The following is a 56,616-nucleotide window of genomic DNA, read 5'->3' on the forward strand; positions in this document are numbered from 1 at the left end:
CCCGGTGAGACCGGCCGACGGCGCGGGCGCCGCCTTGGGGAGGGCGGCGGCGGGGGCCGGCCCGGACCCTTCGGAGAGCCGCGCCCCCGCCATGCCCCCCGCCATGCCCGCCGCCATGCCCGCCGCCATGCCCGCCGCCGCCCCGGTGAGCGCCGCGACGAGCGCGGCGGCCACCAGCAGGCGTCCCTTGGGCGGCGCCCCCTTCCGCGGTACGTCCTGCGGCACGGGGGCCACGACAGCCGGCGTGACGAACTCCGGCCCGCGCGGGCTGCCCAGGCCCCTCATGGCAGCCTCGAGAACCACAACATCGACGTCACCGCCGCGATCAGCGCGAAGGCCATCCCCGCCGCCACGAACCACATCCATACCTCCTGCCGCTCGGTGCGGTAGCCGACCGACGTGCCGATGTCCTCGTAGACCGCCTGCAGCTCGTCACCGCTGGCCGCCTCGTAGAAGCCGCCGCCCGCCGCCTCGGCCAGCCCGCGCAGCGCCGGGGCGTCCACCGGCACCGGGATCTCGCGTCCCGAGATGTCGATCGTGCCGTCCGCCGTGCCGTACGCGATGGTCGTGACCGGCACTCCTCTGCCGGAGGCCGCCGCGGCCGCGTCGCCGACCGTGCGGCCCGTGGTGTTGGAGCCGTCGGACAGCAGCACGATGTGCGCGGGCGGCCTCTCCTCCTGCGAGTCGAGCGCGGCGATGGCGTCCAGCGAGGAGTAGACCGCCTCGCCGATGGCGGTGCCCGAGGCGGTGCTGAGCCGGTCGAGCGCGTCCAGCACCGCCTGCCGGTCCGTGGTCGGCGGCACGGCGACGGACGCCGACGAGGAGAACGACACCAGGCCCAGGTTGAATCGCTCGGGCAGCCCCTCCACGAACTGCCTGGCCGCCTGCTTGGCCGCCTCGAACCGGTTGGGCTGGACGTCGGTGGCGCTCATGGACGCCGACACGTCGAACGCCACCATGATCGTCGCCCGCTCCCTCGGCACCCGCACCTCGGCCGTCGGCCGGGCGAAACCGATCACGAGCAGGGCGAACATCAGCAGCAGCGCCGCCGCCGGCACGTGCCTGCGCCAGCCCGGCCGCCTCGGGGCGACCTTGTCGAGCAGGTCGAGGTTGGTGAACCTGACGGCGTACGCGGTCCTGCTCCGCAACGCCATGACCACGTACGCCAGGGCCAGCAGGGCCACGGGGACGAGCAGCAGCAACCACAGGGGCGCGATCAGCGTCACGCCGCATCACCTCCTCCTCCGGAGGGGCGGGCCAGCGCGGCCAGGCGGCGCTGCCGCATGACGTGCCGGACCAGGTCGCGTACCCAGTCGCGGTCCGTGCGCAGCCGTAGGTGAGTCGCCGCGGCCCGACGCAGAGCCCGCGCGACGTTGTCGCGCTGCTCCGCCGCCGCCTCCGCGTACCTGCGGCGCAGCCGCGCGCTCCCCGTGGCGACCTCGCGCCGCCGCCCCGTCTCCGGGTCGACCAGCGTCAGGATCCCGACGTCGGGCAGTGTCAGCTCGCGCGGGTCGAGCACCTCCACGGCCAGCACCTGGTGCCGGGCGGTGAGCCTGCGCAGCGGCAGCTCCCAGGTCTCGGGCGCGTCGAGGAAGTCCGACACGACCACGACCAGGCCGCGGCGCCGTACCACCCGGCCGAGCTGGTCGGCGGCCACGCCCAGCAGCGGCTCGGCCACCCCGGGCGGCGTGCGGGGCAGCGCGAAGGCCGCCTGCAGCAGCGCCATCAGGTGCGGCCGGCCCGTCCGGGCGGGCAGCGTCCTGACGCCGCCGCCATGCAGCAGGTGGGTGCCGATCCGGTTGCCGGTCCGCTGGGTGAGGAAGCCGACCGCCGCCAGCGCCGAGACGGCCAGCTCCCGCTTCTCCATGGCCGCGGTGCCGAAGTCCATGCTGGCGGTGGCGTCGAGCAGCGCCCAGATCTCCAGCTCGCGGTCGGCGACCAGGTCGCGGACGTGGGGCTCGTTGGTGCGGGCGGTGACGTTCCAGTCCATCCGCCGCACGTCGTCGCCCGCCTGGTACGGCCGGGTCTCCGCCGGCTCGCTCCCCGGCCCCGGCACCAGCCCCAGATGCTCCCCCTGCAGCAGTCCATCCAGTCTCCTGGTGATCGTCAGCTCGAGCCGGCGCAGCGCGGGCTCGGCCATCAGGTACGGCCTCATGCCACGGCTTCGTTCTGCTGTGCTCGCTGCTGGGCTTGCTGCTGCGTCTCCTGTATTTGCTGCTGTATTTGCTGCTGGGGGGCGATGACGGGCAGCGGGACGGCCGCCAGCACCCGGTCCACGATCTGCCTGGGCGCCACCCCGTCGGCCAGCGCGTCGAAGGAGAGCACGAGCCGGTGCGCCATGACGTCGTGCGCCAGGTCCCGCACGTCCTCCGGCAGCACGTAGTCGCGCCCCCGCATCAGGGCCAGCGCCCGCCCGGCCGCCAGCAGACCGAGCGTGGCCCGGGGGCTCGCCCCGAACGCCAGCAGCCGCCGCACGTCCTCCACCCCGAACCGGTCGGGGTCGCGGGTGGCGTAGACGAGGCGGACGGCGTACTCGGCCACCGCGTGGTGCACGAAGACCTCCTCGGCCCGCCGCTGGAGCGCGACGACCTGAGCGGGGTCCAGCACGGCGTGCGGGACGGGCGGGTCCACGCTCATGCGGTAGACGATCGCCAGCTCCTCCGACTCGCTGGGATAGTCCACGTCGATCTTCATGAGGAAGCGGTCCCGCTGCGCCTCGGGCAGGTGGTAGACGCCCTCGGACTCGATCGGGTTCTGGGTGGCCAGCACCAGGAACGGCCTCGGCACGTCGTGCGAGACCCCGCCGATGCTGACCTGCCGCTCGGCCATGATCTCCAGCAGCGCCGACTGCACCTTCGCCGGCGCCCGGTTGATCTCGTCGGCGAGCAGCAGGTTGACCATGACCGGGCCGAGCTCGACGTCGAAGGTCTCGGTCGACGGCCGGTAGATCCTGGTGCCGACGATGTCGGCGGGCACCAGGTCGGGCGTGAACTGGATGCGGGCGAACGTGCCGCCGACCACGGTGGCCATGGTCTCGGCGGCCAGCGTCTTGGCGATGCCGGGCACGCCTTCCAGCAGGCAGTGGCCCTTGGCGAGCACCGCCACGAGCAGCCGCTCGACCATCCGGTCCTGCCCCACGATCACCCGCTTGACCTCGAACAACGCCCGTTCGAGCAGCAAGGTCTCGGTCATACGCCCTCCTTCGTCGGTCGCATGACCGAGAATCGACTGTGTTTGATTGGTCGCTCGCTTCGCTCGCTCATGGCTGCACCACCGCCCGGTCGCAGTCGTCCACGACCACCCGCAGCTCCAGCGCGGTCGGGTCGGGATCGGCGAACGCGGCGCTGCCCGTCATGAGCGCGGCGCCCGCGGCCAGCAGCACTAGAGCGAAACGTGATGTACGCATAGGACGCATGTCATCAAGCGACCGCGAAAACCCGCGTAACCCGTGTCTTTACATGATTTTTCGGTCCCCATACCGAAAAGGACGGCCACCCGCAAACGGGGTGGCCGTCCGTCAGCCGGAGATCAGCCGATCAGGTACTTCATCACCTTCTTGATCGTCGCGTTCCTCTCGTTGTCGTTGGCGAGCTGCTCCAGCCCGAATCCCAGCAGCACCGTGTCTTTGGTGGAGACGGCCGCCGTGGTGTCCGCCTGCGCGCGGGCGAAGTCGCCGGCGCCGGTGGGGCTGCCGGCCGGCGGACCGGGGATGGCCCAGGGGCCGAGGCCGGTCTCGAAGCCCTCGGAGTCGAGGGTGCCGCCGGAGGTGGTGACCCGCGTGTCGTCCACGAACACGCCCACGCCGCCCGTGCTCGGGTCGGTCACGTAGCTGATCGACACCTCGACCTGCTGGCCCGCGTACGCGGACAGGTCGAAGGCGACCTGCTTCCAGCCGCCGGAGTCACCGGTGAACCGGTTCCAGGAGCCGCTGGTGCCGGTGGCCGTGCAGGGGTTGCCGCCGGTCAGGTAGTGCCCCAGCCACGGGTGCTCGGCCAGGAGGAAGCCGGCCTCGCACTCCGACGGCACGGCGCTGTCCGTTCCGCCGTTGAGGTCGGGCAGCGTGGTCCAGTTGTCCTGGCCGACCGTGTGGGCCTCGACGATGACGTTGTCATAGCCGGTCTCGGTGTCGAAGGACAGCTGGAAGCCCAGTCTCGGCTGCTGCGCCGCCGTCACGGATCCCAGGTTCACCGTCCTGGTCAGCCGCATGTACGAGTCGTCCACGTGCGGCCCCCTGACGTACCACTGACCCTCGATCGGGTCGAACGGCCCGCCGGCGCCTAGCGTGTAGTCGGCCGAAGGGGTACCCGTGAACCTCGGCAGGTCCGTGCCCATGGCCTGCAGCACCCCCGCCTCGTCCAGCGGGTTGTCCACCGTGGCCGGACCGCCGAACGTGCCGCCCGTCCCGGCCAGCGGGCCCTTGCCGGCGAAGCCGGTCGGGGAGCTGCGGGCGATGCGCCCGCCGACGCCCATGTAGTACTGGGTGAAGTCGTCGGCCAGCAGCAGGCACTCGTCGAACAGGCCCTGGATCGTGGTGACCACGCAGTCGCCGTCCGGGTTGCCGTCGATGCCGTAGTAGATGCCTCCGATGATCGTGTCGAGAATGCCGTAGTACGCGGCCGTCTCACCGGTGTAGAGGAGCTTGCCCCCTTCGTTGAGGTAGTCGCGGATGGAGACGGTCAGGTCCTGCTGCGACCGCTTGACGTCCGCGTCGGGCAGGTTGCCGAGCGGGGTCACGGTGACCACGTCCTGCTGGTCCATGGACAGCCGGTTGTCCCCCAGCTCCCACACGACGCCCTTGAAGTGCGACAGCACGCCCAGGTGGTGCGGCACGCCCTGCGCGTCCACGTCCCAGGTCTCGGAGGCGTACCCGGCGGCCTGGAGGGCCTTCTTGTACGTCGTGGTGTGCTTGGGCGCCGTCACCGAGGGCGGGTAGTCCGGGTTGAAGCCGGTGTAGTCCTCGTTGGCGACGATCAGGACCTTGGCCGCGGAGTCCTTGGCCAGCGTGTAGGTGAAGTGCGAGCTGGAGACGAGCCCGGTCCCCGGCTTGATGCCCTGGAACCAGACCTCGACCTTGTCGCCCGGTTTCGCGCCGCTCACGGTGCCGCGGTACTCGGCGAAGTACAGGTCGTTCTCGTCGCCGTACCGCTCGCCGCCCTGCCACTCCGACAGCGGCCTGATCTGCGCCGGGCCGCCGTTGATGCGGAAGCGCAGCACCTTGGCCAGCAGCGACCTGCGGGCGGTGACCGCCACCGGCTGCGGGTCACCGTACGACACGCTGAAGGAGTCCGGCGCGAAGTCGGGCACCGTGCGCCCGACCACGGAGACCGGGGTGTCCGGCGTCTGCACGGTCTTGGCCGCGGCCAGCGCCAGCGGGACGTTCTTGAGGAACTCGTCCTGGATCAGCGCCTCGCTGTCGGGGAAGGTGAAGCCCAGCCCGCCGACGCAGTCGTCGAGCGTCCACTCGTCGTTCGGGTTCCGCTCGACCGCGTCCTCACAGGTGGACATCTCCGGCGTGATGGACATGGCCTTCCGCAGGTTGGTCATGTGCCCGTCGGTCTCACCGTTGGTGGTGTAGAGCTCGGCGCCGATGTCGGGGTCGTAGCCGGGTACGGCCGGGTGGGCGTCGTCGCCGAGCATGGCCTCGAAGATCAGGTCGTCGGGCGACGGCGTGGCCTGCTGCCAGCCGACGCCGTACAGCAGCAGCATGGCGGCGGAGTGGTAGTTCAGCAGGTACGTGAAGTGCACCCGCTTGGTCAGGTTGTCCAGCGCCACGGTCTCCGGCTCCGACTGCGGCGACTTGCCGCGGTAGGTCTGGCTGGACAGGATGTTGGACGAGCCCTCGTTGTCGTAGCCCCACTTGTAGGCGAAGTTGCGGTTGGGGTCGACGCCGTCGGCGCTGGTGATCTGCCCGTCGCCGTCGTTGTCGCGCAGGTTCTTGCGCCACAGCCGGTTGTCGGGGGTGAAGGTGTAGTCGTAGCCGTCGGGGTTGGCCACCGGCATGAACCACAGCTCGGTGGTGTTCACGAGCTTGGTGAGCTCGGCGTTGCCGCCGTAGCCGTCGAGGAAGTGGTGCAGCAGCCGGCGCACCATCTCGGGTGTGATCCACTCGCGGGCGTGCTGGGCGGCCATGTACAGCATGGCCGGGCGCTTGCCGTCGGCGAGCTTGCGGGCGTCCTTGGTCACCTTGATGGCGGTGATCGGCGTGCCGTTGAGGCTGTTGCCGATGTTGACGACCTTGGCGATGCCGGGCTTGGCCTCCGCCGCGGCAATGATCTCCTCGCGGATGCCGCCGGCACCCGCGTATTTCTTGAACACCCCGTCGCCCTTCTGCGCCAGCCGCGCCTTGTCCGCGCTCTGGGCCTTCAGGGTGACGCCCTGCTTGGCGAGCGTGCCGGCCAGCGCGGCGGCGAGGATCACCTCGATGGTGACCTTGCCGTTCGCACGCTTGACGATCCGCATCTCCTCGCGGTCCACGCCGGCCGCGACGAGCTTGGCCACCTGGTCCGCGGTGAGCTCGCCGGTGTAGACGAACACGCCGTCGGGGCCCGGAGCGGGCTTGGGCACCGCCGACGCGGGCGGGATGGTGAACGAACCGAGTAACAGGAGCGTGCTGGCGAACATGATTAACGCGCGCTTCATCGCGCCTCCGAGAAATCAGCCCCCGATTGGCCGCTAGGGATGCCCGCAATGTCCGTGTACGCCGGGGGGCTTGTCAATCACGACGGCCACATGTGGTCAAATTTCGAACTACGTAATCCGACCTGGGTCCGGATTCGTAGGCAGGCGCCACCCGCCGGTCGAGCTTGCGTCGTCACGGTGGCGCGGCGGTGAGGCGGAGGAGCGTCACCCTGGAGGGGCCTCAGCCCGGTGCGGCGGGTGGGGCCCACCGTGCGCAGCCGTAAAGGATGGGGTTGAACACGCGACGGGCCGCCCGCCGTAAGAACGGCGAGCGGCCCGTGGGATGAGCGCTAGACGAAGTCAGTCATTCAGGTGCTGGCGCAGGTAGGACTCGACGCCCTCGATGGAGATGCGCTCCTGGGCCATCGAGTCGCGCTCGCGGATGGTCACCGCCTGGTCCTCGAGCGTGTCGAAGTCGACCGTGATGCAGAACGGCGTGCCGATCTCGTCCTGGCGACGGTAGCGGCGGCCGATGGCGCCCGCGTCGTCGAACTCGACGTTCCACCGGCGGCGCAGCTGCGCGGCCAGGTCACGGGCCTTCGGCGACAGGTCGGCGTTGCGCGAGAGCGGCAGCACCGCGGCCTTGACCGGCGCGAGCCGGTGGTCGAGCCGCATGACCGTACGCTTCTCCATGACGCCCTTGGCGTTGGGGGCCTCGTCCTCGCTGTAGGCGTCGAGCAGGAACGTCAGCGTGGCGCGGTCGACACCGGCCGCGGGCTCGATGACGTAGGGGACGTAGCGCTCCCCCGTGTCCTGCTCGAAGAAGCTCAGGTCGGTGCCCGACGCCTTGGAGTGGGCGGTCAGGTCGAAGTCGGTGCGGTTGGCGACGCCCTCGAGCTCACCCCACTCGGAGCCGGTGAAGTTGAAGCGGTACTCGATGTCGACGGTGCGCTTGGAGTAGTGGGACAGCTTCTCCTTCGGGTGCTCGTAAAGGCGCAGGTTGTCCTTGTTGATGCCCAGATCGGAGTACCAGCGGTAGCGCTCGTCGATCCAGTATTGGTGCCACTCCTCGTCCGTGCCGGGCTTGACGAAGAACTCCATCTCCATCTGCTCGAACTCGCGGGTGCGGAAGATGAAGTTGCCCGGCGTGATCTCGTTGCGGAACGACTTGCCGATCTGGCCGATGCCGAACGGGATCTTCTTGCGCGCCGACTGCTGCACGTTGAGGTAGTTGATGAAGATGCCCTGCGCGGTCTCGGGGCGCAGGTAGGCCAGGCCCGACTCGTCCTCGACGGGGCCGAGGTAGGTCTTGAGCAGGCCGCTGAACTGCCTGGGCTCGGTGAAGGTGCCCTTGTTGCCGCAGTTGGGGCAGGTGATGTCGGCCAGGCCGCCCTCGGGCTCCTTGCCGTTCTTCTCCTCGTACGCCTCGATCAGGTGATCGGCGCGGAAGCGCTTGTGGCAGGAGAGGCACTCGGTCAGCGGGTCGGTGAAGGTCTCGACGTGACCGCTGGCCCGCCACACCTCGGGGGCCAGCACCACGCTGGAGTCGAGGCCCACCACGTCGTCGCGCGACTGGACCGTCGACAGCCACCACTGCCGCTTGACGTTGTTCTTGAGCTCGACACCCAGTGGACCGTAGTCCCACGACGCGCGCAGTCCGCCGTAGATCTCGCTCGACGGGTATACGAGCCCGCGGCGTTTGGCGAGGCTGACGATGGTGTCCATGACGTCGGTGCGTCGTGCCATTTTGGTTGATTCTCTTTCCGGCTGGAGGTCGGCGAGTGAAATTGGTGAGATCCCAGCTTAGGGGACGCGCGGGCCCTCTCGCGCGCCAGTAATCGTTAAGTGCCTTCCTGCGTGTAAACGTCCTCGAACGCACTGGGTTCGTTGACCATGAGAATCATCAGCGGATACATCGCCATCCGGCCAGCGGAGAGCGCTCTGCGGTAGAAACCGGCGCCCTCCCACTCCGTGACCAGGGCCCACAGGTTGGGCTCATCGACCGAACGGGCCAGCCTGCCACGCTGGAAGCCCGGCTGGGCGGCGAGCGTGTCAAGGATGGTGTGGCCCTGCTTGACGAAGTCTTGGGACTGGGACTCTGGAACGGTGTATCGGATCACGGCGAGCACCCGACCAGATTAGACGCGTCGCGCCGCCTCCGGGCGGCCCGCCCGGCGGTCCTTCTCCCGTAGGCTCCGGGTGTGGCCCCAGACAGCAAGCGCCCGCTTCCCAAGGGCGAGCAGTTCTTCACGCCGGGCGCGACCGGCCTGCGCAAGACCGTCGAGCAGCGCAGCGCCGTGCCGATGACCTACCTGTTCACCCAGGTGCCCCGATGGACGGCGCCGGCGGTGCTGGTGGTCCTGCTGCTGGCCGGGTTCGCCGTGGCCAACCCGCTGGGCGGCGTGGCCGTGCTGCCGGTGATCGTCTTCATCGGCTGGCTGGCATACCTGTCGTGGCCGTCGCTGGGGATCGGCGGAAAGGTGATGCGGGTCGCCATGCTGACCTTCCTGGTGCTGCTGGCGGCGACCCGCTTCGGCCTCATCGCCCCCTAGGGCAGGAGCGTGTAGTGGGGGAAGTTGCCCGGCAGGCGCTCGCCGTCCGGGCCCGTGGTGGAGGCCCGCACCAGCAGCTCGCCGCCGACGAACGCGCCGCGCCAGGACGCCCCGAGCCCGCCGAACAGCTCCTCGCGGTCGCCGCGCGAGCGCGGCCGGTTGTGCCCCACCTTGAACGCCCGCACCTCCGGCGCCAGCCGGCCGAACGTCTCCTCCTCGTCGCACGACAGCGTGGCCACCAGGGCGCCGTTGCTGGCGTTCATGGCGGCCAGCAGCTCGGCCTCCGTGTCCACCAGCACGATGGTGTCCACGGGCCCGAACGGCTCGGCGTGGAAGAGGGGTGAGGAGCGGGGCGGGTTGAGGAGCGCCGTCGGCGCAAGATAAGCCGAAATATCCTGCCCCGGCAGGAAATGTCCGGCGTCGAGCGACGCCCGGTGCACCGGCACCCCACCCCTGGCCACCGCCTCGTCCACCTGGTCGGCCAGTTCCTTGGCCTTGGAGGCGTTGATCAGCGGCCCGAAGTCCAGCTCCGGCAGCGGATCGTCGGCGTCGGCCACCGCGAGCGGATGGCCGAACCGCAGGGACCCCACCGCCGCCAGGTACGCCCCCAGGAACTCGTGGAACAGCGACCGCTGCACCACGAACCGCGGATAGGCCGTGCACCGCTGCTTGCCGTAGTCGAACGACGCCCGGATCTGCCTCGTGAGCAGCTCCCAGTCGCCGTACTCCCAGACACCCCAGCAGTTCAGCCCCTCCTGCTCCAGCACGTGCCGGCGTCCGAGGTCGGCCAGCGAGGTCGCCACCTTGGCCCCCGCGTCCCGGCCGCCCACGAACGACACGCTGCCCAGGGCCCGCCCGCCGGCCAGCACCGGCGACAGCTCCGCCCCTCCCCCGCTCACCAGCGTGAACGGCAGCCCCTCGCGCACCGCCAGCGCGCAAGCGAGCGTCAGGCAGCACAGGCCGCCGTCCGTGGGGGTCTTGGCGATCACCGCGTTGCCGGCCAGCGCCTGCACGAGCATGGCGTGCATGAGCACGCTCATCGGGTAGTTCCAGCTCGCGATGTTGCTGACGGGCCCGGGCAGCGGCATCCGCCCGGCGACCATGCGGTCGATCTCGGCCACGTACCACCGCACGCCGTCCAGGCAGCGGTCCACGTCCGCGCAGGCCGTCTTCCACGGCTTGCCGATCTCCCAGACCAGCAGCAGGGCCAGCAGGTCGCGATGGGCGGCCATCGACTCGACGGCGGCCGACACCATCGCCTTGCGCTCGGCGAGCGGCAGGTGCCGCCACCGCCGGTGCTCCTCCACCGCGCCCGCCACCGCCCGTCCCGCGCCCGCCCGGTCGATCCGGGGCAGGCCCGCGATGGCGGTGCCGTCCAGCGGCGAGAAGCCGGGCACGGGGCGCCCGTCGCGGTGCCAGATGCCACCCCAGTGATTGAGCACCCGGTCGTCGTGGAATGCCTCGGGGGCCGCCGAACAGCACCGTTCGTAGGCGTCCCGCCAGGCCGTACCCGGCTTGATCCGCATGCGCTCCTCCTCAGTCGGACCAGTCGGCGGTGATGAGCTCGGGCAGCGGCTCGAACTCCTTGATCGCCTCCAGCGAGGGCCCCATGGCGGCGTTGGCCTCGCGCTCCACCATCACCTCCACGAGCACCGGCAGCCGCTCCCGCGCCGACTCCGCCGTCGCCCAGGCGAGCGCGTCCCGGATGTCGCCAGGCAGCTCCACCCGGCGCGCGGGGCAGCCGAACGCCTCCATGGCCTTGACATGGTCGATGCCGCCTTCTCCGTAGTGCAGGTCCACGGCGTAGTTCATGCCGTACGGGATCTCGGCCTGCCTGATGAGGCCCAGATACTCGTTGTTGATCATGACGATGACGAACGGGATCCGGTACTGGGCGGCCACCGCCACCTCCTCCATGAGGAACTGGAAGGAGTAGTCGCCCACCACCGCCACGACCTGCCGCTCCGGATGCGCGCACTTGACGCCCATCGCCGCGGGCACCTCCCAGCCCAGCGGCCCGGCCTGGCCGCACACCAGGTAGCGGCGCGGCAGGTAGGTCGTCTGGAACTGACCCGACCAGATCTGGTAGAGCCCGATGGCGGTGACGAACGTGGTGTCCCTGCCGAAATACTCGTTGATCTCCCTGAACACCCGGGGCGGCTTGATCGGGACGTCGTCGAAGTCGTCGCGGCGGGCCATCGTCCTGCGCAGGTCGGCGACCTTCCGTACCCACTTGCCCGGCTGGCGCGGCCCGCCGCGGCGGCGCGCCTCGTGCAGCAGCTCCGCCAGCACCGGACGGGCGTGCCCGACGATCCCCAGGTCGGGCTCGAAGACCCGGCCGATCTGCGTGGGCTCGATGTCCACGTGCACGAACGTGCGGCCCCGGCGATAGACGTCGAGGTCGCCGGTGTGCCGGTCGCCGAAGCGGGCCCCGACGGCCAGCACCAGGTCGCTCTCCAAGAAGGCGGCGTTGCCCCACCGCGTCTGGGTCTGGATGCCCGCCATGCCCGCGAACAGCGGGTGGTCCTCGGGGAAGGCGCCCTTGCCCATGAGCGTCACCTGCACGGGCACCTGGAGGTGCTCGGCCAGCGCGCGCAGCTCGTCGGTGGCGTCCGCGATGATCACGCCGCCGCCGGCCAGGATGATCGGCCGCCTGGCCCCGGACAGCAGGTCCACGGCCTTGCGCACGGCTCTGGGCAGCGGCGCGGGCTCATCGACTGGCAGCGGCGCGTCCAGCTCCCGGTCGTACAGGCAGGTCCCGCGCTGCACGTCCACCGGCAGGTCGATGAGCACCGGGCCGGGCCGTCCCGACCGGGCGATCCTGAACGCCTCCCTGAACACCCACGGCGCCTGCGCCGGCTCCTTGAGCTGCACCGCCCACTTGGTCACCGGCCGGGCGATCTCCACGATGTCCACCGCCTGGAACGCCTCCTGGTGCAGCTTGGAGGAGACCGCCTGGCCGGTGACGCAGATCATGGGGATCGAGTCGGCCAGGGCGGTGTAGAGGCCGGTGATCATGTTCGTGCCGGCGGGGCCGGAGGTGCCGATGCAGACGCCGACGTTCCCGGTCACCCTGGACCAGCCGTCGGCCGCGTGGGTGCCGCCCTCCTCGTGGCGTACGGTGACGTGCCTGATCGAGCTGTGCTGGAGCGCGGCGTAGAGCGGCAGGATGGCCGCGCCCGGGATGCCGAAGACGGTGTCCACCCCCTCCGACTCCAGCACCGCCACCACGGCCTCCATGCACGGAATCCTCTTCTGACGGGCTCCTTCGTCACCCGCCAGAAGAGGCTTCCTCGCTGTGCTTCTGGTTCTCTCGCTTCGCTCGTTCACGCGTTGAGCCTTTCCACGACCTTGAGGAGGGCGGAGTGGTCGAGCGAGCCGTGGCCCTGCGCCCTGGCCGCGGCCACGAGCTGGGCGACCTGCCCGGTGAGCGGCAGGCTGACCCCGGCCTCGCGGGCGGCGGCGACGGCGATGCCCATGTCCTTGTGGTGCAGGTCGATCCGGAAGCCCGGGTTGAACTCCCGCCTGACCATGGTGTGCCGCTTGAGCTCCAGGATCCTGGAGCCCGCCAGGCCGCCCGCGAGCACGTCCAGCCCCGCCAGGGGGTCCACGCCCGAGGCTTCGAGCAACACGATCGCCTCCGACACGAGCCCGTAGATGCCGCCGACGACGAGCTGGTTGGCCGCCTTGACGGTCTGTCCCGCGCCGGCCGGGCCGACGTGCACGACGGTCGTGCCCAGGGTGCCGAGGACGGGCCGGGCCGCCTCGACGTCCTCGGCCGCCCCGCCCACCATGATCGACAGGGTGCCGTCGATCGCGCCGCGCTCGCCGCCGCTGACCGGGGCGTCCACCGCCCGTACGCCGGCGGCCGCCGCCTGCCTGGCGACCCAGCGGGAGGTCTCGGGCCTGATGGTGCTCATGTCGATGTAGAGCAGGTTGGGGCGGCCGTACTCGACGATCAGCGGCGCGACCTCCTCCACCTGCGGCGAGTCGGGCAGCATGGTGATCACCACGTCGGCCCCGCCGACCGCGTCGACCACGCCGGAGGCGCCCTTGCCGCCCAGGCCGGCGAGCTGTTCGACCCGCTCGGCGCTCACGTCATAACCGGTCACGACATGTCCGGCCTTGAGGAGGTTGGCCGCCATCGGGCTGCCCATGATCCCCAAGCCGACGAATCCGATGTTCACGCCTGCCTCCAGTCGAACGCGCCCGGCCCCTCGTGCCGGTACTCCAGGCCGACGTGGCCCTGATAGCCCGCCGCCGCCAGCCGGGCGAAGATCTCGTCGTACGGCATCCGCCCGCTGCCGGGGCGTCCCCTGCCGGGGTCGTCGGCGATCTGCACGTGGCCGAACCTGGCGCTGTGCCGGTCGATGAGCTCCAGGACGTCCTCGCCCATCCGGTGCAGGTGGTAGAGGTCGGCCAGGAAGGCCACGTTCTCCCGGTCCACCTCGTCGATCAGCTCGAACGCCGCCTGCGACGACGTGATTGGATATTTCGGGTTCTCGTGGGAGTTGAGGGCTTCGACCACCACGGTCGCGCCGATCGAGGCCGCCGCGTCGGCCGCCCTGCGCAGGTTGACCACGGCCAAAGCGCGGTCGGTGCCGGGATCGTTGCCGTACAGGGCGTTGAGCACGCCGCAGCCGAGCTCGCCCGCCAGCTGGACCGCCACGTCGATGTTGGCCTGGAACCGGGCGGAGCCGTCCGGCCCGGCCAGCAGGCCGCGCTCGCCGGCGGCCATGTCGCCCGCGTCGAAGTTGAGGCCGGTCAGGCGCACCCCGGCGTCCTCGATCGCCTGCCGCAGCGCCGCCAGCTCGACGCCCGCGGGATCGGGGACGCCGAACGGCCACCACAGCTCGACCGCGTCGAACCCGGCCTTGGCCGCCGCCGCGGGCCGCTCCAGCAGCGGCAGATCGGTGAAGAGAATGGAGAGGTTGACAGTGAAAGTGAACCTCACGCCGCACCCCGCCGGCTGAGGACCGAGCGCATGAGGCGGGCCGTCTCCGACGGGGTGCTCCCGACCCGGACCCCGGCCGCCTCCAGCGCCTCCTTCTTGGCCTGGGCGGTGCCGGACGAGCCGGACACGATCGCGCCCGCGTGCCCCATCGTCTTGCCCTCAGGAGCGGTGAACCCGGCCACGTAGGCGACCACGGGCTTGGTGACGTTCGCGGCGATGTAGGCGGCGGCCCGCTCCTCGGCGTCGCCGCCGATCTCGCCGATCATGACGATGGCGTCCGTGCCGGGGTCGTCCTGGAACGCCTGGAGGCAGTCGATGTGGGTGGTCCCGACGACCGGGTCGCCGCCGATGCCGACGGCGGTGGAGAAGCCGAGGTCGCGCAGCTCGTACATGAGCTGGTACGTCAGCGTGCCCGACTTCGACACCAGCCCGATGCGCCCGGCGGAGGTGATGTCGGCGGGGATGATCCCGGCCGAGGACTGCCCCGGGCTGATGAGCCCCGGGCAGTTGGGGCCGATGATCCTGGTGCGGCCGTGCGCGAGGGCACGGAAGCGTACGGCGTCGTGCACGGGGACGCCCTCGGTGATCACCACGCACAGGGGCATCCCGGCCTCGACCGCCTCCTCCACGGCCGGGCCGGTGAAGCGCGGCGGCACGAACACCACGGAGACGTCGCCCCCCGTCTCGGCCATCGCCTCGGCCACGGACCCGAACACGGGCACCGTGCGCTCGCCGAAGTCCACGGACCGGCCGCCCTTGCCGGGCGTCACCCCGGCCACGACGTCGGTGCCAGCGGCCAGCATGCGGGCCGTGTGCCTGGTGCCCTCCGCGCCGGTCATGCCCTGCACGAGCACCCGGCTGTCCTTGGTCAGAAAGATCGCCATCACGCACCTGCCGCGAGTCTGGCCGCCATCTCGGCGGCGCCGTCCATGGTGGAGACCTGCCGGACCGCCGGGTGCCGGGCGTCGCTCAGGATGCGCCGGCCCACCTCGGCGTTGTTGCCGTCCAGGCGTACGACGATGGGCCTGGCCAGGCCGCGCTCGCCGAGGAGCTCGAGTGCGGTGACGATGCCGCTGGCCACCGCGTCGCAGGCGGTGATGCCGCCGAAGACGTTGACCAGCACCGAGCGCACGTCGGGGTCGGCCAGGATGATCTCCAGCCCGTCGGCCATGATCTTGGCGGACGCGCCGCCGCCGATGTCGAGGAAGTTCGCCGGGGCGGCCCCGGCCCCGGCCACCACGTCGAGCGTGCTCATGACCAGCCCGGCGCCGTTGCCGATCACGCCCACCTGGCCGTCGAGCTTGACGTAGTTGAGTCCCTTGGCCCGGGCGCGGTCCTCCAAGCTGCCGGTGGTCTCGCCGTACTCCCAGGCGTGCCGGAACGCGGAGTTGTCGTCCAGGGTCACCTTGCCGTCGAGGGCCACGATCCGCTGGTCGGTGGTGCAGATCAGCGGGTTCACCTCGACCAGCAGGGCGTCCTCGGCGACCAGGACCCGCCACAGCTTCTCCAGCACCTCGGCCGCCTGCTCGGGCAGCCCGGCCTTGGCCGCCAGCAGGCGCGCGGTGTCCGCGTCCACGCCCGTCGCCGGATCGACCGGCAGTTTCACCAGGGCGTCGGGGTCGGTGGCGGCCAGCTCCTCGATCTCCATGCCTCCCTGGCCGGACACCATCGCCAGGAAAGCGCCCTCAGCCCGGTCGACGAGGAAAGCCGCGTAGTACTCCTCGAACGGCACGGTCGCCGTCTCGACCAGCACGTTGCGCGCGACGTGCCCCTTGATGTCCATCCCGATCACACGTTCGGCCTCCGCCTCGGCGGTGACCGGCCCGGCCGCGGTCCTGATCCCGCCGGCCTTGCCGCGTCCGCCGGTCTTCACCTGGGCCTTGATGACGACGGGCGCGTTCAGTTCGGCCGCTATCGCGCGGGCCTCCGCCGGGGTGGCCGCGATCCTGCCTGCCGGGACCGGGATCCCATGACGCCCGAAGAGCTCCTTCGCCTGGTACTCGTACAGGTCCATTCGAGCCTCCTTTGTAGACGGTATACCGTATGGAAAATCCCACGTCTAGGGTCTCGACAGGCTCTCGTCTACTGGATATTCCATACAGTATGGAGAATGCAATCAGAGACTGGCGCGGGCGCTCGTACCTCCCCGGACCCGTCCCCACCGACCGCACGCGCATGTTCTGGCTGGCCTGGGGCGCCATGGCGGCGATCAGCCCGCTCCAGTACGGCTACGCCGCCCTCCTGGCCAAGGAGGCCACCGGGCTCACCCTCCTGGCCGTCTGGGTCGCCTGCCAGGCCGCCGGTGCCCTCCCCGCGCTCCACCTGGTACGGCGGGGCCGCCTCGGCGTCCGTACCAGCCTGGCCGCGGGAGCCGCCCTGAGCTTCGCCGGCCTCGCCGCGGCGGCGCCCCCGTTGGGCGCCCCGGGCGCCTTCCTGGGGTACGCGCTCCTCGGCGGGCTGGGCGCGGGCCTGGTCTACGGGGTCTGCGGCGAGGTCGTCTCCTCCTGGTATCCGGAACGGCCCGCCGCCCGGGTCGGGCTGATCACCGGCGCCTTCGGCTACGGCGCGATGCCCCTGCTCGTCTGGGCCGGGATCGCTCCGGCCGCCACGTCCACGGCGTTCATGGTCGCGGCGGTCGTCGCGCTGGCGACCATCGGGACCGCGGCCCGGCACCTGCGGCTGGCTCCCGCGCTGTGGTGGCCCGAGGACGTGGACCCGCGCTCGCACGCGCTGGACGCGGCGCGGTTGCGCACGACGCCGGAGGCGGCCCGGCAGTTCGGGCCGGCCCAGGCGCTGCGCACGCGTACGCTGCCGGCGCTGGCCCTGATCCTGACGTGCGCGGGCGCGGTGTCGGTCTTCGACGTGATCGTGGTCGCGGGGACCGGGTCGTGGGGCGCGCTGGCCGTGCTGGTGGCGCTGAACGGGGCCAGCCGGTCGGTGGCGATGCGCTGCTCGGAGCTGTTCGGACGCCGCCGCGTGCTCGCCGCCGTCCTGACCGCCCTGGCCATCGGCCAGGTGCTCCTCGCCACCGCCCTCGCCACGCCTGCGGTCGTCGTGGGTGCGGGCGAGCCCGTGGCAGCCGGGGGGCCGCTGCTGTGGCTCGGGGCCGTGGCGGCCGGGCTCGGGGGCGGGGCGTTCTACCCGCTGCTCGCCAGCCTGGTGCGGGAGTTCTTCGGGGTCGAGCGGGCGGGCGAGATCCACGCCGTCGTCTACAGCGCCAAGGCCCTGGCCGGAGCGGGAGCTGCCGCCCTGGCGCTGTTCGCCCTGGGCACGCCCGTGACCGCGCTCGCCGTCGCCGCCGCCCTCGCCGCCCTCCCTGCCCTGGCCATCCCCCGCCTGCGCATCCCCGGCCTCCCGGCCACCATCCCCCTGTGACACCCACCGCCCGCCGCCACCGTCCCTCCAGTGCCGCGCCGCGTTCACGCGGTGCTCCGAAAGGCGCAGGAGGGCGAGCTGGCGGCCCTCGCGTGGCGGCGCGCGCAAATGGAGTGACGGTGAGGGGCGGGGGCAGGGGGTGCCTGTGATGAGGCTCACGGCCAGGAGAGATCCCTGGCCGGTATGCTGTAGGCAGTCGACTAAAAACCGTAACGCAGCCCTGGAGACGTGACCATGTTGCTGTCGGATCAGGCCGGTCAGGCGACGGCCGCCAAGATTCCCCGCCCTGCCACGCTCCGTGAGAGCGTTATCGAGGCTATCCAGGAGCTCATCGTCTCCGGGCAGCTCAAGCCGGGCCAGCACCTCGTGGAGAGCGAGCTGGCCGAGTTGCTCGGCGTCTCCAGGCAGCCGGTCCGCGAGGCGCTGCAGCAGCTCAGCGGCGAGGGCTGGGTCGACCTGTTCCCCGGCCAGGGCGCGTTCGTGCACGTCCCGACGGTGGAGGAGGCCGACCAGTTGCTGGCCGTGCGCACGCTGCTGGAGACCGAGTCCGCCCGGCTCGCCGCCAAGCAGGCGGGCGAGGACGGCGTCAAGCGGCTGCGCGCCCTGTGCGCGCGGGGCATCGCGGCGGTGGAGGCCGACGACGTCGACTCCGCCGTGGCGACCAACTCCGAGCTGCACGCCCTGGTGACCGCCCTGTCGGGCAACAAGGTCCTCTCGGAGCTGGCCAGCCAGGTGGCCAGGCGGGTGCGGTGGTATCACACGCCGGTGGCCCGCCAGCGCGGCATGGCGTCGTGGGAGGAGCACACCTCCCTGATCGACGCCATCGAGGCGGGCGACGAGCGACGGGCGGCCAAGATCATGCGCGAGCACACCGAGCACACCCGCGCCTCGTACATGGCTCAGCGCGAGCAGGAGCCCGTCCAGCCGGCGCCCAAGCCGGTGCGGCGACGCCGGACGCGACAGCCGGGTTGATCTGTCGTTCACAAGAGACCGCATGCTCCGAAACACCTCGGGTAGAGGATGGAGCCGGACAGAAGGAGGTGCACCATGAAGGCATTGATCCGCTTTCTCCTCGGTGATCCACCGGGCCAGGCAGCGGACGGCCGCATGATCGGCCTGGGCCTGAGCACAGCTCTCAACAAGCACTACTCCGCCGACGAGGCGGACCGCTACCTGCGCGAATGGGCCGCCGTGGAGCACGACGTACACGACTGCCCCCGTCACTGAGAAGCCGCGGCAGGGACGATCGCCCCGATGCCGCGGCGTGGTCAGCGTTCCACGGGCTCGGGCTCCACCCCCTCCGAGGCCGCGGCCGACGCCCTCGCGTCGCGGGCCGACTTGATGAGGCTCAGCACCGTGGTGACGGCGAGGGTGCCGATGATGACGCCGAGGGAGACCATGATCGGGATCTCCGGCGCCCACGACACACCGTCGTGGTGCAGGGCCTCGAGGATCAGCTTCACGCCGATGAAGGCCAGCACCACCGACAGCCCCTTGCTCAGGTAGACGAGCCGGTCGAGCAGCCCGCCGATGAGGAAGAAGAGCTGGCGCAGCCCCATGAGGGCGAAGGCGTTGGCGGTGAAGACCAGGTAGGGCTCCTTGGTGAGGCCGAAGATGGCCGGGATGGAGTCGAGCGCGAAGAGCAGGTCGGTGGTCCCGATGGCGACCATGACGATCAGCATCGGGGTGACCATCCTGCGCCCGAGGTGCACGGTGAGCCGGGCGCCGTGATAGGTGTCCGTGGTCGGGAGCACCCGGCGCACCGCGCGCAGGGCGACGTTCTCGGAGAACTCCGCCTCGTCGTCCTCGCCTCCCATCAGCTTCCACGCCGTGTAGACGAGGAAGGCGCCGAACACGTAGAAGAGCCAGTCGAACCTGGCCACCGCGCCGGCGCCGGCGGCGATGAACGCGCCGCGCATCGCCAGCGCCAGGATGATGCCGATGAGCAGCACCTTCTGGCGGTACTTCCGCGGCACCTGGAAGCGGCTCATGATCAGCAGGAAGACGAAGAGGTTGTCCACGCTGAGCGAATACTCGGTGATCCAGCCGGCGAAGAACTCCCCGCCGTGCGCGGGGCCCGACAGCAGCAGGAGGCCGACGCCGAAGGCCGCGGCCAGGGCGACGTAGAACGAGACCCAGGCCACGCACTCCTTCATGGACGGCTCGTGCGGCCTCCTGACGACGAGCCAGAAGTCCACGGCGAGCACGAGCGCGAAGCCGGCGATCGTGGCCAGCCAGATCCAGGGGGGCAGGTTCACCGGCGGTGCCCCTTCCGTGCGCGTAACATCCCCGCGTGCCGGACGTAGAGGCCGAGCAGGTCCTTGGCCAGCGGGTTGGCGGCGGCGCGATGGATCAGCCAGTGCGGCATGATCCGCTCGTGCAGCCAGACGAAGCCGATCGCGAAGCCGAGGCTCACCATCGCCTGGTAGGCCAGGAAGGGCAGCACTCCGTCGGCCAGGCCGATCCCGACCAGGCTCTCCTGTGCGAGCCGGGACACGGGGAAGGCCGCCACCCAGTACAGGCCCACCGGCCCGAAGGTCCCCGGACGGAACACGCCGTGGCCGAGCAGCACGCCGTACAGGCCGCCGAAGAGGGCGAGCGGCACGGCGAGTGACAGGGCCGACAGCGCGGCCATCCCGGTGGGCTGCCCCGCGAACAGGGTCAGCCCACCGGCCATGGCTCCGGCGACGGCTCCGATCGACGCCCCTGGCAGGGCGAGTTCGAGGCTGTGCCGTCCGTCCATCAGCCCACGACCACGCCGAAGGCGAACAGGCTGTAGAACAGCATCCCCAGGTAGAACACCGCACCGAAGCCGATGATGACGTTCGTCCACCACTTGGGCCTGATCGGTTTGGGCAGCATGCGGTTGTTCACCAGGAGCAGGGTCACGCAGTACGCCCCCATCGCGAACGTCGACAGGAACGCCAGCGTGTCCAGGATCCCGCTCGGCCCGTCGGCCGGCCCGAACAGCAGGATCAGGATGCCGAAGAGGATCACGCCCCAGAGGAAGACCCCGTACAGGCGCGACATGCCCAGCTTCTTCGCCCCGGGCACGAAGTGGTACGTCATGTCAGCCTGGCCCCGGGAGAACGAGTCGAACAGCCCCAGGGTGGCGTTCAGGCCGATCAGCGCGATGAACCCGAGGAAGACCGCCCCGAGCACCGAGCTGCCCGCGTGGGAGACGGCGCCGGCCATCGCGGTGAGCGCCACCTCGCGGTCGTCGCCCTGGATGACGGTCCGCACGCCCGGGTTCAGCCGCACGGCGGACTGCGCGATCACCGTGAACGAGATCGTCACCAGCATGGTGACGCCCCAGAACAGCAGCAGCGCGTCGAACGTGACCCAGCGCCGCCACCCCTTCCACTTGGCCATCTCAGCCGGGTCCTCGGTGTCGAACATGAACCCGCGCGCGGGCATCTCCTCTTCCTGGCCCGCGTGCCGCAGCCCGCGGATCTGCGGGATGTGCGCGCCCATGCCGGCCCCGGAGTCACGCAGGTGCAGCGTGTACCACATCTGCTGCATGCCGGAGGGCCCGGCGAAGGCGCACGCCCCCACGATGACGGGGAACCAGGCCTCCGACATGGCCTCCGACGGGAAGTAGCCGAAGGAGAACATGCCCGTGAGCGTGGAGGCCACGTCGCCCCAGGAGCCGACCATGGCCGCGACCACCGCCGTGCCGAGCACGAGTGTGCCGATGAGCAGCGACAGCACGTTCTCCAGCACGTTGTAGATCACCTTGGCCAGGCTGAACACCACCCCGACCAGGACGAGCCCGATGATGGCGGTCACCATCCACGGGATGCCGGTTATCTCCTCGAACGCCGCCGCTCCGGCCGACAGGTGTCCCGGCCAGATGTAGACGGCGATGGCCACGATGAAGAAGAACCACATCAGCGGCTTGAACACCCGCGCCGCGCCGGAGAAGATGCTCTCCCCCGTCGCCATGGCGTACCGCGCCATCTCCAGCATCACGAAGGCCTGCAGCGTGACGCCGATCAGGAACAGCCACCTGATCTCGGGCCCGAACAGCAGCACCAGCCTGGGCCACATGTACGACTCGCCCATGCCCACGCCCAGCGCGACGAGGAAGACCGTCGGCCCGAGAATGTGCACCGACGGAGGCGCGTCGGGCAGCTTCCTGATGGGCATCGGCTCAAGCCGGCCCGCTTTCCATACTCGTTCGTCCTCGACCGGCGGCGTGGCCGTCGCCGGTGGTGTTTTCGATGTGTCCACCTACGGACCTCCTGGGGGGTTGTTGCTTCTTCGTGCGCCCCGAATAGCCCCCTCACCCGGTCTGTTGCAGCTCGGCTCTTAGCGCAACAGACCGGCAGCCCTGGCCCAGCGGTATTTCGCGCCGAGGACCGCCACGGGCTTCTCCGTCGTGTACGGGTACGCGACCACGCCGTGCTCGAACAGGTACTCGCTGGCCTCCTCCACCTCGGTGTCGCCGGCGAGTGACGCCACGACCGGCTTGACGTTGCCCTTCGCCCGCTCCTCTGCCACGACACGGGCGATGAGCTCGGCGAAGACCATCGGCGGCGTCACGATCGTGTGCCAGTAGCCCAGGACCAGCGCGTGGATGCGCTCGTCGGCCAGGCCGAGGCGGACCGTGTTCTCGTAGGTCGAGGGCGGTTCGCCGCCGGTGATGTCGATGGGGTTGCCCGCCGCGCCGAAGGGCGGGATGTAGGCGCGGAAGGCCGTGTCCAGGTCGGGCGGGATGTCCATGAGCGTCAGCCCGGCGTCCACGATGGCGTCCGACAGCAGCACGCCCGAGCCGCCGGCCCCGGTGATGATGACGACGTTCTCGCCCTTGGGCGCGGGCAGGATCGGCAGCGCGCGGGCGTATTCGAGCATGTCGTTGAGCCCCGGCGCGCGCACGACCCCGGCCTGCCGCAGGATGTCGTCGTAGACCTTGTCGTCGCCCGCCAGCGCGCCCGTGTGGGAGCCCGCCGCCCGCGCGCCCATCGCGGTGCGGCCGGCCTTGAGCACGATGACCGGCTTCTGCCTGACGACCCGGCGCGCGGCCTCGACGAAGCCGCGGCCGTCCTTGAGGTCCTCCAGGTGCATGGCGACGGCCTTGGTGTTGTCGTCCTGCTCGAAGAAGGTCAGCAGGTCGTCCTCGTCCACGTCGGCCTTGTTGCCGACGCCGACGATGGCCGAGACGCCCATCTTGGTGGTGCGGCTGAAGCCCAGGATGGCCATGCCGATGCCGCCGCTCTGCGAGGTCAGCGCCACGCTCCCCTTGACGTCGTACGGGGTGCAGAACGTCGCGCAGAGGTTCTCCGGCGTGTAGTAGTAGCCGTAGATGTTGGGCCCGAGCATGCGCACGCCGTGCCTGCGCGCGATCTCGACGATCTCCTTCTGGCCCTCCACGTTCCCCGTCTCGGCGAACCCCGACGGGATCATGATCGCGCCCGCCACGCCCTTCCGCCCGGCCTCCTCCAGCGCCGGCGCCACGAACTTGGCGGGGATCGCGAACACGGCCACGTCCACGTCGCCGGGCACGTCCGAGATGCTCTTGTACGCGGTCAGCCCCATGATCTCGTCGGCCTTGGGGTTGATCGGCAAGATCTGCCCCTGGTAGCCGCCGTTGATGAGGTTGCGCATGACCGAGTTGCCGATCTTGCCGGTCTCGGCGGAGGCGCCGATCACGGCCACCGCGCGCGGCTTGAAGATCCGCGTCATCTGCCGGAGGATCTCCTCCTGCGGCAGGCGGACGACCTCGGCGGGCTTGTCGCCGATGAGGATGCGCACGTCGGCGGCCACCGCGCCGTTCGCGTCGGCGAAGACGGGGTTGAGGTCCACCTCGAGGATCTCGGGGAAGTCGGAGACCAGCCGGCCGACGCGCTCGATCAGCTCCGCCAGTGCCTCGCGGTTGGCGGGCTCGGCCCCCCGGGCACCACGGAGCACTTCTGCCGCCCTGATGTCGTCCAGCATCCCAAGCGCATCTTCTCCCGAGACGGGGGCGAGGCGGAAGGTCACATCTTTGAGCACCTCGACCAGGACGCCGCCCAGCCCGAACGCGATCACCTTGCCGAATGTGGGGTCGGTGACGGCGCCGACGATGACCTCGTGGCCGCCGCCGACGAGCTGCTGCACCTGGACGCCGTCGATGGTGGCGTCGGCGTCGTAGGCGCGGGCGTTGGCGAGGATCGTGTCGTAGCCGGCGCGGACCTCCTCCGCGCTCTTCAGGCCGACCAGCACGCCGCCCGCGTCGGTCTTGTGCAGGATGTCCGGGGAGACGATCTTCAGGACGACCGGGAGGCCGATGCGCTCGGCGATCGAGACCGCCTCGCCGGCCGAGGTGGCCAGGCCCTCGCCCGGGGTGGCGATGCCGTACTCCTCGCAGATCCTGCGCCCCTCGGGGGCGGTCAGGGCCGTGCGGCCCTCGGCGAGCGCCTTCTCGATGACTTCGCGGACTGCGCCCATGCTCGCGCTCCCTACGGGTACTCGCTGGCCATGGGAGCTGCCGCTGTCGGACCCTACTCGCCGCTCCACTAGATGACTCCGTTCGTCTTAAGGTCGGCCAGCTCCTCCGCGCTCACGCCGAGCTCGCCGTAGATCTCCTGGTTGTGCTCGCCGAGCAGGGGCGGGGTGCGGACGTCCACCGGGGAGTCCGACAGCTGCAGCGGGCTGCCGACGGTCACGAACTCGCCGCGCTCCGGGTGGTCGACCGTGACGACGATGCCCTCCTCGCGCAGGCTCTCGTCCTGGACCAGCTCCTTGGTGGACAGGATCGGCCCGCACGGGATGTTCTCGGCGTTGAGCCGGTCGAGGACCGTCCACTTGTCGTGGCGGATCGTCCACTCCTCGATGAGCTGGAACATCTTGTCCAGCTTCGGCAGCCGCGCCTCGGGCGTGGCCCACTCGGGGTCCTCGGCCAGCTCGGGGCGGCCGATGATGTTCGAGATGGGTTTCCAGCCGACCGGCTGCACGATCACGTAGATGTAGTCGTTGGGTCCGCCGGGCGCGCAGCGCACCGCCCAGCCGGGCTGGCCGCCGCCGCTGGCGTTGCCCGAACGGGGCACCTCGTCGCCGAAGGCCTTGTTCGGGTACTCGCGCAGCGGGCCGTGCGCCAGGCGCTGCTGGTCGCGGAGCTTGACGCGGCACAGGTTCAGCACGGCGTGCTGCATGGCCACCTGTACGCGCTGCCCCCGGCCGCTCTGCTGGCGCTGGTAGAGGGCGGCCAGGATGCCGGCGACCGCGTGGATGCCGGTGCCCGAGTCGCCGATCTGCGCCCCGGTGGCCAGCGGCGGGCCCTCCTCGAAGCCGGTGGTGGTCATCGAGCCGCCCATGGCCTGGGCGATCACCTCGTACGCCTTGAACTTGGCGTACTTACCGGTGCCGAAGCCCTTGATCGAGGCGTAGATCAGGCGCGGGTTGAGCTCCTGGAGGCGGTCCCAGGTGAAGCCCATGCGGTCGACCGCGCCCGGGCCGAAGTTCTCCACCAGGATGTCGGCGCTCTTCACCAGCTCGGTGAAGATCTCCTTGCCGCGCTCGCTCTTCATGTTGAGGGTGATGCTGCGCTTGTTGCAGTTGAGCATCGTGAAATAGAGGCTGTCGACGTCCGGGAGATCGCGGAGCTGCTGCCGGGTGATGTCGCCGGTCGGGGCCTCCAGCTTGACGACGTCCGCGCCCAGCCAGGCGAGCAGCTGGGTGCAGGACGGGCCCGACTGGACGTGGGTCATGTCGAGGACGCGGACACCTTCGAGGGCCTTCATCGTGGCGCTCCCCTACTTGTACATCGTCTGGTTCATGGTTCCGGGGGCGTAGACCTCTGGGTCGACCCACACGTTGATCAGCGAGGGCTTGCCCGACTCCCTGGCCCGCTCCAGCGCGGGGCGGATCTCGGCCGGGTCGCGCACCTCCTCGCCGTAGCCGCCGAGCAGCTTGGCGAAGTCGCCGTAGCGGATGTCGCCGAGGGTGTTGCCGACGCGGGCGCGGTCCTCGCCGTACTTGGCGGCCTGGCCGTACCTGATCTGGTTCATGGACGAGTTGTTGCCGATGACTCCGATGAACGGCAGGTCGAAGCGGACCATGGTCTCGAAGTCCCAGCCGGTCAGGCTGAAGGCGCCGTCGCCGAACAGGCAGAGCACCTCCTTGTCGCGCCGCGCCTGCTTGGCCGCCATCGCGAACGCCATGCCGACGCCGAGCGTGCCGAGCGGGCCCGGGTCCATCCAGTGGCCCGGCGACTTGGGCTGCACGACCTGGCCCGAGAAGGTGACGATGTCGCCGCCGTCGCCGATGTAGATCGTGTCCTCGGTGAGGAACTCGTTGATCTCGTGGACCAGGCGGTAGGGGTCGATGGGCTGGGCGTCGGAGAGCTGGCGGGGCAGGCGCTTCTCGTACGCCTGGGTCTCGACCGCGCGCAGCTCGTCCATCCACTCCTTGCGCTTGGTGACCGCGTTCTCGATCCGGCCGCTGGCGGCCTGGGCCGCCGCCGCCAGGACGAGGCCGGCGTCGCCGACGATCCCCAGGTCGATGTCGCGGTTCTTGCCGACGGTGCGGTAGTCGAGGTCGATCTGGACCACGGTGGCGGTCGGCGACAGGCGCTTGCCGTAGCCCATCCGGAAGTCGAACGGGGTGCCGACGATGATGATCAGGTCGGCGTTGGTGAAGGCGTACCTGCGGCTGAGCTGGAAGTGGTGCGGGTCGCCGGGCGGGAGCGTGCCGCGGCCCGAGCCGTTCATGTACGCCGGCACGTTCAGGGCGCGGACGAAGTCGATCGCGGCGTCCGTGGCCCGGCACGTCCACACCTGGCTCCCGAGCAGGATGCACGGCTTCTCAGCGTGCGCCAGCATGTCGGCCAGCCGCTCGATCGCCTCGGGGTCGCCCTGCTGGCGGGTCGAGGCCCGGTAGTGCCCCGCCTTGGGGATGCGCGCCTTCTCCAAGGGGACCTTCGCGTCGAGCACGTCGCGCGGGATCTCCAGGAACGACGGGCCCGGCGCGCCGTTGTAGCACTCGCGGAAGGCCATCGACACGATGTCCGCCACCCGCTCCGTGCTGGGCACCGTGGCCGCGAACTTCGTGATCGGGTTCATCATGTCCACGTGCGGCAGGTCCTGCAGCGAGCCCATCTTGTGCTGGCTCAGCGCTCCCTGGCCGCCGATGAGCAACATGGGGCTCTCCGCGCGGAAGGCGTTGGCCACGCCGGTCACCGCGTCGGTCGTGCCCGGCCCGGCGGTGACCACAGCGCAGCCGGGCTTGCCGGTGATGCGCGCGTACCCGTCGGCCGCGTGCGCCGCCACCTGTTCGTGGCGTACGTCGATGACCTCGATGCCCTCATCGACGCAGCCGTCGTAGATATCGATGATGTGGCCGCCGCAGAGCGTGTAGATCACGTCCACGCCCTCGGCCTTGAGTGCCTTGGCTACGAGATGACCACCAGAGATCGTTTCCGACATCATGCCACCCTTTCACGGCGTCGGCTGTCTTCCGCATACTGCATACCGTATGACCGCAATGGTTACTCCCTCCCGTTCGGCCTGTCTAGCCCCCCGGAGGCAACTCGATCAGCTCGACCTGCTCACCGGCCCACCCCGGGGGGACGACGGCCAGCGCGTCTGCCAGCGCCGCCCCCCACAGCGAACCCGGCCGGTCGTGCCCCACCGGCACCGCGCCCCGGCCGGACCTCCTGACCGGCACGAGCCGCGTGTCGCGGGGATGCGCCCGCACCGCTCCGGCCAGCGCCGACGCCTCCGTGCGGGCATGGGTGCCGGCCAGTTCGCGCAGGATGGGGGCGAGCAGTGTGAGGGCCGCGCCGAGGGCCGCGAACGGGTTCCCCGGCAGGCCGACGACCAGCGACCCGCCCGGCAGCCGGGCCAGCAGCTGCGGGTGCCCGGGCCGGACGGCGACGCCGTCGACGATCACGTCGGCGCCGAGGTCGCCGAGCACGGCTCGGAGGTGGTCGGCCGGGCCCTTGGACGACGCGCCGCACACGACGGCCACGTCCGCCGCCCCGGCGGCCAGCGCGGCGCGGAGCGCTTCCCGGCCGTCGGGCAGCACGTCCGTGCTCGCCACCCGGCCGCCGGCCCACGCCACCAGCCCCGGCAGGAACGGGCCGATGGCGTCGCGCACCCGGCCCGGCGCGGGGAGGCCCTCGTGCACGACCTCGTCCCCGGTGATCAGCACCGCCACGCGGGGGCGGGGCCGTACCAGCAGCTCGTCGTGGCCCAGCGCGGCGGCCAGCCCGAGCGCCACCGGGGTCACCACCGCGCCCGCGCCCAGCACGACCGCGCCCTCGGCGATGTCCTCGCCCCGCCGCCGGATGTGCCGCCCGAGCTCGGCGACGCCGTTCACCCGCGTCCCGTCCACCGCGGCCTGCTCGTAGGGCAGCACCGCCGACGCCCCCGCGGGCGTCGGGGCGCCGGTGGCGATCTCGACCGCCTCCCCCGGCCGCAGCTCGTCGTCGTAGCAGGCGCCGCCGGCCAGCACCCGGCCGGCCACCCGCCACGGGCCGGCGCCGGCCACCGCGTAGCCGTCCATCGCCGAGACGTCCACCCCCGGCACCGCCACCAGCGCCGTCAAAGGCGCGGCCAGTCGGCTGCCGAGAGCGTCGGCGAGCGGCACGGACGCGGGCTCGAGGGGCGTCGCGGCCCCCTTCGCGAGGGCCCGTGCGGTCACCCAGGTCGTCGATTCCACCACTAGATCATGCCGAAGAACGGTCATAGGCATGCTCCTTGACCCGCGTTTTTCCATACTGTATACCGAATGCAAATCCGACGCGAGAACGGAGCGCAGCATGAAGGTCGCTGTTCTTGGCGCCGGCGCCATCGGCGCATACGTGGGGGCCGCCCTCCACCGGGCGGGGGTCGAGGTGCACCTCATCGCGAGAGGCGAGCACCTGGAGTCGATACGCCGCGCCGGTGTGCGGGTGCTCACCCCCAGGGGCGATTTCACCGCCCATCCTCATGCCACCGACGACCCCACCCAGGTCGGCCCGGTGGACCACATCTTCCTGGGCCTCAAGGCGAACAGCTACGCCTCCGCGGGCCCCATGATCAGGCCGCTCCTGCACGATGCCACGAGCATCATCGCCGCGCAGAACGGCATCCCGTGGTGGTATTTCCACGGGCTCAAGGGCCCCTACGAGGGCTACCGCATCGAGAGCGTCGACCCGGGCGGGGCGGTCACGACCGCCCTGCCCCTGCACCGTGCCGTCGGCTGCGTCGTGTACGCCGCCACCGAGATCGAGCGGCCCGGCGTGATCCGCCACCTCGAAGGCACCCGCTTCTCCATCGGCGAGCCGGACGGCGAGCTGACCGAGCGGTGCGCCGCCTTCAGCCAGGCCGCGATAGCCGGCGGGCTCAAGTGCCCGGTGGAACGCGACCTGCGCAAGGACGTGTGGGTCAAGCTCATGGGCAACATCGCCTTCAACCCCATCAGCGCGCTGGCCAGGGCGACGATGGCCGGGATCTGCCGCCACGACGGCACCAGGGAGCTGGTCGTGGCCATGATGCGGGAGACCGTCGAGGTGGCCAGGAGGGTCGGCTGCGACCCGGGGATCTCCATCGAACGCCGCCTGAAAGGAGCGGAGAAGGCGGGCGAGCACAAGACCTCCACGCTGCAGGACCTGGAGAAGGGCAAGCCGCTGGAGCTGGACGTGCTGCTCGCGGCGGTGGTCGAGCTGGCCGACCTCACCGGCGCCGAGGTGCCGACGCTGCGCGCGATCCACGCCGTGAGCGACCTCCTCAACGCCAACCTTGTCCGCGCGGGCTAGCAGAGAATACCGTAGCCTGTATACAGAATGGAGGGATCATGAGCTATGACCGCCTGACCCATCCACTGGTGCGTGAGAACGGCGTGCTGCGCAGGGCGACCTGGGAGGAGGCCCTGGAGCGGGCGGCGGAGGGCTTCCGCCGCAATCTCGCCGCGCATGGGCCCGACTGCTTCGCCATGTTGTCGTGCGCCCGTTCCACCAACGAGATGAACTACGTCGGGCAGAAGTTCACCCGCGTGGTGATCGGCACCAACAACGTGGACTCCTGCAACCGCACCTGCCACGCGCCGAGCGTGGCGGGGCTGTCGGCGGTGTTCGGCAGTGGTGGCGGCACGTCCTCCTACCAGGAGGTGGAGGACACCGATGTGATCGTCATGTGGGGTTCGGCGGCGCGTAACGCCCACCCCATCTTCTTCCAGCACGTGCTGAAGGGCATCCACAACGGCGCGCGGATGTTCGCGGTGGACCCGCGGCGCACCGGCACCGCCCAGTGGGCCGACCTGTGGCTGGGGCTGAACGTGGGCACGGACATCCCCCTGGCCCACGCGGTGGCCAGGGAGATCATCCACGCGGGGCTGCACAACGAGGCGTTCATCGAGCGGGCCACGATCGGGTTCGAGGAGTTCAAGGAGTCGATCGAGCCCTGGACGCTGAGCGCCGCCGAGCAGGTCACCGGCGTGCCCGCGCACGCCATCCGCGAGCTGGCCCACGCCTACGCCCGCGCCGACCGCGCCCAGCTGTGCTGGACGCTCGGCATCACCGAGCACCACAACGCGACGGACAACGTACGGGCCCTGATCAACCTGGCCCTGCTCACCGGCCACGTCGGCCGCTACGGCTCCGGCCTGTCGCCGCTGCGCGGCCAGAACAACGTGCAGGGCGGCGGCGACATGGGCGCCATCCCCAACCGCCTGCCCGGTTTCCAGGACATCCTCGACCCGGGCATCCGGGCGCGTTTCGAGAGCGCGTGGGGCAGGGAGATCCAGCCCCGCTACGGCCTCAACCTCACCCAGATGCTGGAGGCCATGGCCGAGGGCGAGGTGACCACCTGCTATCTCATCGGTGAGAACCCCGTGCAGTCCGAGGCCGACTCGCTGGCCTGCATCAAGCGCCTGTCCATGCTCGACCACCTGGTCGTGCAGGACATCTTCCTCACCAAGACCGCCCAGATGGCCGACGTCGTGCTGCCCGCGAGCGCCGCCTGGTGCGAGGCGGACGGCACGTTCACCAACAGCGAGCGCCGGGTCCAGCGGGTGCGCAAGGCCCTGGATCCGCCGGGCGAGGCGCGCGACGACATCTGGATCATGTGCGAGCTGGCGCGCAAGCTGGGCCACGACTGGCACTACGACGGCGCCGAAGAGGTCTGGAACGAGCTGCGCGCCATGTCGCCCCAGCACCACGGCATGACCTACCAGCGGCTGGCCGAGCTGCAGGGCATCCAGTGGCCCTGCCCGTCGGAGGACTCGCTGGAGCCGCCCTACCTGCACGGCAGGCTGTGGGAGAGCGACCCGGTCAAGCGGGGCACGCCGGCGCCGTTCGCGGTGCTGCGCCACTCGCCGCCGGTGGACCTGCTGGACGAGGAGTATCCGCTGCGGCTGACGACCGGGCGGCGGCTCGACTCCTACAACACGGGCGTGCAGTCCTCCGGGTTCGCCTCTCCCCTGCGCCGGGGCGAGACGGTGGAGCTCTGCCCGGAGGACGCCGACCGGCTCGGCGTCGTCGCCGGCGAGGAGGTGCGGATCACCTCGCGGCGCGGGTCGGTGGTCGCGCCGGTGTTCATCGACCCCGCCCTGCGGCCGGGGCTGGTGTTCATGACCATGCACTTCCCGGACGAGGTGGACACCAACTCCCTCACCATCGAGGCCACCTGCCCGATCGCGGGCACCGCCGAGTTCAAGGCGGCGGCCGTACGTGTCGAGAAGCTCGTGAAGGCCGGGTGATCAGATGGATCTGAGGTTCCGCGGCGCAGAGCCGTCCGAGGAGGAGCGCGCGGCCGTCGACGCCCTGCTCGGGCCGCCCGCGTCGGCGTGGGACGGCGGCGGGAGGACCGAGGCCGACCTGCGGGTGGCCGCGCGGGCCGAGTCGCAGCGCGACATGCTGCTGCCCGCGCTGCACGCGGTCAACGACCGCGTCGGGTGGATCAGCGAGGGCGCGCTCGACTACATCTGCCGCCGCCTGACCGTGCCGCCCGCCGAGGCGTACGGGGTGGCGACGTTCTACTCGCTGTTCTCCATGGAGCCGCGGCCGAAGCGGGTGCTGCACGTCTGCACCGACCTGGCCTGCCAGGCCAAGGGCGGCGAGGACGTACGCAGGCGGGTGGAGGAGCGGCTCGGCCCGCCCGGCAAGTCGTGGCACGAGAGCCCCTGCCTGGGCCTGTGCGAGCGGGCCCCCGCCGCGCTCGCCCTGGAGGCCGGCACGCCTGCCAAGGCCCAGGTGTACGCGCCCGCGAACGCCTCCCTGGCCCTGGACTCCCCCACCCCCAACGGCCACACCCCCAGCCTCGAGGTCGCCGGTGACGCCCCGGTGGCGGCGGCCGTGCCGCAGGCCGGACAGGACGGGCTGACCCTGCTCAGGAGGGTCGGCACGACCGATCCCGCGAGCCTGGACGACTACCGGGCGGCCGGCGGCTACACCGCGCTCAGGCGGGCGTTCGAGCTGGGGCCCGCCGGGGTCATCCGGGAGGTCCTGGAGTCGGGGCTGGTCGGCAGGGGCGGCGCCGCGTTCCCGACCGGCCGCAAGTGGGACGCCACCGCGCGGCAGCCCGACCGCCCGCACTACCTGGTCTGCAACGCCGACGAGAGCGAGCCGGGCACCTTCAAGGACCGCGTGATCATGGAGGGCGACCCGTACGCGCTGGTGGAGGCGATGACGATCGCCGCCTACGCCACCGGCTGCGCCAAGGGATACCTCTACATCAGGGGCGAATACCCCAGGGCGACCGCACGGCTCCAGCACGCCATCGCGACCGCCCGCGCGCGGGGCCTGCTCGGCGACGACATCCTCGGCAAGGGCCTGTCGTTCGACATCGAGCTGCGCAGGGGCGCGGGCGCCTACATCTGCGGCGAGGAGACCGCGATCTTCAACTCCATCGAGGGGCAGCGGGGCGAGCCGCGCAGCAAGCCGCCGTTCCCCGTGGAGAAGGGGCTGTTCGGCAAGCCGACCGTGGTCAACAACGTCGAGACGCTGGTCAACGTGCTGCCGATCCTGGAGCGCGGCGCCCGGGCGTACGCGGCGGCCGAGCCCAAGCTGTTCTGCGTCTCGGGCGCGGTCGAGCGGCCCGGCGTGTACGAGCTCACGTTCGGGACGACGTTGCGCGAGCTGCTGGACCTGACCGGCACCACCGGGACGACCAGGGCGGTGCTGCTCGGCGGCGCGGCCGGCGCGTTCGTCACCGACCTGGACATCCCGCTCACCTTCGAGGGCACCAGGAACGCGGGGGCGACGCTCGGCTCCGGCGTGGTGCTCGTCATCGACGACACCGTGGACATGAAACGGCTGCTGCTGCGCATCGCGGAGTTCTTCCGCGACGAGTCCTGCGGCCAGTGCGTGCCCTGCCGGGTGGGCACCGTACGGCAGGAGGAGGCACTACACCGGCTGTCGCGCCGGGTTTCGGACGACGATCTCGTGCTGCTGCGCGAGGTCGGCCAGACCATGCGGGACGCCTCGATCTGCGGCCTCGGACAGACCGCCTGGAACGCCGTCGAATCGGCCATCGACCGTCTGGGAGTGTTCAAATGATCCCGCTCCAGCCGCCCCGGCGGCTCATCGACGTCCAGATCGACGGCGAGGACGTACGGGTGCCGGAGGGCTCGACGATCCTCGACGCCTGCCACGCGGCGGGCAAGGACATCCCCACCCTCTGCTACGGCGACACGCTGACCCCGAAGAACGCCTGCCGCGTCTGCGTCGTGGAGGTGGAGGGCGCCAGGACGCTGGCGCCCTCCTGCTCCCGCAAGGCGGAGGCCGGCATGAAGGTCGGCACCGACACCGAGCGGGCCCGGCAGAGCCGCAAGGTGGTGCTGGAGCTGCTCGGCTCCTCCGTGGACATGTCGACCACCCCTCGGGCCGCCGAGTGGGTCGAGGAGTACGGCGCCGACCCCGCGCGCTTCGGCGACGACGCGGCCACGGTCGAACAGCCCGCCAAGGTGGACAACGACCTGTACGTGCGCGACTACAGCAAGTGCATCCTGTGCTACAAGTGCGTGGACGCCTGCGGCGACCAGTGGCAGAACACCTTCGCCATCGCCGTAGCGGGCCGGGGGTTCGACGCGACGATCTCCACGGAGTTCGAGGCGCCGCTCACCGACTCGGCCTGCGTCTACTGCGGCAACTGCGTGGAGGTGTGCCCGACGGGCGCGCTGTCGTTCAAGACCGAGTTCGACATGCGGGCCGAGGGCACCTGGGACGAGTCGCGGCAGAGCGAGACCACGACGGTCTGCAGCTACTGCGGGGTCGGCTGCAACCTGACCCTGCACGTGCAGGACAACAAGATCGTCAAGGTGAGCTCGCCGCACGACAACCCGGTGACCAAGGGCAACCTCTGCGTCAAGGGCCGCTTCGGGTACGGCTATGTCTAGGGCGCTCATCCGGGGCAGCGGGAGCGCTCATGTCTAGGGCGCTCATCCGGGCGGAGGATTGCGCTCATGTCTAGGGTCGCGGTGAAACGGCGGATCCTGCGGGTCAAGGACACCGTCCGGATCCCCAAGATCGACTCGCTGGCCGCCGAGGAGCCGCTGGAGATCCGCCTCGACGGGACGCCACTGACGGTCACCATGCGCACGCCCGGCGACGACTTCGACCTGGCCGCCGGGTTCCTGGTCAGCGAGGGGGCCGTGGGCGCGGCGGACGACATCGCCACGATCCGCTACTGCGCGGGCGCGACGGTGGACGGCGGCAACACCTACAACGTGCTCGACGTGCGGCTCGCGCCCGGCGTGGCGGCGCCCGCGCCGCGCAACTTCTACACCACGTCCTCCTGCGGCGTCTGCGGCAAGGCGTCGCTGGAGGCGGTACGCACGGTGGCTCGCTGGAGCGCCGGAGACGACCCGGTCGAGCTGGCGCAGCCGACCGTCGCCACCCTGCCGGACCGGCTGCGCGCGGCCCAGCGGGTGTTCGACCGGACCGGGGGCCTGCACGCGGCCGGCCTGTTCACGTCCGACGGCGAGCCGCTGTGTGTGCGCGAGGACGTGGGCCGGCACAACGCGGTGGACAAGCTGCTCGGCTGGGCCCTGCGCAACGACCGGCTCCCTCTTCGGGGGACGGTGCTGATGGTGTCGGGCCGGGCGTCGTTCGAACTGGTACAGAAAGCGGTCATGGGGGGCATCCCGGTGCTCGCCGCGGTCTCGGCGCCGTCGTCGCTCGCGGTCGAACTGGCCGCGGAGGAGGGGCTGACGCTCATCGGGTTCCTGCGCGGGAACTCGATGAACGTCTATACGGGCGAGCGCCGCCTGAGCATCACCCCGAGCGCCGGCTATGGCTCGGCCGGCGCACACTCACCGGGGTGATGACGGGATGCCGCACGGCGCCCTGGCCCCCAGCCGCCGTCGGCATCCCTACTTATGGCCTCCACTCCGTGGAGGCGGGCTCGGGCGCTCCGAGCCGTCGCCTGCTTATGGCCTCCACTCCGTGGAGGCGGGCTCGGTCGCTCCGAGCCGTCGCCTTCCCTCGTCACTCCAGTCGCTACGCTCCCTGCGCTCCTCAGTCCAGGCAACGGCGCTCCCTCGCCTGCCAAGGGACCGGGGGGATTTTGACAACCATTTTCATTTTGGCGCATACTGACTCACATGATGTCAGGATTTTCCCGGTCGTACGCTGTCGGATTGCTGGCCGGGGCCACCCTCCTCACCACCGCCGCCTGCGGATCCGGCTCCGCCGAGACCGCCGCAGGGGGCAAGCCGGAGGTGGTCGCCGCGTTCTACCCGCTCCAATGGCTGACCGAGCAGGTGGGAGGATCCGACGCGCACGTGACCGGCCTGACCGCCCCCGGCGTCGAGCCGCACGACCTTGAGCTGAGCATCCAGCAGGTGACCGAGATCCAGAAGGCGGCGCTCACCGTCTACATCAAGGGCGTCCAGCCCGCCGTGGACGACGCGGTGGACGCCGAGACGAGCTTCGACGCCGCCACGGCCGTCAACACCCTGCCCGCGAGCGGCCACGAGGAGGGCGAGGAGGAGCACGGCCACGAGGTCTCGTACGACCCGCACCTCTGGCTGGACCCCGCCCGGCTGGCCACCGTCGCCACCAAGCTCGGCGAGCGCCTGGCCGTCGCCGACCCGGCGCACGCGCAGGCGTACAAGGACCGCGCCGCCAAGACGGCGGGCGCGCTTGGAACGCTCGACCAGGAGTTCGCCAAGGGCCTGAGCAACTGCAGGACGAAGTCGCTGGTCACGGCGCACGAGGCGTTCGGCTACCTGGCGGACCGTTACAAACTCAAGCAGATCGGCATCACGCTCGACCCCGAGACCGAGCCGTCGCCCGCGCGCATCTCCGAGGTGGCCAAGCTGGCCAAGGCCGAGGGCGTCACCACGATCTTCACCGAGTCCCTGGTCAGCCCCAAGGTGGCCGAGGTACTCGCGAACGAGGTGGGCGCGAAGACCGCCGTGCTCGACCCGCTGGAGAGCCGACCCTCCGGCGATTACCTGTCAGCCATGCGCGATAACCTCAAAACCCTACAAACAGCACTGGGGTGTACGGCATGAGCGAAACGGCCTTCGCGATGACCGACGGCCGGGTCTCCTTCGATGGCAAGCCCGTCCTGCGGGGGATCGACCTGACCGTCTGCCCGGGGGAGGTCGTCGCCCTCCTGGGAGCCAACGGCTCCGGCAAGTCGACGCTGGTCCGCGCGCTGCTCGGCCTCACGCCGCTGACCGGCGGCTCCACGCTGATGTACGGGTCTGCGCCGGGCAAGTTCCGTGACTGGTGGCGCATCGGCTACGTGCCGCAGCGGCTCCAGGTCGGGGGTGGCGTGCCCGCCACCGTACGCGAGGTCGTCGCCTCGGGCCGGATCGCCAGGCAGAGCCGGCTGCGTAGGACCAGCCCGGCCGACAAGGCCGCCGTGGCCGACGCGCTGGAGGCCGTCCGGCTGGCCGACCGCGCGAACGACCCGGTCCAGTCGCTGTCCGGCGGCCAGCAGCAGCGGGTGCTCATCGCCCGCGCGCTGGCCGGGGAGCCCGACACGTACGTGATGGACGAGCCGACGGCGGGCGTGGACGCCGATACGCAGCAGTTGCTGGCCGACACGCTGGCCGGGCTGGTACGCGACGGCAAGACGGTGGTGCTGGTCGCGCACGAGCTGGGGCCGCTGGAGCCGATCATCACGCGCGGCGTGGTGATCCGCGAGGGCCGCGTCGCGCACGACGGCAGACCGCCGCGTCCCGAGGGCGACTGCGCCCGGCCGGGGCACGAACACCAGCATCCGCACGCCGCCACACCGGCGGCGGGGCCGTTGACCGGCTGGCAGGGGGAGGCGCCGTGAGCGGCCGCCGATGGGGGGAACCGCGATGATCATGGATCTGCTCCAGGAGCAGCTCTTCCAGCTCGCCCTGGTGGCCGCGCTGCTGGTGGGCCTGTGCGCGCCCGCCGTGGGGACGTTCATCGTGCAGCGCAGGCTGGCGCTGCTGGGCGACGGCATCGGCCACGTGGCGCTGACCGGCGTCGCCCTCGGCTTCCTGACCGGCACCGCGCCCGTGCTCACCGCCGTGATCGTCTCCGTCGTCGGGGCGGTGGCCATCGAGCTGGTCAGGGCGCGCGGGCGCACCAGCGGCGACGTGGCGCTGGCGCTGCTGTTCTACGGCGGGATCGCGGGCGGCGTCATGCTCATGGGCATCGCGCCGGGCGGCAGCAACGCCAAGCTGAACTCCTACCTGTTCGGCGCCATCGCCAGCGTCACGGTTCAGGACATCTGGGTCATCGCCGCGCTGGCCGTGGCCGTGATCGGCGTGGTCGTGGTCTTCGGCAGGGAGCTGTTCGTGCTCTGCCAGGACGAGGAGATGGCCAGGGCCAGCGGCCTGCCGGTCCGCTTCCTCAGCCTGCTGATCGCGGTCACCGCCGCGCTCACCGTCGTGATCGCGATGCGCGTGGTGGGCCTGCTGCTGGTCAGCGCGCTGATGGTGATCCCGGTGGCCACCAGCCAGCAGCTCACCCGGGGGTTCCGTACGACGATGGCGCTGGCCATGCTGTTCGGGGTGCTCGCCTCGGTGGGCGGCCTGCTCGCTTCCACCTACTCGGCCAAGGTGCCTCCCGGGGCGGCGATCGTGCTTCTTGCTCTTGTCGGCTTCGTCCTGGCCCTCGGTGTCGGTAAATTCGTACGGCGAGGCCGTACCCAGGAGTCGAGAGTGAGCGAGCGACCAAAGATGCGCGTGGAGGAGGTCGCATGACGACGAGGCGTGATGCCGTGCACGACACCCTCCGCAGGAGCGAGGGGTTCCGCAGCGCGCAGGACGTCTATGCCGAGATGCGCCTGCACGGGGCCAAGATCGGCCTGACCACCGTCTACCGCGCCCTGCAGGCGCTGGCCGACGGCGGGCAGGTCGACGTCCTGCGTACTGACGAGGGCGAGTCCGTCTACCGCGCGTGCGCCAGCGACGTCCATCACCACCACCTGGTCTGCCGCCGTTGCGGCCACACGGTGGAGGTGGCCGGCCCCGCGGTCGAGCGGTGGGCCGAGGCGGTGGGCGGCGAGCACGGCTTCACCGAGATCACCCACACGGTCGAGGTCTTCGGCACCTGCGCCACCTGCTCCAAGGGCTGACCGGCTCAGCTGGTGGGGGCCTTCGCCTGAGTCTCGCGGGTCTCGTCCCTGCGGGCCTCGACGGGCCCTGGTGAACCGGTGCGGGAGCCGTACAGGACTCCAAGGACGATCACCCCGCACGCGGCGAGCTGCAGCGCGGACGGCCGCTCGCCCAGCGCCACCGCGGACAGCGCGACGGTCGTCATGGGCTGGACGAGCAGCAGCAGCGCGGTGAGCGCGGCGGGCTGGCGCGGCAGCGAGAACGTGATCAGCGACCATCCCAGCACCTGCGGTCCCAGGGCGAGCAGCAGCAGCCACCCGTGCGCGGGCCAGGTGGGCACGAGGTCGGCGCCGCCGAAGAGCGGGCTCAGCAGGGCGATGGCCACGGTGGCGACCACCGTCGCGTGCGCCAGCGGCCCCACGGATCGCTCCGGGCCGGCCTTCAGGAGCAGCAGGAACGCCGCGTACGAGATGGAGGTGGCGATCCCGGCCAGCACTCCCATGACCGGATCACGCCCGTAGGCGGCGCTGTCGAACACCCCGGAGATGAGCACCACCCCCGCGAACACGACCGGCGTCGCGACCATCAACCGGGAGGACGGCCGCTCCCCGAACAGCGCCCAGGCCGCGAACGCCACCAGGAACACCTGCAGATTCCCCAGCACGGTGGCCAGCCCGGCGCCCACGTAGTCGATCGCGTGATGCCAGAACAGCAGGTCGAGCGCGAACACGACCCCCGCCAGCCAGGCCAGCACCAGCCCCTTCCGCGGTAACGGCCCCAGCCTGCGCCGCTCCAGCCAGGCCAGCACGATCATGGGCGGCACGGCGTACGCGCAACGGAACAACGCGGACGTGGCAGGCGATACACCTGAGAGCCGAACCAAGGGGGCGGAGGTGGAGATGATCAGTGCACCGACGATCGCGATCAGCACGATACGGCGATGTGCACTCATAGAAACCCCCGTTCGGCCATGCAGGAGATACAGTGCGACCACGCTAGAACCCGGCGCGGACAGGAGTCAACATGCCGTTTGGCCATGACATGGTGCATTCTTTGGCCACCGTTGTCGAGCTGGTCAACACCTCGCCCTCCACCGGGGGCGACGAGGGCCTCGCCGGCCTGGCCGAATTGCAGGCGTTCGTGGAGTCCCGCCAGATCAGCGGCGTCACCAAGCTGACGCCCCGCGACCTGGGCCAGGTGCGGATCGTACGAGAGGCCTTCCACCGCGTCTTCACCGCCCCGGACCAGCCCACGGCGGTCCGCACCCTGAACGCCTTGCTCTCCGAGACGCGCATCACCCCGCGGCTGACGGAGCACGACGGCCACCCGCTGCATGTCCACTATTTCGCCGCCGACTCCACCCTGGCGGAGCACGTGGCGGCCGACTGCGGCGTCGCCCTGGCCCATTTGCTGGTGGAGGGCGAGGTCGAACGCCTGCGCACCTGCTCGGCCCCCGACTGCGACCGCGTCTTCGTCGACGAGTCCCGCAACCGGTCCCGCGTCTACTGCGACAGCCGCACCTGCGGCAACCGCATGCACGTAGCCGCCTACCGCGCCCGCCGCCGCGCCTGACCTCAAGACACCCGAGGGAAGCCCGGGGGCCCGGGGAAGGCCGGGGGAAGCTCGGGAAGCCCCGGAGACCCAGGGGGAAAGCTCGGTCCTCCCGCTGAGGCGCGCCGTACGCGAATCTGATCGGCGTCGACACCGATACGTTGCGGGAGGCCATCAGCGACATGAGAGAGGACTCTCCCCCCGAGTCATGAGCTGGTACTGGTTCCCCGACAGCACGGTGCTGTGCAATTTCGCCTCGGTGGACAGTCTTCCGCTGCTGCGTCAGATCCTTCGCGAGCGGGGGCAATGGACGGATGCCATAGCGTATGAGGCGACCCGGTCTGCGCGCTTCTATCCCGATCTCGGCAAGATTGCTGTGGACGGATGGCTGGGCGAGCCCATTGAGATCGATGACCCCCTAGAAGTCGATCAAGTCGAGCGGATCAGGCGTGCAGTTTCGGCGGCACCCGGTACGAGCCGTTGAAACATCTGGGAGAGGCGCAGACTTGCCACGTGATTCATAACTGGGCGGAATATGTCGGCTCATACTGGATCACTGACGACCGCGACGCGCAGGAATGCACGTCGCATCGGGATCACGACCCGCGATACGGCTGATCTGATCAGCGAGGGGATCACCGACGGCTGCTGCAGTCGCGGCGCCGGCTTCAGCCTTCTGCAACTCATGCGGATGAGGGGCCGCAACCTTCGCATCCCGCCGGACCAGACGCATCTCTGACCTCCGAGGCGTCGGCGTTCCGGCCTCAGCCATCGATTGGCGAGCGGACGCCGAAAGGGTTGTCGATGACGTACCGCCAGCGGCCGTCCCCGCCGCGGCGGGCGACGTCGGTGGCGGTGCCCTCGAGGTGGACGTGCTGCCCGTCCCGGTCCACGCCGTCGATGATCCAGTCCACGATCAACAGGGCCAGCTCCCCCGCTGTGTAGACGTGTCGCGGCCGGACCGTGATCGGCACGCCGAGGGCCATGAAGCGGGCGTTGGCGGCCTGTGCCTGCGGGCCGGTCAGCGGGGAGCCGGGCTCGGGTACGAACACCGCTCCACTCTCGTAGACCTCCCCCACGGCCGCCGGGTCGCCGGTGTTGAAACGGTCGGCGAACACGGCGGGCACGTCCTCGGGGTGTTCGGCGAGTTGGCGCATCGTCGATGCACGTCCTTCCGGGAGGTAGAAATCGGGTGGATGCGGCAACGCTAGGAGGCGCCCTCGTGACTCACCAAACGGTTGGCCACCCCGGTCTGCCCGATGATCCTCGGGCTGAGGTCACCGAGCCGGATCCGTCGTGCCCGGTGGAGATCGCGCTCGCGGCACTGCGGGGGCGGTGGACGACTCTCGTGATCCGCGAGTTGCTGCGGGGTGAGTGCGGGTTCACGGAGCTTCGCCGGGCGCTGCCGGAGTTGTCGGACAAGGTGCTGTCCGATCGGCTGGCGCAGCTGGCCGAGGCCGGGGTGCTCGAACGTCGCCGGAGGTCCGGGTGGCCGCCCCGTACGAGTTATCGGCTCACTCCGCGCGGGCGCCGCCTCGGGCCCGTCCTCCAGGCGCTCTGGGACTGGGGCGCCCAGGTTGGAACCGGCCACGAGCGGGGTGCCCAAGCCGAAGGCGGCCACGACTGAGGCGCCCGGGTTGAAGGCGGCCACGACCGGGGCGCGCAGGCCGAAGGCGGCCACGACCGGGGTGCCCAGCCCAAGGTGGCCACGAGCGGGGTGCTCCGCCAGGTCTGGACGACGCGGCCGGGAGCGGTCGCGGGTGAGTGCCGGCTTTGTCCGGGCGGCGGGGTGCCCTACAGTGAGGATCACTCTGATCAGGAGCTCCCCAGAAGTGCGCCGCAGAACGGGAGCCCTGCCTCCCCCGTCGTGGAGGTCCTGGAGGGGCGGCATCGATTCCGCATGCCCCTTCACGGAGGTACCTCATGAACGTCGGTCTCGGCCTGCCCATCAGCGACCCCGCGGCCCTGCTCGACTGGGCCCGGCGCGCTGATGCCGGCCCCTTCACCACCCTTGGTCTCCTCGACCGGCTCGTCTACGACAACCCCGAACCGCTGATCGCCCTCGCCCTCGTCGCCGGGGCCACCACCCGCGTACGCGTGCAGACCGAAGTGCTGCTCGCGCCCCTGCGTGAGCCCGCCCTGCTGGCCAAGCAGGCCGCGACCCTGGACCGGATCTCCGGCGGGCGGCTGGTGCTGGGGCTCGGCGTGGGCGGCCGCGAGGACGATCACCTGGTCGCGGGCACCGACCTCCGTACCCGGGGACGGCGGCTCGACGAGCAGATGGCCGTCATGCGGCGGCTGTGGTCCGGCGAGCCGTACGGTGGCGGCGCCGGCATGATCGGGCCGCTCCCGGCCCGGCCGGGAGGGCCCGAGGTGCTCTTCGGCGGCTTCCAGCCGGCCGCGCTGGCGCGGGTCGCGCGCTGGGGCGACGGGTTCCTCGCCGCCGCCGCGCCGTCGTGGGCCGGCGGGCTCATCGACACGGTCCGGCGGTTCTGGCGGGAGGCCGGGCGCTCCGGCGCGCCCCGCATCGTCGCCCAGGTCAACGTCGCGCTCGGCTCCGAGGACGTCGTCACCGAGGCCCGTACGGCGATGGGCGCCTATTACGAGTTCACCGGCATGGCGGAGCGGATGGTCGCCGGGATGCTCAGCACGCCCGCGCAGATCCGCGAGTGCGTCGCGCAGTATGCGGAGCTCGGCGTGGACGAGGTGATGCTCTACTGCTACGGCCGCGATCCGGGTCAAGTGGACCGGCTCGCGGACGTGGTCAGCGACCTTTGAGAGGTGCCCTTTGAGAGGTGCCCTTTGAGGAGGCCTACAGCAGGGCCAGCATCCGGTCCGCCTGCGCGGGCCGGATCTCCCTGCGGCAGCGCAGCAGCCAGAACAGCGCGATCAGCCGCCGGCACTCCGTGAGCCTGGCCGCCTCCTCGGCGGTCAGCTCGAACCGGTCGAGCACGGCGGTCAACCCGGCCGGATCGTTCTCCCAGACCGCGATGTGCTCGGTGACCTCGGCCAGCTCGAAAGCGCGGTCGCTGCGCCCGGAGTACTCGAAGTCGATGACCCGGACCCTGGTGCCGTCCCACAGGTAGTTGGCCAGGTTCCCGTCACCGGTGCCGAACACGGGGGTGCCCGGCTGCGCGAACATCCGCTCCAGGCCCGGCCCGGCCACCCAGTCCGTGGCCGCGCGGAGGGCTTCGGCGGTCGCGGGTTCGGGCGTGGCCGCCGCCGCCCATTCGCGTACTTTCTGCAGGAGATAGACCGGGTGCCCGGCACGTGCCGGCACCCGGTCGAGCGCCCGGGACGGGATCGAGCGCTGGACGCCGGTGATGGCCTCGGCCAGGGCGTCGACGAGTTTCCCCGCGATCTCCCCGCTCACCGTCGTGCCGTCCAGGCGGGACATCACCACGGTCGGCGGCTCGGCCTCGAGCTCGGCGGTCACCGGCGCCGGGGCCAGGCCGGGACGGTGTTCGCCCAGCAGCTCCAGGGCACGCCATTCGCGTTCGGGCTCACCGTGGCCCGACGACCGATATCGCTTGATCACCACGTCGGACCGCAACTCGATGGAATGGCCGCCCATCCGTCCCCCGATCTTGTCGAATGGGACGCCATGCTAGACCAATCACCCGAAGTCGCGGCGGCGCAGAGCCATGAGGGCGGCGCCGACGAGCAGCGCCGTGAGGGCCGTCAGTGCGAGGGCAGGGCGGAGGTCGAAGGGCGTTCCGAGCATCGGGTTGGGGATGTAGTGGAACGGCTCCAACGGGGTCCCGTGCCACAGCCCGTACAGGGGGCTGACGATCTTGCCGAGCCCGGCGGTCAGGAGCCAGACGATCCAGGAGATCGCCACGCCGGCCCTCGGCAGCAGCCCGTACGCCAGCATGCAGACCGCCCCCACGCACCAGGCCGCCGGGACGGTGCTCAGCGCCCCGCCCAGGAAGCCGGGCAGGTCGCGGGCGAGATCGCCGACGAGCAGCGAGTACAGCGTGCCGAACACGAGCCCGGCGACGGCCATCAGCGCCGCCGTGCCGAGCCCGGTCACGACCAGGTGGCCGGCCGCCCAGCGCAGGCGGGTCACCGGGGTGGACTGTACGGTCTCCGCGCGGCCCGAGGTCTCCTCCGAACGCAGCCGCAACGTCATGAGCACCGGGTAGAGCGCGACGGCGTACGCGATGATGAGGATCAGATACCACGAGTACGCGCCCAGCGTGGTGGCCATGTCGGACACGCCGAGGACGCTCGTGATGCTCCGCACCACGATGCTCGGCCGCGAGAGCAGGTCCTGGGCGAGAGGGCTGAGCCCCGCTCCGGCCATGGCGAAGCACGCGACCCCGGCCGCCCACTTGGCCAGCAGGGCGCGGTGCAGCCGCCAGGCCAGGCTGACCGGGCCGCGCAGCTCCGGCGCCGACTCCCGGCCCAGGCGCTCGGGCAGCAGGCCCTCGCCGAGGTCGCGGCGGCCGAGCAGCCGGTACGCGACCGCGTACAGGACCACGCTGACCAGCACCGAGACCCCCAGCAGCCACCACCGCTCGTCCTGGTAGGCCCGCACCAGGTGGCTCCAGCCGATCGGCGACAGCGCCTTCAGCCAGTACTGTCCGCTCGCGTCACCGGCGTACCGCATCACGTAGGCGGCGCCGAGCGCGGCCAGGCTGATCGCGGTGGCCGTGCGGGCGCTGCGCGCGAGCTGCGCGGCCACCGCGGCGACGGCGCCGAACACCCAGCCCGCGACCGTGATCGCGGCCCCGTAGGCGACCGTCCCGACAGGCTCGAACCCGATCCCGACGAGCACGGCCCCGGTCAGCACCCCGCCGGCCAGGCTGATGCCGCCGGCGACCAGCAGGGCGGCGGTCAGGGGCGCGTGGCGGCTCACCATGCCGGAGCGGACCAGCTCGGTCCTCCCCTCGTCCTCCTCCCTGCGCGTGTGGCGGACGACCGACATGAGGGCCGCGAGCGCGCTCGCCACGTACAGGAACCCGCCGCTGCGCCATGTCGCGATCACCTCCAGCCGCGGCTCGATGAGGCCGCCGCCGAGCGCCCGCAGGAAGACGTTCCTGGTGGCGAGCTCGACGTAGGTGAGCTTCAGCTCGTACGTGCCCATGGCCCGGTTGACGTAGGACACCAGCGCCAGGGCCAGGGTCACGATCAGGAGGATCCACCAGGGCGCGATGCCCCGCTCGCGGCGCAGCGCCAGGCGGACGAGGTGGCCGGTGCCCGCGAAAGCCCCTGCCCCGCCGTTTCGTGCGTCAGCCATTCGGCCATCAGCTCCTACTCACCAGTACAGCCAACTGTTCCGATGAACAGCACGCTATACCCGCGTATAGGAAGCAGCCGGCCCCGGTCCCGGATTTCGGGGTCGGGGCTGGTGAGAGGCCGGTCGCCCAGCGACGGCGAGCACGTCGAGCTGGGCGCGGGCGCAGCGGCCGGGCGTTGCCGCGGGGGCCGTAGAAGTGGCCGTGCGTTGCCGCAGGGGCCGTAGAAGTGGAAGCGGCCGGTCAGACCGGGTTGGGGAGCGCCCCGCCGTAGCGCCTGTCGCGCTTGGCGTAGATCTCGCAGGCCTCCCACAGATCCCTGCGGTCGAAGTCGGGCCACAGCCGGTCGAGGAACACCATCTCGGCGTAGGCCGACTGCCACAGCAGGAAGTTCGAGAAGCGCTGCTCCCCGGACGACCGCACGAACAGATCCACCTCGGGGATCTCCGGCTCGTCCAGGTAGCGCGCGAACACCTTCTCGTTGACCTTGGACGGCTTGACCCGTCCGGCCGCGATGTCCTCGGCCAGCCGGACCGCCGCCTCGACGATCTCGGCCTGCCCGCCGTAGTTGACGCAGAACTGCAACGTCAGCTTGCGGTTGCCGACCGTCATCTCCTCGGCCGCCTGCAGCTCCGAGATGACGCTCTTCCACAACCGCCCCGGCTTGCCCGCCCACCGGACGCGCACGCCCATGGCGTTGAGCTCGTCGCGCCGCCGCCGGATCACGTCGCGGTTGAACCCCATGAGGAAGCGGACCTCATCGGGCGAGCGCCGCCAGTTCTCCGTGGAGAACGCGAACGCGCTCAGATAGGGGATGCCCAGCTCGAGCGCCCCCTCGATGACGTCGAACAGCGAGGACTCGCCCGCTTTGTGCCCCTCGATGCGGGGCAGGCCGCGAGCCTTGGCCCAGCGGCCGTTGCCGTCCATGATGATGGCGACGTGCTTGGGCACCAGGTCGCGCGGGATTGGCGGGGGCGTCGCGCCCGACGGATGCGGGGTCGGAGGTCGTACGTTCACACAGGCTCCCTTTCGACGTGTCGGAGAGAGCGTATTCCGTGTTCGAGGTGCCATTGCAGATATGCGGCTACGAGCCCGCTGCACTCGCTCCGGTGGCGCTGCTCCGAGGCGTCGGCGGTGGCCCAGTCGCCACGCAGCAGCGCCGTCATGAGCCCGATCGTCTCCCCGGCGGGCACGGCCGAGCCGGCCGGGCGGCAGGCCCCGCACACCACGCCCCCCGCGACGATGGCGAACGCCCTGATCGCCGGGGCCCGGCACTTGGCGCACGCGTCGAGCGCGGGTGCGTAGCCGGCCACGGCCAGCGAGCGCAGGAAGTACGCGTCCAGCACCAGCCGGGCCTCGTGGTCGCGGTCGGCGAGCGTGCGCAGCCCGCCCACCAGCAGCAGGAACTGCCGCAGTGCCGGCTCCTTCTCCCCGTGCGTCAGCCGGTCGGCGGTCTCCAGCATCGCGCTGCCCGCTGTGTAGCGGGGATAGTCGGCGGCCAAGGTCTCGCCGTAGGGTCTGATGGTCTCCGCCTGCGTGACGACGTCGAGCGTACGGCCGGTGTGGAGCTGCAGGTCGACATGCGTGAACGGCTCCAGCCTGGCGCCGAAGCGGGACTTCGTGCGGCGCACGCCCCTCGCCACGGCCCTGATCTTGCCGGTGCGCTTGGCCAGGATGGTGACGATGCGGTCGGCCTCACCGAGCTTCTGTGTGCGGAGAACTACGCCTTCGTCACGGTAGAGACTCACTCGGACATCTTACGGCCGCACCGAAGCGCCGTTACGGGCATGCTCTGGTGACGCGACTTTACGTCACCCTCACTAGACTTTGACGTCTGTCCCCGGATTACCCGTTGTTCAACCCCCCGCTACCGCCTCGAAAGGGAGTCATGACCCGCGTGGTCCTGCTGGGCGCCTCGCCCGGCCCCGACACCTCTCCGACCGGCCTGAGGCTGGCCGCGCTGCCAGGCAATCCCACCGTGGCCGAACGCCTGCGCAGCCAGCTCACTTCCCTGGATCCGCGGCTCGCCACGATCGAGTCAGGCGACGTGGCCGCCGCCCTGCGCGCGCTGGCCGACGTCGCAGAGACCGCGACGGAGAACCTCTTCATCATCCCGGAAAACTCCGTCATCCACGACGAGCTGATCTACCAGATCACCAAGGCCAAGCGCGGCGCGCTGGCGCTCGTCGCCAAAGAGCCGCGGCCGGAGGTGACAGAGGAGGAGGCGCAGGCGCAGGAGGACATCGTCCCGATCGACGAGGCGGAGCCCGAGATCGGCCTCGGCCGCCTCGAAGGGCTGCCCGTCCGCTCGCGCGTCGGCAAGTCGCGCGTGATCTCGGTGGGCACCGCGCGCCATGCCGTGACCAGGCCCAACGCCGTCCTGCTCGGCCCGCTGCACCTGAGCGCGCGCAACGCGCCCATGCTGGCGCAGACCTGCCGCGAGCTGGCCGCGATGGCCGACACGTTCGGCGAGGACGACGACCTGCTGCAGCTGATCGTGTTCGGCCTGGTGCGCAACGGCGTGTCGGTCGGCATCAGAGGCCGGCGCGACCTGTTCTACCGCCGGGTCACGACCCAGGAAGAGGTCAACGAGGCCGGCACCGAGATGGCCGGCATGGACGAGGACCGGGCCAAGCTCAACAACGCGGTCAAGGGCGCCGACGGCTTCTTCACCACCTACTTCGTCTCCACCTACTCCCGCTTCATCGCCCGCTGGGCGGCCCGGCGCGGGCTGACGCCCAACCAGGTGACGCTGATCTCGATCACGCTCGGCGTGGCCGCCGCGGCCTGCTTCGCCACCGGCGACCGGCCGTGGATGGTGCTGGGCGGTGTGCTGATCTACTTCGCGTTCGTGTTCGACTGCGTGGACGGGCAGGTCGCCCGCTACGCGCGCAAGTTCGGCGTGCTGGGGGCCTGGCTGGACGCCACGTTCGACCGGTTCAAGGAGTACGTCGTCTTCGCCGGGCTGGCCGTCGGCTGGGTCGTCTCCGGCAACAGTGACGACATCTGGATCCTGGCGCTGGCCGCGATCGGCCTGCAGTCCGTACGCCACCTGCTCGACTTCTCCTTCGGCATCTCCAACCGCCGCAAGCCCCCGTCCCCGCTGCCCACGCTGGCACTGGACGCACCCGACGACCGTCCCCTGCGTCAGGCCCTCACGCGCCGCAAGGTCGAGCGCAGCCAGGGTCTGCGTGGCGTGCTCAAGATGTGGACCAAGGCCGGCAAGTTCCGCGCCGTCCACTGGGCCCGCAAGATGATCGTCTTCCCCATCGGCGAGCGGTTCGCGGCCATCGCGATCACCGCCGCCCTCTTCGACGCCCGGATCACCTTCATCACCCTGGTGATCTGGGGCTCCGTCGCCGCCGCCTACACGCTCACCGGACGCCTCATGAGGTCGCTCGTATGATCACCCAACCGCAGGCCATGGCCACCCCCACGCCGGACCCCGACGAGGAACGCCGTCGCATCCAGACCGCCCGCCTGCTCGCCTACCGTGACGACGGCCCGCTCGCCCACGCCCTCGCCGGCAAGCTCGGCAAGGGCCTGGCGCCCGTGCCCGCCACGCTCGTGGCGCTCCTGGTCGTGGTCGCCTTCCTGGTCACCGGCCTGCTCGACCAGGGCGGCCCCATCCTGCTCCTGCCCGTCGCGACCACGCTGCTGCTCGTGCTGCCGACCACGCCGCGCGACCACCTGGGCCGCTTCGACTGGCTCACCCCGCCGCTGCTGCGCGGCGCCGAGTTCCTCGCCATGATCGGCATCGGCCTGGCCGCGGGCGCGCCCAAGTGGCTGCTGTTCGTGCTCGTCTACGTCGTGGGCTACCACACGTACGACACCGTCTACCGGACCCGGCAGAGCATCTGGCCGCCCGCCTGGGTGTTCCACGCGGGTCTGGGCTGGGAGCTGCGCCTGCTGGTCATCGGCCTGGGCGCCGCGCTCGGCATCCTGACGCCCGTGCTGGCGGTGCTGACGGCGTACCTCTTCGTGCTGTTCGCGGTGGAGAGCGTGACAAGCTGGGTGCGCCTCGACAAGGCCTCCGCCCAGGCGGGCGCCGACGCCGAGCAGGATCTCGAGGCCTCCCCCGAGGACCAGCTCGAACAGGCCACCGGCGAGGCCGACAAGGGCTAGGTGGGCCAAGGGCCACCCGCCCGTTGCCCAATCACCACGTGGGCCTGCTGACGCCCGCCCCGAGCACGAAGGGCTTCCCGAGGGAGCACTTCGCGCTCGGGGCTCAGGCGTCCCCATGGAGGCGCCTTCCGGCGCAAACCCCGCGCCTGCGGCACCATCGCGCAACCCGCCCCTTGACCGACGAGGCGATGGGCCGACTGACGCCCACCCAGACCGACCCGCCTCCGGCCACCCGTCGGCCAGGACGCGACACCGCTGAACGGCAAACCGACGACCTGCCGTAGGCTGCCGCCCCATCAGCTCGAAGGCAGGGGATTGCTCCCTTTGGGGAGCGGGAGAATGCCGAGCAGGAAAGGCGCTCTAAGCGCCTGAGCGTCCCTTAAGCCGCAGGCCCGTGCGGGTTCCGGCGCACACCGGTCTCAGCGCCCGTGGACAAACTGCTCGCAGGTGTGCTTACCCATCGGGAGCAGCCCGCTTGATCTTGGTGGCCGGGCGAGATCTCGTCTTGCGACGAGGACCAATCGCGTCAGATTGGCTCTTGGGGTGAGCTCTGCAGGGGAGCAGGATGGCGATCATGGAAATGATCGTTCACAACCCGACTGAGGGTGTCTACGCCGCCACCGATGACTTCGTACACGCGATCGAGGTGCGGAGTCCGTCTCGCTTTCTGTTCATCGCGGGAACGATGGGGCTGGATTCCGATGGCGTCCCCGGCACGAAGCTCGAAGAACAGCTCGAGCTCATCTGGGCGAATCTTCGGGTGATTCTCGCCGAGGCAGGGATGAGTGTGGACAACATCGTGAGGCTCACGAGTTACCTGCGTGATCCTTCCTACGCTGAGGCGAATGCGAAGGCCAGGGTGGCTGCCTTGGGTGGACGGCGGGTGCCCACGACGGCGATCGTGGCACAGACCCTCGCGAGTGACTGGTTGGTGGAGATCGAGGTGGTGGCGGCGGGCTGAGCGGCTGTAACCACCATCGTTAAGACGATCTACGTCGTGTGGATCGCCGTCCCATGACAATGATCATCGCCCCGAGCACCATGGCTTCGTGATGCTCGGACAAGCGTTCGTAATCGCGGACGCAGCACCGACGCTGACAGATCCACGACGGCGTCCGCTCCACCACCCGCGTACGGGGAAGATGACGAACCCAGCAGTTTCGTCGCTGCGCTTGACGATCTCCAGCCTGAGTTGGAGCTTCTCCCTGGCCCAGGCCACCAGCCTGCCCGCGTAACGCCGTCGGCCCACACCGGCAGCAGGCGCTGGCGTTCAAGTCGTAACCCGTCGGCCAGGACGCGACACCGCTGAACGGCAACCCGACGACCTGCCGTAGGACACCGCCCCACTCCTCGATCGGGCCAGAACCGCCGGCCAAATCCGGCATGCGGCGGCGTGTGCTGCGGTAGTCAAGCCTCAGCCTGGCGGATCTGCCGCGGATATTGATTCCCGGGCTGCCCAGCGAGCGCATCATCCTTTCCTCGCGCTGCCCACAACACCGATGGATCTCGACCTCAGCGCCCGATTCGGGCAACCTAGCTTTCGCGTGGCAATGGACACTGAAGCGCGTGCCCTGGGGCATCGAGCCAGATCCGTTGCCCATCGGGTGCGACGGTCATGCCGAATCTGTCGCGACCTGGCTCTCCCCAGCTCACCCAGCGGAAGTAGGCGTCTGTGACCTCGTCCCACAGGGGACGGTCGCCGAGCTGGTAGACCTCATGTTCTTTATGACCGGGCGCGTAGGTGATCAGCGTCCACACGCCAGGATCGCTCTGGTCCATCACCCATAGGAAGAGCTGGTCGCCCTCCCCCTTGAAGGTGACCTGCAAGCCCGTGAGGGCGGCCATCGCAAGCAACGCACCTGCGGGAGCGTAAGCGATCGTACGCGGGTCGATCCGGGTGGTGAGATCCCGGCCGTTGCCGTCGTCCGGGATGGCATCGGGCGGGCGCTGGGAGCGCATCATCATGTACGCCGCGAAACCGAGGAACCGGCCATGGGCGATGCCGTCCGGCATCACGGTGAGCCGCAGCCCGTGTCCGTTTCCGAGTCCTGGACAGTACGGCAGCACGATCACGCCGCCCGGCCTGGTCTGCTCGACCCAGGTATAGGGCACCGTGCGGATGCCACACGTGACGTGAACTCGGTCGAACGGCGCCCGGCCTGCGCAGCCCTTCGCGCCGTCACCAATGATCATGTGTGGCTGGGCTCCGGCCGCGGCCACGTTCTTGGCCGCCTGCTCGGCGACCGCCTCGTCCACCTCGATCGAGGTCACCGACCCGTGCTCACCGACGAGATGCGACAGCAGCGCGGCGGTCCAGCCGGTGCCGGTGCCGATCTCCAGCACTCTCTGTCCTGGCTCCGGATCCAGCCATCCCAGCAGGTCGGCGACCGTGCTGGGCGCGGATGCCGAGGAGGTGGGGTCGTGCGAGCCTGGCATGATCTCGCCTGCCCCGTCGCTGACCTGGGTGACGATGACGGAGTCGCTGTAGACGGCGTTCCACCACGTCTCCGGGTCGGCGCCACGGTCGATGATCTGCTCGACCTCTGCGGCGCCGAGAAGGGCTTGCGCGTACACGGGGATGAAGGGATGGCGGGGCACAGCCCGCATCGCATCGAAGATTCGTTCACTACGTTGAGCGGCTGGCGGAATTTCCGCGATCATCTGCTCGATCCGCTGCCCAACGTTCAGCGGTGTCACTTCTTATTACCGCCGTGCTGGCCGCCACTCGGGTTTGTGTCACCTTGCTGAGGCTTGACCGGCTCCGGTTTGAAGGGCTTGTCCTTCTTCTTGTCACCTTCGTGCTTGCCCACGCCGGGGCCTCCCGTCTCCCAGAATGGCTTCTCACCGTGACCGTAGGACTACGTATCGGCATGGGCAAGTGTCAGTTCCGACGATGCTCAGTAACTGTTTGGCCGCCGATGCGCGACTATCCGGGCCCCGCGAGAGCTTCATCGTCGGGCTTTCCCGCACGACCTCGCCGTCCACGACTGCGGCTGGGGTGACTTTTACTATGAGTTATGAAGCTCATCCGTCGCAGGCCATGAGCGATGCGCGGACGGTGACATTGCCGCCATTCCGGAAAGTGGCCGTTTAGCCTGGGGGCAGGGACACGGATCCGGCTGGAGCCAGGAGACGCGCATGGCGTTCTTGTCGCGGCTGTTCAAGCGGGGCGATCCGCCGGCCGAGCGGGAGGAAGCGCGTCGGCGGGGGATGCGGGACGCCCGGGAGCATCCTTTGGGCGAGTTCACCGATCCGGAGTTCCAGCCCGCCTACGTCACCGAGATCCGGGCCCTGGCCCGCGAGCAGGTCACCGAGGTCGATCGGCGGCTGGCGGCCACCCGTACCGCGATCCTGGAGCGGGCGCTGGGGGCGCGCGAGGTGATCCTGCGGGAGCTGGCCAGGAGTGACACGCGTCCGGAGCCGGCCACCGCCAACGGTCACGTCCCTGGCGAGGATGGCGAGGAGGCGCCGGACGCGTTCATCTCGATCGCGGAGGCGAGAGCGCGGCGGGCGGAGGCGCGGCGGCGGGCCGTGGTGGAGGAGGCGAACGCCGGCGTGCAGCAGACCAGGGCCCGCATCGAGCACCTCACCCAGGAGTGGGAGAGCGCGCTGATCGAGCGCGACCACGAGGTGGAGGCGGTGCACGCCAGGGCCGAGCAGCTCATCGCCGCGTACAAGGGCGGGGTGCTGCGGGCCCATCCGCGCAGGGAGGAGATCCCGTCCTTGTGGAAGGGCGAGGTCATCGCGATGGGCGCCACGGGTGAGACCGCCACGGCGATCTCCGGGCGGGAGGAGATCGCGCGGATCCTGCGGGAGGTCGAGGACCGCATCGAGGTGTGGCACGCCGAGGTGATGCCCCGGGAGCTGCCGGGAGGGACGCGCCGCCAGCTCTCCCCGCCGCCGCCCAACGATCCCGGTGTCCCGGACGATCCCGGCGTCCCGAACGATCCCGGCGTCCCGGACGATCCCGGCGTCCCGGACGATCCCGGCGTCCCGGACGATCCCGGTGTCCCGGAGGACCGCGACGCGCGGGATGCCGAGGACGATCGCGCTTCGGAGCGTGGACAGGAGGCGGGTGAGGGCTGAGGAGCGTGGACAGGAGGGCGCGTGAGGGCCGAGGAGCGTAGAGAGGAGGGCGTGTGAGGGCCGAGGAGCGTGACGGCGACGACGGGGCCCAGGCGCGTGGCTCGCAGCCCGGCGGCGTTGGCGCGCAGGCTACGCCCGGGCCGGCCTTACGCCGGGCCGGCGGGGCGGTGCTGGCGGCGCTTCTCCTGGTCGCCGCCACCGTCGCGGCGTGCGGGACCGAGGCCAAGGCGGTCTGCGGCGTGATCGTGGACTCGACCAGCTACGCCGACCCCGCCACCTCCAGGAACGACGTCACCTCCAAGCTGCCCGCCTTCGCCCAGGGCTGCGACTGGATCGGGTTCGCGGCCGTCACGGGCAGCTCGGAGAGCAGCGCCTGCCGCCAGGACCCGGTGTCCATCGCCGCCACCCAGGCCGAGAACCCCAACGACAACCCCGTGGTCGAGGACCGCGTCAGGGCGCACCGGATCACGGAGGTGGTGCCGAGGGCGGTGAAGCTGTTCGACTGCCCGGCGGAGGGCGAGGGGTCGGACGTGCTGGGAGCCCTGCGGTACGTGGTCAAACAGCTCGGCGCGCGACGGCAGCCGGACAAGCCGCACCGGCTCATCGTGTTCAGCGATCTGATCAACAACCGGGGCGACCTGAACATCAACAAGCTGGACCTGAGCGAGGGCGCCCGCAAGCAGAAGATCAAGGAACTGCGGGACGCCCGGCTGCTGCCCGACCTGGCCGGATACGCGGTGGTCGTGCACGGCTTCCTGCGGGAGAAGACGTCGAGCCCCGACCGGTTCCCGCTGCTCGAAGGCTTCTGGAGGGAGGCCTTCGAGGCGTCCGGCGCGAGCACGGTGGATCTTCTCTAGGAGAGCGCGCTCCTCACGAGTTCTCAGCGTTGACAGTAGGTAAAGGCTGTGTTGACATCGGCTCAGAGAGCGCTCTCTCTCAACGCCCCCACCCCCCATGGAGCAACGATGACAACAGCCATCCGGCACCGGCGCCGACTGGCGGCGGTGGCCGTGGCGCTCGCGGCGCTCAGCGGCCTGCTCGTCAACGTGGCCGTCGGCGCCTCGGCCGCCGTCCCGCCCACCCCGTCCGGCTGGTCACTGGTCTGGTCGGACGACTTCGACGGCGCCGCCAACACGCTGCCCTCCTCGGCCAACTGGATCGTCGACACGGGGCACTCCTACCCCGGCGGCCCGGCCAACTGGGGCACCGGCGAGATCCAGAACTACACCTCCAGCACCTCCAACCTCAGCCTCGACGGCGGGGGCAACCTCCGCATCACGCCGCAGCGCAGCGGCTCGGGCGAGTGGACCTCGGCGCGCATCGAGACCAGGCGGGCCGACTTCAAGCCCGCCGACGGCCGGATCCTGCGCATCGAGGGACGCATCCAGATGCCGAACGTGACCGGCGACGCCGCGCTGGGCTACTGGCCGGCGTTCTGGGCGCTCGGGGCGCCGTACCGGGGCAACTACTGGAACTGGCCGGGGATCGGCGAGTTCGACATCATGGAGAACGTCAACGGCATCAACGCGGTCTGGGGCGTGCTCCACTGCGGCGTCAACCCGGGCGGGCCGTGTCAGGAGACCACCGGCCTCGGCGCCAACCGCGCCTGCCCCAGCTCGACGTGCCAGGCGGCCTTCCACACCTACCGCTTCGAGTGGGACCGCAGCGTGAGCCCCAACCAGCTGCGGTGGTACGTGGACGGGCAGCAGTTCCACAGCGTGAGCCAGTCGCAGTTCGACGCGGCGACCTGGTCGAACATGACGGGGCACGCGGGCTACTTCCTGCTGCTCAACGTGGCGATGGGCGGGGCGTTCCCCAACGCGCTCGGCGGCCAGACGCCCACGGCGGCGACCGTGCCGGGGCGGCCGATGCTGGTCGACTACGTGGCGGTGTGGCAGAGCGGCAGCGGCACCCCTCCGACCAACCCGCCCGGGAGCGTGGACGCGCGTTCGACGATCCAGGCCGAGCAGTACCAGGCGCAGTCGGGCACCATCGTCGAAACCACCACGGACACCGGCGGCGGCCAGAACGTCGGGGCGATCGCCAACGGCGACTGGCTCCGCTTCGACGGCGTGAACTTCGGGACGGAGGCCGCCCGCCAATTCAGGGCCAGGGTGGCGTCCGGGGCCTCGGCCGGGGTGAGCGGGCTGGTGCAGGTCCGGCTGGACAGCCCCACCGCCGCTCCCATCGGTGACTTCGCCGTCGCCAACACGGGCGGGTGGCAGAGTTGGCGTACGGTGCCCGCCAACATCTCGGGGGTGACCGGAACGCACACCGTCTATCTGACCTTCAGCAGCGGTCAGCCCGCCGACTTCGTCAACGTCAACTGGTTCACCTTCGCGACCAGCTGAGGGCTCGGCCGGCTGAGGGCTCGGCCGGCTGAGGCGCTCAGAGGGTCTCGAAAAGGCTCGGGAAGACCTTGGAGACCTTGGACAGCAGGTACTCGCCGTAGGTGCCCGTGAAGTCGACCTGGCCGTCCCAGCGATGGCCAGGGGCGTACGGCAGCGGCGGTACCTCGCTGTCCCAGCCGGGGTCGAAGAAGAACGGGAAGCTCAGGCGCTCGTTGCCGCTGCGGTTGCGCACCCGGTGCGGGGTCGAGCGGTAGTGGCCGCCGGTGAGCTTGTCGAGCATGTCGCCGATGTTGCAGACGAAGGTGTTCTCCAGGGGCGGGGCCTCGATCCAGCCGCGCGGGGTGCGTACCTGGAGGCCGCCGTTGGCGTCCTGGAGGAGGAGGGTCAGCAGGCCGTAGTCGGTGTGCTCGCCGACGCCCCAGGTGTCGGGGTCGTCCGGCGGCGCGGGCGGATAATGAAATATCCGGAAAAGCACGGTCGGCTCGGCCGTGTAGCCGGAACGGAAGTAGTCCTCGTCCAGGCCGAGACTCAGAGCGATCCCCGACATGACGGCCTGGGCGAGCCTGGTCATCGTGCCGAGATAGTCGAGCACGGCGTCGCGGAGCTCGGGCACCTGAGCGGGGAACAGGTTCGGGCCGTGCAACGGCACCGGGACCGGCGGCTCCTCGGCGCCGAAGTAGATGCCCTCCTTCAGGTCGGGGCGCCCCGAGGTCAGCTCGCCTCCGACCGGGAAGAAGCCGCGCCAGGCCTTGCCTCCCCGTTCCATGGAGATCTCGGCCTTCACCTCTTCGGGCAGGGCGAAGAAGCGCCTGCTCGCGGCGTCGAGCCGGCGCGTCAGCTCCGGCGGCACGCCGTGGCCGGAGACGTAGAAGAAGCCGCTGTCCCGGCACGCCTCACCGATCGCCTCCGCCACAGCACGCTTGGCACGGTCAGCGGCGGCATCCGCAGGACCGGTGACGGCCGGGCCGGTGCCCCCAGGGCCGGTGGCAGTCGGGCCGGTGGCCGCCGGACCGGTGGCCACCGGGTCGATGCCCGCAGGACCGGTGGCCGCGGAGCCGGTGATGGCGGCGGGGTCGGCGGTGGTGGGGGCGGCGCTGCGGTCGGCGGGATTGCTGGGGTCGCTGGAGTCGGTGGGGTTGGCGAGCAGGGGCGAGACGTCGATCACCGGCAATTCGCTCACGCCGCCATTTTGACATCCGTCCCCTCCCTCCGCCCGCTGACGCACAATCGAAAGCAGGACCCTGCGGTAGGAGGCCTGATGCGCTTCATTCGCCGGAAGCAGGACGACGACGCCGAGCCTGGCCAGGTCACCCGCA

Annotated in this window: 53 protein-coding genes (1 of these 53 only partly in view); 24 read left to right on the forward strand and 29 right to left on the reverse strand. The window is 70.7% G+C overall.

Annotation, left to right across the window (positions count from 1 at the left end):
• From ACFKCF_RS00005 to ACFKCF_RS00040, 8 genes are all read right to left on the reverse strand, one after another.
• A partial coding sequence (locus ACFKCF_RS00005; protein ID WP_394489215.1) for a hypothetical protein occupies positions 1–303 on the reverse strand: 303 nt, incomplete at its 3' end.
• A complete protein-coding gene (locus tag ACFKCF_RS00010) occupies positions 282–1,226 on the reverse strand; it encodes a VWA domain-containing protein (protein WP_394489217.1) in 945 nt (314 codons plus the stop codon). The genes ACFKCF_RS00005 and ACFKCF_RS00010, both read right to left, overlap by 22 nt.
• Positions 1,223–2,155, reverse strand: coding sequence for a DUF58 domain-containing protein (locus ACFKCF_RS00015; RefSeq protein WP_394489219.1), 933 nt, complete (start codon positions 2,153–2,155; stop codon positions 1,223–1,225). Before ACFKCF_RS00015 ends, ACFKCF_RS00010 begins: the two co-directional genes overlap by 4 nt.
• Complete coding sequence (locus tag ACFKCF_RS00020) at positions 2,152–3,192, reverse strand: AAA family ATPase (RefSeq protein WP_394489221.1); 1,041 nt, start codon at positions 3,190–3,192, stop codon at positions 2,152–2,154. The genes ACFKCF_RS00015 and ACFKCF_RS00020 overlap by 4 nt, the downstream gene beginning before the upstream one ends.
• Positions 3,193–3,259: 67 nt before the next feature.
• Positions 3,260–3,406, reverse strand: a complete 147-nt coding sequence (locus ACFKCF_RS00025; RefSeq protein ID WP_394489223.1) for a hypothetical protein — start codon at positions 3,404–3,406, stop codon at positions 3,260–3,262.
• Positions 3,407–3,528: 122 nt separating this feature from the next.
• Positions 3,529–6,639 (reverse strand): M14 family zinc carboxypeptidase, encoded by a 3,111-nt coding sequence (locus ACFKCF_RS00030; protein WP_394489225.1) that lies wholly within the window; start codon positions 6,637–6,639, stop codon positions 3,529–3,531.
• Between the two features lie 339 nt (positions 6,640–6,978).
• Entirely contained in the window at positions 6,979–8,364 is a 1,386-nt protein-coding gene (locus tag ACFKCF_RS00035; RefSeq protein WP_394489227.1) for a glycine--tRNA ligase, read from the reverse strand.
• A 95-nt stretch (positions 8,365–8,459) separates the two neighbouring features.
• On the reverse strand, positions 8,460–8,747 hold the full coding sequence (locus ACFKCF_RS00040; RefSeq protein ID WP_394489229.1) for an antibiotic biosynthesis monooxygenase family protein: 288 nt from the start codon (positions 8,745–8,747) through the stop codon (positions 8,460–8,462).
• A 72-nt stretch (positions 8,748–8,819) separates the two neighbouring features.
• Between ACFKCF_RS00040 and ACFKCF_RS00045 the strand changes: the two genes are divergently transcribed.
• Positions 8,820–9,170 (forward strand): DUF6703 family protein, encoded by a 351-nt coding sequence (locus ACFKCF_RS00045; protein WP_394489231.1) that lies wholly within the window; start codon positions 8,820–8,822, stop codon positions 9,168–9,170.
• On the opposite strand, the gene ACFKCF_RS00050 is transcribed toward ACFKCF_RS00045, so the two are convergent.
• From ACFKCF_RS00050 to sucC, 6 genes are all read right to left on the reverse strand, one after another.
• Positions 9,167–10,696, reverse strand: a complete 1,530-nt coding sequence (locus tag ACFKCF_RS00050) for an aldehyde dehydrogenase family protein (protein WP_394489233.1) — start codon at positions 10,694–10,696, stop codon at positions 9,167–9,169. The two genes, ACFKCF_RS00045 and ACFKCF_RS00050, sit on opposite strands and share 4 nt — an antisense overlap.
• Positions 10,697–10,706: 10 nt before the next feature.
• The gene (gcl, locus tag ACFKCF_RS00055; protein ID WP_394489236.1) at positions 10,707–12,410 is read right to left on the reverse strand and encodes a glyoxylate carboligase; all 1,704 of its coding nucleotides are present in this window, start codon (positions 12,408–12,410) and stop codon (positions 10,707–10,709) included.
• Between the two features lie 86 nt (positions 12,411–12,496).
• Positions 12,497–13,357 (reverse strand): NAD(P)-dependent oxidoreductase, encoded by an 861-nt coding sequence (locus ACFKCF_RS00060; RefSeq protein WP_394489238.1) that lies wholly within the window; start codon positions 13,355–13,357, stop codon positions 12,497–12,499.
• Positions 13,354–14,124 carry a hydroxypyruvate isomerase family protein gene (locus ACFKCF_RS00065; protein ID WP_394489240.1) on the reverse strand — a complete coding sequence of 257 codons (771 nt, stop codon included), beginning with the start codon at positions 14,122–14,124 and terminating at the stop codon, positions 13,354–13,356. Before ACFKCF_RS00065 ends, ACFKCF_RS00060 begins: the two co-directional genes overlap by 4 nt.
• A complete protein-coding gene (sucD, locus tag ACFKCF_RS00070; RefSeq protein ID WP_394489242.1) occupies positions 14,121–15,008 on the reverse strand; it encodes a succinate--CoA ligase subunit alpha in 888 nt (295 codons plus the stop codon). The genes ACFKCF_RS00065 and sucD overlap by 4 nt, the downstream gene beginning before the upstream one ends.
• Positions 15,008–16,138 carry an ADP-forming succinate--CoA ligase subunit beta gene (sucC, locus tag ACFKCF_RS00075; protein WP_394489244.1) on the reverse strand — a complete coding sequence of 377 codons (1,131 nt, stop codon included), beginning with the start codon at positions 16,136–16,138 and terminating at the stop codon, positions 15,008–15,010. Before sucC ends, sucD begins: the two co-directional genes overlap by 1 nt.
• Before the next feature lie 89 nt (positions 16,139–16,227).
• On the opposite strand from sucC, the gene ACFKCF_RS00080 reads away from it, so the two are divergent.
• From ACFKCF_RS00080 to ACFKCF_RS00090, 3 genes are all read left to right on the forward strand, one after another.
• The gene (locus tag ACFKCF_RS00080; protein WP_394489246.1) at positions 16,228–17,499 is read left to right on the forward strand and encodes a hypothetical protein; all 1,272 of its coding nucleotides are present in this window, start codon (positions 16,228–16,230) and stop codon (positions 17,497–17,499) included.
• Positions 17,500–17,733: 234 nt separating this feature from the next.
• The gene (locus tag ACFKCF_RS00085) at positions 17,734–18,471 is read left to right on the forward strand and encodes a GntR family transcriptional regulator (RefSeq protein WP_394489248.1); all 738 of its coding nucleotides are present in this window, start codon (positions 17,734–17,736) and stop codon (positions 18,469–18,471) included.
• A gap of 75 nt (positions 18,472–18,546) precedes the next feature.
• A complete protein-coding gene (locus ACFKCF_RS00090; protein WP_394489250.1) occupies positions 18,547–18,726 on the forward strand; it encodes a hypothetical protein in 180 nt (59 codons plus the stop codon).
• A 41-nt stretch (positions 18,727–18,767) separates the two neighbouring features.
• Here the strand turns inward: ACFKCF_RS00090 and ACFKCF_RS00095 are convergent, their stop codons facing one another.
• The 7 genes from ACFKCF_RS00095 to ACFKCF_RS00125 form a co-directional block, all read right to left on the reverse strand.
• Positions 18,768–19,757 (reverse strand): TerC family protein, encoded by a 990-nt coding sequence (locus ACFKCF_RS00095; RefSeq protein ID WP_394489252.1) that lies wholly within the window; start codon positions 19,755–19,757, stop codon positions 18,768–18,770.
• Positions 19,754–20,242: a hypothetical protein gene (locus tag ACFKCF_RS00100; protein WP_394489254.1), complete on the reverse strand. Its 489-nt coding sequence runs from the start codon at positions 20,240–20,242 to the stop codon at positions 19,754–19,756. The genes ACFKCF_RS00095 and ACFKCF_RS00100 overlap by 4 nt, the downstream gene beginning before the upstream one ends.
• Complete coding sequence (locus tag ACFKCF_RS00105) at positions 20,242–21,732, reverse strand: Nramp family divalent metal transporter (RefSeq protein ID WP_394489256.1); 1,491 nt, start codon at positions 21,730–21,732, stop codon at positions 20,242–20,244. Before ACFKCF_RS00105 ends, ACFKCF_RS00100 begins: the two co-directional genes overlap by 1 nt.
• 78 nt (positions 21,733–21,810) lie before the next feature.
• On the reverse strand, positions 21,811–23,928 hold the full coding sequence (locus tag ACFKCF_RS00110; protein WP_394489258.1) for an acetate--CoA ligase family protein: 2,118 nt from the start codon (positions 23,926–23,928) through the stop codon (positions 21,811–21,813).
• Positions 23,929–23,996: 68 nt separating this feature from the next.
• Entirely contained in the window at positions 23,997–25,220 is a 1,224-nt protein-coding gene (gene frc / locus ACFKCF_RS00115; protein ID WP_394489260.1) for a formyl-CoA transferase, read from the reverse strand.
• A 12-nt stretch (positions 25,221–25,232) separates the two neighbouring features.
• Positions 25,233–26,903 (reverse strand): thiamine pyrophosphate-binding protein, encoded by a 1,671-nt coding sequence (locus ACFKCF_RS00120; RefSeq protein ID WP_394489262.1) that lies wholly within the window; start codon positions 26,901–26,903, stop codon positions 25,233–25,235.
• An 85-nt stretch (positions 26,904–26,988) separates the two neighbouring features.
• Positions 26,989–28,167: a molybdopterin molybdotransferase MoeA gene (locus tag ACFKCF_RS00125; RefSeq protein ID WP_394489264.1), complete on the reverse strand. Its 1,179-nt coding sequence runs from the start codon at positions 28,165–28,167 to the stop codon at positions 26,989–26,991.
• 73 nt (positions 28,168–28,240) lie between these two features.
• Between ACFKCF_RS00125 and ACFKCF_RS00130 the strand changes: the two genes are divergently transcribed.
• The 9 genes from ACFKCF_RS00130 (at position 28,241) to ACFKCF_RS00170 (ending at position 37,967) form a co-directional block, all read left to right on the forward strand.
• Positions 28,241–29,218 carry a 2-dehydropantoate 2-reductase gene (locus tag ACFKCF_RS00130; RefSeq protein WP_394489266.1) on the forward strand — a complete coding sequence of 326 codons (978 nt, stop codon included), beginning with the start codon at positions 28,241–28,243 and terminating at the stop codon, positions 29,216–29,218.
• Between the two features lie 38 nt (positions 29,219–29,256).
• On the forward strand, positions 29,257–31,158 hold the full coding sequence (locus ACFKCF_RS00135) for a molybdopterin oxidoreductase family protein (RefSeq protein WP_394489268.1): 1,902 nt from the start codon (positions 29,257–29,259) through the stop codon (positions 31,156–31,158).
• A 4-nt stretch (positions 31,159–31,162) separates the two neighbouring features.
• The gene (locus ACFKCF_RS00140) at positions 31,163–32,956 is read left to right on the forward strand and encodes an NAD(P)H-dependent oxidoreductase subunit E (RefSeq protein ID WP_394489270.1); all 1,794 of its coding nucleotides are present in this window, start codon (positions 31,163–31,165) and stop codon (positions 32,954–32,956) included.
• A complete protein-coding gene (locus ACFKCF_RS00145; RefSeq protein ID WP_394489272.1) occupies positions 32,953–33,795 on the forward strand; it encodes a 2Fe-2S iron-sulfur cluster-binding protein in 843 nt (280 codons plus the stop codon). The genes ACFKCF_RS00140 and ACFKCF_RS00145 overlap by 4 nt, the downstream gene beginning before the upstream one ends.
• Positions 33,796–33,861: 66 nt before the next feature.
• Complete coding sequence (gene fdhD / locus ACFKCF_RS00150) at positions 33,862–34,722, forward strand: formate dehydrogenase accessory sulfurtransferase FdhD (protein WP_394489274.1); 861 nt, start codon at positions 33,862–33,864, stop codon at positions 34,720–34,722.
• A 279-nt stretch (positions 34,723–35,001) separates the two neighbouring features.
• Positions 35,002–35,916 (forward strand): metal ABC transporter substrate-binding protein, encoded by a 915-nt coding sequence (locus ACFKCF_RS00155; RefSeq protein WP_394489275.1) that lies wholly within the window; start codon positions 35,002–35,004, stop codon positions 35,914–35,916.
• Positions 35,913–36,692 (forward strand): metal ABC transporter ATP-binding protein, encoded by a 780-nt coding sequence (locus tag ACFKCF_RS00160; protein WP_394489277.1) that lies wholly within the window; start codon positions 35,913–35,915, stop codon positions 36,690–36,692. The genes ACFKCF_RS00155 and ACFKCF_RS00160 overlap by 4 nt, the downstream gene beginning before the upstream one ends.
• A 28-nt stretch (positions 36,693–36,720) precedes the next feature.
• Positions 36,721–37,593 (forward strand): metal ABC transporter permease, encoded by an 873-nt coding sequence (locus tag ACFKCF_RS00165; protein WP_394490010.1) that lies wholly within the window; start codon positions 36,721–36,723, stop codon positions 37,591–37,593.
• A complete protein-coding gene (locus ACFKCF_RS00170; RefSeq protein ID WP_394489279.1) occupies positions 37,590–37,967 on the forward strand; it encodes a Fur family transcriptional regulator in 378 nt (125 codons plus the stop codon). Before ACFKCF_RS00165 ends, ACFKCF_RS00170 begins: the two co-directional genes overlap by 4 nt.
• Before the next feature lie 5 nt (positions 37,968–37,972).
• Here the strand turns inward: ACFKCF_RS00170 and ACFKCF_RS00175 are convergent, their stop codons facing one another.
• Positions 37,973–38,899: a DMT family transporter gene (locus ACFKCF_RS00175; RefSeq protein ID WP_394489281.1), complete on the reverse strand. Its 927-nt coding sequence runs from the start codon at positions 38,897–38,899 to the stop codon at positions 37,973–37,975.
• A 92-nt stretch (positions 38,900–38,991) separates the two neighbouring features.
• On the opposite strand from ACFKCF_RS00175, the gene ACFKCF_RS00180 reads away from it, so the two are divergent.
• Both ACFKCF_RS00180 and ACFKCF_RS00185 read left to right on the forward strand, forming a co-directional pair.
• Positions 38,992–39,519: a CGNR zinc finger domain-containing protein gene (locus ACFKCF_RS00180; protein ID WP_394490012.1), complete on the forward strand. Its 528-nt coding sequence runs from the start codon at positions 38,992–38,994 to the stop codon at positions 39,517–39,519.
• Positions 39,520–39,706: 187 nt separating this feature from the next.
• Positions 39,707–39,982 (forward strand): hypothetical protein, encoded by a 276-nt coding sequence (locus tag ACFKCF_RS00185; protein ID WP_394489283.1) that lies wholly within the window; start codon positions 39,707–39,709, stop codon positions 39,980–39,982.
• 280 nt (positions 39,983–40,262) lie between these two features.
• Here ACFKCF_RS00185 and ACFKCF_RS00190 read toward each other — a convergent pair whose 3' ends face one another.
• Complete coding sequence (locus tag ACFKCF_RS00190) at positions 40,263–40,655, reverse strand: YybH family protein (protein ID WP_394489285.1); 393 nt, start codon at positions 40,653–40,655, stop codon at positions 40,263–40,265.
• Positions 40,656–40,720: 65 nt separating this feature from the next.
• On the opposite strand from ACFKCF_RS00190, the gene ACFKCF_RS00195 reads away from it, so the two are divergent.
• The gene (locus tag ACFKCF_RS00195) at positions 40,721–41,125 is read left to right on the forward strand and encodes a winged helix-turn-helix transcriptional regulator (RefSeq protein ID WP_394489287.1); all 405 of its coding nucleotides are present in this window, start codon (positions 40,721–40,723) and stop codon (positions 41,123–41,125) included.
• Positions 41,126–41,421: 296 nt separating this feature from the next.
• A complete protein-coding gene (locus ACFKCF_RS00200) occupies positions 41,422–42,276 on the forward strand; it encodes an LLM class flavin-dependent oxidoreductase (RefSeq protein WP_394489289.1) in 855 nt (284 codons plus the stop codon).
• 34 nt (positions 42,277–42,310) lie between these two features.
• On the opposite strand, the gene ACFKCF_RS00205 is transcribed toward ACFKCF_RS00200, so the two are convergent.
• The 4 genes from ACFKCF_RS00205 to recO all read right to left on the reverse strand — a co-directional run bounded on the left by ACFKCF_RS00205 (position 42,311) and on the right by recO (position 46,486).
• Positions 42,311–43,072 carry a phosphotransferase family protein gene (locus ACFKCF_RS00205; RefSeq protein ID WP_394489291.1) on the reverse strand — a complete coding sequence of 254 codons (762 nt, stop codon included), beginning with the start codon at positions 43,070–43,072 and terminating at the stop codon, positions 42,311–42,313.
• A 42-nt stretch (positions 43,073–43,114) separates the two neighbouring features.
• Positions 43,115–44,740, reverse strand: coding sequence for an ABC transporter permease (locus ACFKCF_RS00210; protein ID WP_394489293.1), 1,626 nt, complete (start codon positions 44,738–44,740; stop codon positions 43,115–43,117).
• Positions 44,741–44,981: 241 nt separating this feature from the next.
• Positions 44,982–45,755 (reverse strand): isoprenyl transferase, encoded by a 774-nt coding sequence (locus ACFKCF_RS00215; RefSeq protein ID WP_394489295.1) that lies wholly within the window; start codon positions 45,753–45,755, stop codon positions 44,982–44,984.
• Positions 45,752–46,486 carry a DNA repair protein RecO gene (recO, locus tag ACFKCF_RS00220; RefSeq protein WP_394489297.1) on the reverse strand — a complete coding sequence of 245 codons (735 nt, stop codon included), beginning with the start codon at positions 46,484–46,486 and terminating at the stop codon, positions 45,752–45,754. The genes ACFKCF_RS00215 and recO overlap by 4 nt, the downstream gene beginning before the upstream one ends.
• 140 nt (positions 46,487–46,626) lie before the next feature.
• Between recO and ACFKCF_RS00225 the strand changes: the two genes are divergently transcribed.
• From ACFKCF_RS00225 to ACFKCF_RS00235, 3 genes are all read left to right on the forward strand, one after another.
• Positions 46,627–48,144, forward strand: a complete 1,518-nt coding sequence (locus ACFKCF_RS00225; RefSeq protein ID WP_394489299.1) for a CDP-alcohol phosphatidyltransferase family protein — start codon at positions 46,627–46,629, stop codon at positions 48,142–48,144.
• Complete coding sequence (locus tag ACFKCF_RS00230; RefSeq protein WP_394489301.1) at positions 48,141–48,863, forward strand: DUF5941 domain-containing protein; 723 nt, start codon at positions 48,141–48,143, stop codon at positions 48,861–48,863. Before ACFKCF_RS00225 ends, ACFKCF_RS00230 begins: the two co-directional genes overlap by 4 nt.
• A 565-nt stretch (positions 48,864–49,428) precedes the next feature.
• Positions 49,429–49,824 carry a RidA family protein gene (locus ACFKCF_RS00235; protein ID WP_394489303.1) on the forward strand — a complete coding sequence of 132 codons (396 nt, stop codon included), beginning with the start codon at positions 49,429–49,431 and terminating at the stop codon, positions 49,822–49,824.
• Positions 49,825–50,396: 572 nt separating this feature from the next.
• Here ACFKCF_RS00235 and ACFKCF_RS00240 read toward each other — a convergent pair.
• Positions 50,397–51,560, reverse strand: a complete 1,164-nt coding sequence (locus ACFKCF_RS00240; protein ID WP_394489305.1) for a methyltransferase domain-containing protein — start codon at positions 51,558–51,560, stop codon at positions 50,397–50,399.
• 441 nt (positions 51,561–52,001) lie between these two features.
• Here ACFKCF_RS00240 and ACFKCF_RS00245 point away from each other — a divergent pair, with 441 nt between their 5' ends.
• The 3 genes from ACFKCF_RS00245 to ACFKCF_RS00255 all read left to right on the forward strand — a co-directional run bounded on the left by ACFKCF_RS00245 (position 52,002) and on the right by ACFKCF_RS00255 (position 55,300).
• The gene (locus ACFKCF_RS00245) at positions 52,002–52,949 is read left to right on the forward strand and encodes a hypothetical protein (protein ID WP_394489307.1); all 948 of its coding nucleotides are present in this window, start codon (positions 52,002–52,004) and stop codon (positions 52,947–52,949) included.
• A gap of 53 nt (positions 52,950–53,002) precedes the next feature.
• Positions 53,003–53,806, forward strand: a complete 804-nt coding sequence (locus ACFKCF_RS00250; protein ID WP_394489309.1) for a vWA domain-containing protein — start codon at positions 53,003–53,005, stop codon at positions 53,804–53,806.
• Positions 53,807–53,914: 108 nt separating this feature from the next.
• The gene (locus tag ACFKCF_RS00255) at positions 53,915–55,300 is read left to right on the forward strand and encodes a glycoside hydrolase family 16 protein (protein WP_394489311.1); all 1,386 of its coding nucleotides are present in this window, start codon (positions 53,915–53,917) and stop codon (positions 55,298–55,300) included.
• A 37-nt stretch (positions 55,301–55,337) separates the two neighbouring features.
• Here the strand turns inward: ACFKCF_RS00255 and ACFKCF_RS00260 are convergent, their stop codons facing one another.
• Positions 55,338–56,480 (reverse strand): isopenicillin N synthase family dioxygenase, encoded by a 1,143-nt coding sequence (locus ACFKCF_RS00260; protein ID WP_394489313.1) that lies wholly within the window; start codon positions 56,478–56,480, stop codon positions 55,338–55,340.
• Between the two features lie 78 nt (positions 56,481–56,558).
• Here ACFKCF_RS00260 and ACFKCF_RS00265 point away from each other — a divergent pair, with 78 nt between their 5' ends.
• A protein-coding gene (locus tag ACFKCF_RS00265; protein WP_394489315.1) for a hypothetical protein crosses the window boundary here: on the forward strand, positions 56,559–56,616 show its start. The gene runs 1,115 nt beyond the window's last position; only the first 58 of its 1,173 coding nucleotides appear in the window; its start codon is at positions 56,559–56,561; the stop codon falls past the right edge of the window.

This window comes from Nonomuraea sp. JJY05, from assembly GCF_043496855.1.
Taxonomy (GTDB): Bacteria; Actinomycetota; Actinomycetes; order Streptosporangiales; family Streptosporangiaceae; genus Nonomuraea.

Coding starts and splice junctions, on each gene's coding strand:
- ACFKCF_RS00015 (WP_394489219.1), bottom strand. CDS start 2,155: ATGAGGCCGTACCTGATGGCCGAGCCCGCGCTGCGCCGGCTCGAGCTG.
- ACFKCF_RS00020 (WP_394489221.1), bottom strand. CDS start 3,192: ATGACCGAGACCTTGCTGCTCGAACGGGCGTTGTTCGAGGTCAAGCGG.
- ACFKCF_RS00025 (WP_394489223.1), bottom strand. CDS start 3,406: ATGCGTACATCACGTTTCGCTCTAGTGCTGCTGGCCGCGGGCGCCGCG.
- ACFKCF_RS00030 (WP_394489225.1), bottom strand. CDS start 6,639: ATGAAGCGCGCGTTAATCATGTTCGCCAGCACGCTCCTGTTACTCGGT.
- ACFKCF_RS00035 (WP_394489227.1), bottom strand. CDS start 8,364: ATGGCACGACGCACCGACGTCATGGACACCATCGTCAGCCTCGCCAAA.
- ACFKCF_RS00050 (WP_394489233.1), bottom strand. CDS start 10,696: ATGCGGATCAAGCCGGGTACGGCCTGGCGGGACGCCTACGAACGGTGC.
- gcl (WP_394489236.1), bottom strand. CDS start 12,410: ATGGAGGCCGTGGTGGCGGTGCTGGAGTCGGAGGGGGTGGACACCGTC.
- sucD (WP_394489242.1), bottom strand. CDS start 15,008: ATGGCGATCTTTCTGACCAAGGACAGCCGGGTGCTCGTGCAGGGCATG.
- sucC (WP_394489244.1), bottom strand. CDS start 16,138: ATGGACCTGTACGAGTACCAGGCGAAGGAGCTCTTCGGGCGTCATGGG.
- ACFKCF_RS00080 (WP_394489246.1), top strand. CDS start 16,228: ATGGAGAATGCAATCAGAGACTGGCGCGGGCGCTCGTACCTCCCCGGA.
- ACFKCF_RS00085 (WP_394489248.1), top strand. CDS start 17,734: ATGTTGCTGTCGGATCAGGCCGGTCAGGCGACGGCCGCCAAGATTCCC.
- ACFKCF_RS00090 (WP_394489250.1), top strand. CDS start 18,547: ATGAAGGCATTGATCCGCTTTCTCCTCGGTGATCCACCGGGCCAGGCA.
- ACFKCF_RS00100 (WP_394489254.1), bottom strand. CDS start 20,242: ATGGACGGACGGCACAGCCTCGAACTCGCCCTGCCAGGGGCGTCGATC.
- ACFKCF_RS00110 (WP_394489258.1), bottom strand. CDS start 23,928: ATGGGCGCAGTCCGCGAAGTCATCGAGAAGGCGCTCGCCGAGGGCCGC.
- frc (WP_394489260.1), bottom strand. CDS start 25,220: ATGAAGGCCCTCGAAGGTGTCCGCGTCCTCGACATGACCCACGTCCAG.
- ACFKCF_RS00120 (WP_394489262.1), bottom strand. CDS start 26,903: ATGTCGGAAACGATCTCTGGTGGTCATCTCGTAGCCAAGGCACTCAAG.
- ACFKCF_RS00125 (WP_394489264.1), bottom strand. CDS start 28,167: ATGACCGTTCTTCGGCATGATCTAGTGGTGGAATCGACGACCTGGGTG.
- ACFKCF_RS00130 (WP_394489266.1), top strand. CDS start 28,241: ATGAAGGTCGCTGTTCTTGGCGCCGGCGCCATCGGCGCATACGTGGGG.
- ACFKCF_RS00135 (WP_394489268.1), top strand. CDS start 29,257: ATGAGCTATGACCGCCTGACCCATCCACTGGTGCGTGAGAACGGCGTG.
- ACFKCF_RS00140 (WP_394489270.1), top strand. CDS start 31,163: ATGGATCTGAGGTTCCGCGGCGCAGAGCCGTCCGAGGAGGAGCGCGCG.
- ACFKCF_RS00145 (WP_394489272.1), top strand. CDS start 32,953: ATGATCCCGCTCCAGCCGCCCCGGCGGCTCATCGACGTCCAGATCGAC.
- fdhD (WP_394489274.1), top strand. CDS start 33,862: ATGTCTAGGGTCGCGGTGAAACGGCGGATCCTGCGGGTCAAGGACACC.
- ACFKCF_RS00155 (WP_394489275.1), top strand. CDS start 35,002: ATGATGTCAGGATTTTCCCGGTCGTACGCTGTCGGATTGCTGGCCGGG.
- ACFKCF_RS00160 (WP_394489277.1), top strand. CDS start 35,913: ATGAGCGAAACGGCCTTCGCGATGACCGACGGCCGGGTCTCCTTCGAT.
- ACFKCF_RS00170 (WP_394489279.1), top strand. CDS start 37,590: ATGACGACGAGGCGTGATGCCGTGCACGACACCCTCCGCAGGAGCGAG.
- ACFKCF_RS00175 (WP_394489281.1), bottom strand. CDS start 38,899: ATGAGTGCACATCGCCGTATCGTGCTGATCGCGATCGTCGGTGCACTG.
- ACFKCF_RS00185 (WP_394489283.1), top strand. CDS start 39,707: ATGAGCTGGTACTGGTTCCCCGACAGCACGGTGCTGTGCAATTTCGCC.
- ACFKCF_RS00190 (WP_394489285.1), bottom strand. CDS start 40,655: ATGCGCCAACTCGCCGAACACCCCGAGGACGTGCCCGCCGTGTTCGCC.
- ACFKCF_RS00200 (WP_394489289.1), top strand. CDS start 41,422: ATGAACGTCGGTCTCGGCCTGCCCATCAGCGACCCCGCGGCCCTGCTC.
- ACFKCF_RS00205 (WP_394489291.1), bottom strand. CDS start 43,072: ATGGGCGGCCATTCCATCGAGTTGCGGTCCGACGTGGTGATCAAGCGA.
- ACFKCF_RS00210 (WP_394489293.1), bottom strand. CDS start 44,740: ATGGCTGACGCACGAAACGGCGGGGCAGGGGCTTTCGCGGGCACCGGC.
- ACFKCF_RS00225 (WP_394489299.1), top strand. CDS start 46,627: ATGACCCGCGTGGTCCTGCTGGGCGCCTCGCCCGGCCCCGACACCTCT.
- ACFKCF_RS00230 (WP_394489301.1), top strand. CDS start 48,141: ATGATCACCCAACCGCAGGCCATGGCCACCCCCACGCCGGACCCCGAC.
- ACFKCF_RS00235 (WP_394489303.1), top strand. CDS start 49,429: ATGGCGATCATGGAAATGATCGTTCACAACCCGACTGAGGGTGTCTAC.
- ACFKCF_RS00245 (WP_394489307.1), top strand. CDS start 52,002: ATGGCGTTCTTGTCGCGGCTGTTCAAGCGGGGCGATCCGCCGGCCGAG.
- ACFKCF_RS00255 (WP_394489311.1), top strand. CDS start 53,915: ATGACAACAGCCATCCGGCACCGGCGCCGACTGGCGGCGGTGGCCGTG.